36 protein-coding genes and 1 tRNA gene (2 of these 37 running past the window's edge) are annotated in these 57,671 nt (G+C 48.5%); 19 read left to right on the top strand and 18 right to left on the bottom strand.

Annotated features, from left to right (window positions below; genetic code table 11):
* Window positions 1-1,376 carry the start of a SusC/RagA family TonB-linked outer membrane protein gene (locus QUW60_RS03235; RefSeq protein WP_289558412.1) on the bottom strand. It extends 1,798 nt beyond the left edge of the window, so only the first 1,376 of its 3,174 coding nucleotides appear in the window; its start codon is at window positions 1,374-1,376; its stop codon lies beyond the left edge, outside the window.
* 617 nt (window positions 1,377-1,993) lie between these two features.
* On the opposite strand from QUW60_RS03235, the gene QUW60_RS03230 reads away from it, so the two are divergent.
* Together QUW60_RS03230 and QUW60_RS03225 are read left to right on the top strand one after the other, a co-directional pair.
* A complete protein-coding gene (locus QUW60_RS03230; protein WP_289558411.1) occupies window positions 1,994-5,185 on the top strand; it encodes a GH92 family glycosyl hydrolase in 3,192 nt (1,063 codons plus the stop codon).
* Window positions 5,186-5,193: 8 nt separating this feature from the next.
* A complete protein-coding gene (locus QUW60_RS03225; protein ID WP_289558410.1) occupies window positions 5,194-7,029 on the top strand; it encodes a DUF4962 domain-containing protein in 1,836 nt (611 codons plus the stop codon).
* A gap of 135 nt (window positions 7,030-7,164) precedes the next feature.
* On the opposite strand, the gene QUW60_RS03220 is transcribed toward QUW60_RS03225, so the two are convergent.
* Both QUW60_RS03220 and QUW60_RS03215 read right to left on the bottom strand, forming a co-directional pair.
* Window positions 7,165-11,142, bottom strand: coding sequence for a two-component regulator propeller domain-containing protein (locus tag QUW60_RS03220; RefSeq protein WP_289558409.1), 3,978 nt, complete (start codon window positions 11,140-11,142; stop codon window positions 7,165-7,167).
* A 230-nt stretch (window positions 11,143-11,372) separates the two neighbouring features.
* Window positions 11,373-11,915, bottom strand: a complete 543-nt coding sequence (locus tag QUW60_RS03215) for an agmatine deiminase family protein (protein WP_289558408.1) — start codon at window positions 11,913-11,915, stop codon at window positions 11,373-11,375.
* A 1,001-nt stretch (window positions 11,916-12,916) separates the two neighbouring features.
* On the opposite strand from QUW60_RS03215, the gene QUW60_RS03210 reads away from it, so the two are divergent.
* Window positions 12,917-13,495 (top strand): RNA polymerase sigma factor, encoded by a 579-nt coding sequence (locus tag QUW60_RS03210; RefSeq protein ID WP_258338070.1) that lies wholly within the window; start codon window positions 12,917-12,919, stop codon window positions 13,493-13,495.
* 60 nt (window positions 13,496-13,555) lie between these two features.
* Window positions 13,556-14,056, top strand: coding sequence for an NUDIX hydrolase (locus QUW60_RS03205; protein WP_289558407.1), 501 nt, complete (start codon window positions 13,556-13,558; stop codon window positions 14,054-14,056).
* A gap of 133 nt (window positions 14,057-14,189) precedes the next feature.
* On the opposite strand, the gene QUW60_RS03200 is transcribed toward QUW60_RS03205, so the two are convergent.
* A complete protein-coding gene (locus tag QUW60_RS03200; protein WP_258338072.1) occupies window positions 14,190-14,657 on the bottom strand; it encodes a nucleoside deaminase in 468 nt (155 codons plus the stop codon).
* A gap of 158 nt (window positions 14,658-14,815) precedes the next feature.
* On the opposite strand from QUW60_RS03200, the gene QUW60_RS03195 reads away from it, so the two are divergent.
* From QUW60_RS03195 to QUW60_RS03180, 4 genes are all read left to right on the top strand, one after another.
* Window positions 14,816-16,606 (top strand): tetratricopeptide repeat-containing sensor histidine kinase, encoded by a 1,791-nt coding sequence (locus QUW60_RS03195; RefSeq protein ID WP_289558406.1) that lies wholly within the window; start codon window positions 14,816-14,818, stop codon window positions 16,604-16,606.
* 74 nt (window positions 16,607-16,680) lie between these two features.
* Complete coding sequence (locus QUW60_RS03190) at window positions 16,681-17,328, top strand: response regulator (protein ID WP_289558405.1); 648 nt, start codon at window positions 16,681-16,683, stop codon at window positions 17,326-17,328.
* Window positions 17,329-17,383: 55 nt separating this feature from the next.
* Complete coding sequence (locus tag QUW60_RS03185) at window positions 17,384-17,758, top strand: hypothetical protein (RefSeq protein WP_258338075.1); 375 nt, start codon at window positions 17,384-17,386, stop codon at window positions 17,756-17,758.
* Between the two features lie 18 nt (window positions 17,759-17,776).
* Entirely contained in the window at window positions 17,777-19,144 is a 1,368-nt protein-coding gene (locus QUW60_RS03180; protein WP_289558404.1) for a fasciclin domain-containing protein, read from the top strand.
* A gap of 84 nt (window positions 19,145-19,228) precedes the next feature.
* Here QUW60_RS03180 and groL read toward each other — a convergent pair whose 3' ends face one another.
* Entirely contained in the window at window positions 19,229-20,860 is a 1,632-nt protein-coding gene (groL, locus tag QUW60_RS03175) for a chaperonin GroEL (protein ID WP_258338077.1), read from the bottom strand.
* A gap of 36 nt (window positions 20,861-20,896) precedes the next feature.
* Window positions 20,897-21,169, bottom strand: coding sequence for a co-chaperone GroES (locus QUW60_RS03170; RefSeq protein WP_258338078.1), 273 nt, complete (start codon window positions 21,167-21,169; stop codon window positions 20,897-20,899).
* A gap of 639 nt (window positions 21,170-21,808) precedes the next feature.
* Here QUW60_RS03170 and QUW60_RS03165 point away from each other — a divergent pair.
* On the top strand, window positions 21,809-23,911 hold the full coding sequence (locus QUW60_RS03165; protein ID WP_434736835.1) for a polysaccharide lyase 8 family protein: 2,103 nt from the start codon (window positions 21,809-21,811) through the stop codon (window positions 23,909-23,911).
* A 77-nt stretch (window positions 23,912-23,988) separates the two neighbouring features.
* On the opposite strand, the gene QUW60_RS03160 is transcribed toward QUW60_RS03165, so the two are convergent.
* Together QUW60_RS03160 and mtaB are read right to left on the bottom strand one after the other, a co-directional pair.
* A complete protein-coding gene (locus QUW60_RS03160; RefSeq protein WP_289558402.1) occupies window positions 23,989-25,011 on the bottom strand; it encodes a glycosyltransferase family 2 protein in 1,023 nt (340 codons plus the stop codon).
* Window positions 25,008-26,324, bottom strand: a complete 1,317-nt coding sequence (gene mtaB / locus QUW60_RS03155; protein ID WP_289558401.1) for a tRNA (N(6)-L-threonylcarbamoyladenosine(37)-C(2))-methylthiotransferase MtaB — start codon at window positions 26,322-26,324, stop codon at window positions 25,008-25,010. The genes QUW60_RS03160 and mtaB overlap by 4 nt, the downstream gene beginning before the upstream one ends.
* A 246-nt stretch (window positions 26,325-26,570) precedes the next feature.
* Here mtaB and QUW60_RS03150 point away from each other — a divergent pair, with 246 nt between their 5' ends.
* Window positions 26,571-26,765: a PG1828 family lipoprotein gene (locus QUW60_RS03150; RefSeq protein ID WP_289558400.1), complete on the top strand. Its 195-nt coding sequence runs from the start codon at window positions 26,571-26,573 to the stop codon at window positions 26,763-26,765.
* Window positions 26,766-26,938: 173 nt separating this feature from the next.
* On the opposite strand, the gene QUW60_RS03145 is transcribed toward QUW60_RS03150, so the two are convergent.
* From QUW60_RS03145 to QUW60_RS03135, 3 genes are read right to left on the bottom strand one after another with little or no spacing between them, the layout of a single operon-like run.
* Window positions 26,939-28,486: a Gfo/Idh/MocA family protein gene (locus QUW60_RS03145; protein WP_289558399.1), complete on the bottom strand. Its 1,548-nt coding sequence runs from the start codon at window positions 28,484-28,486 to the stop codon at window positions 26,939-26,941.
* Between the two features lie 39 nt (window positions 28,487-28,525).
* Complete coding sequence (locus QUW60_RS03140; protein WP_289558398.1) at window positions 28,526-30,640, bottom strand: glycoside hydrolase family 2 protein; 2,115 nt, start codon at window positions 30,638-30,640, stop codon at window positions 28,526-28,528.
* Between the two features lie 28 nt (window positions 30,641-30,668).
* Complete coding sequence (locus QUW60_RS03135; RefSeq protein WP_289558397.1) at window positions 30,669-31,778, bottom strand: glycoside hydrolase family 88/105 protein; 1,110 nt, start codon at window positions 31,776-31,778, stop codon at window positions 30,669-30,671.
* 513 nt (window positions 31,779-32,291) lie between these two features.
* Between QUW60_RS03135 and QUW60_RS03130 the strand changes: the two genes are divergently transcribed.
* From QUW60_RS03130 to QUW60_RS03105, 6 genes are all read left to right on the top strand, one after another.
* Complete coding sequence (locus tag QUW60_RS03130; RefSeq protein WP_289558396.1) at window positions 32,292-36,302, top strand: hybrid sensor histidine kinase/response regulator transcription factor; 4,011 nt, start codon at window positions 32,292-32,294, stop codon at window positions 36,300-36,302.
* Between the two features lie 651 nt (window positions 36,303-36,953).
* Complete coding sequence (locus QUW60_RS03125) at window positions 36,954-40,097, top strand: SusC/RagA family TonB-linked outer membrane protein (protein WP_258338087.1); 3,144 nt, start codon at window positions 36,954-36,956, stop codon at window positions 40,095-40,097.
* Window positions 40,098-40,109: 12 nt separating this feature from the next.
* On the top strand, window positions 40,110-41,948 hold the full coding sequence (locus QUW60_RS03120) for a RagB/SusD family nutrient uptake outer membrane protein (RefSeq protein ID WP_289558395.1): 1,839 nt from the start codon (window positions 40,110-40,112) through the stop codon (window positions 41,946-41,948).
* A 190-nt stretch (window positions 41,949-42,138) separates the two neighbouring features.
* Complete coding sequence (locus QUW60_RS03115) at window positions 42,139-43,032, top strand: alkaline phosphatase family protein (RefSeq protein ID WP_289558394.1); 894 nt, start codon at window positions 42,139-42,141, stop codon at window positions 43,030-43,032.
* Between the two features lie 45 nt (window positions 43,033-43,077).
* Window positions 43,078-45,225 carry a polysaccharide lyase 8 family protein gene (locus QUW60_RS03110; RefSeq protein WP_289558393.1) on the top strand — a complete coding sequence of 716 codons (2,148 nt, stop codon included), beginning with the start codon at window positions 43,078-43,080 and terminating at the stop codon, window positions 45,223-45,225.
* 11 nt (window positions 45,226-45,236) lie between these two features.
* Complete coding sequence (locus QUW60_RS03105) at window positions 45,237-46,781, top strand: arylsulfatase (protein WP_289558392.1); 1,545 nt, start codon at window positions 45,237-45,239, stop codon at window positions 46,779-46,781.
* 110 nt (window positions 46,782-46,891) lie between these two features.
* Here the strand turns inward: QUW60_RS03105 and QUW60_RS03100 are convergent, their stop codons facing one another.
* The 4 genes from QUW60_RS03100 to QUW60_RS03085 all read right to left on the bottom strand — a co-directional run bounded on the left by QUW60_RS03100 (window position 46,892) and on the right by QUW60_RS03085 (window position 49,743).
* The gene (locus tag QUW60_RS03100; protein ID WP_289558391.1) at window positions 46,892-47,671 is read right to left on the bottom strand and encodes a MotA/TolQ/ExbB proton channel family protein; all 780 of its coding nucleotides are present in this window, start codon (window positions 47,669-47,671) and stop codon (window positions 46,892-46,894) included.
* A gap of 52 nt (window positions 47,672-47,723) precedes the next feature.
* Window positions 47,724-47,811: transfer RNA gene (locus QUW60_RS03095), tRNA-Ser, on the bottom strand.
* A gap of 163 nt (window positions 47,812-47,974) precedes the next feature.
* A complete protein-coding gene (locus QUW60_RS03090; protein WP_258338093.1) occupies window positions 47,975-48,754 on the bottom strand; it encodes a TatD family hydrolase in 780 nt (259 codons plus the stop codon).
* A 5-nt stretch (window positions 48,755-48,759) separates the two neighbouring features.
* Window positions 48,760-49,743 (bottom strand): polyprenyl synthetase family protein, encoded by a 984-nt coding sequence (locus QUW60_RS03085; protein WP_289558390.1) that lies wholly within the window; start codon window positions 49,741-49,743, stop codon window positions 48,760-48,762.
* A gap of 163 nt (window positions 49,744-49,906) precedes the next feature.
* Between QUW60_RS03085 and cmk the strand changes: the two genes are divergently transcribed.
* The 3 genes from cmk to pfkA all read left to right on the top strand — a co-directional run bounded on the left by cmk (window position 49,907) and on the right by pfkA (window position 52,561).
* A complete protein-coding gene (gene cmk, locus QUW60_RS03080) occupies window positions 49,907-50,599 on the top strand; it encodes a (d)CMP kinase (RefSeq protein ID WP_289558389.1) in 693 nt (230 codons plus the stop codon).
* Entirely contained in the window at window positions 50,592-51,458 is an 867-nt protein-coding gene (locus QUW60_RS03075; protein WP_258338096.1) for a 4-hydroxy-3-methylbut-2-enyl diphosphate reductase, read from the top strand. The genes cmk and QUW60_RS03075 overlap by 8 nt, the downstream gene beginning before the upstream one ends.
* A 122-nt stretch (window positions 51,459-51,580) precedes the next feature.
* Entirely contained in the window at window positions 51,581-52,561 is a 981-nt protein-coding gene (gene pfkA, locus QUW60_RS03070; RefSeq protein WP_258338097.1) for a 6-phosphofructokinase, read from the top strand.
* 94 nt (window positions 52,562-52,655) lie between these two features.
* Here the strand turns inward: pfkA and QUW60_RS03065 are convergent, their stop codons facing one another.
* From QUW60_RS03065 to mgtE, 3 genes are all read right to left on the bottom strand, one after another.
* On the bottom strand, window positions 52,656-54,461 hold the full coding sequence (locus QUW60_RS03065) for a DUF349 domain-containing protein (protein ID WP_289558388.1): 1,806 nt from the start codon (window positions 54,459-54,461) through the stop codon (window positions 52,656-52,658).
* Window positions 54,462-54,772: 311 nt separating this feature from the next.
* Window positions 54,773-57,169: a PDZ domain-containing protein gene (locus tag QUW60_RS03060; protein WP_289558387.1), complete on the bottom strand. Its 2,397-nt coding sequence runs from the start codon at window positions 57,167-57,169 to the stop codon at window positions 54,773-54,775.
* 88 nt (window positions 57,170-57,257) lie between these two features.
* Window positions 57,258-57,671, bottom strand: the 3' portion of a protein-coding gene (gene mgtE / locus QUW60_RS03055) for a magnesium transporter (RefSeq protein WP_258338100.1). Its footprint extends 927 nt past the window's final position; only the last 414 of its 1,341 coding nucleotides appear in the window; its start codon lies beyond the right edge, outside the window; its stop codon occupies window positions 57,258-57,260.

The raw sequence follows: 57,671 nt of genomic DNA, 5'->3' as shown, positions 1-57,671 counted from the left end.
CCAGTGCGAGAATACAGCTGCTGCAAGGGATTGTTGGTCTGTATATCTTCGCCTACAGCCTGCGGACCTCCAAAACGTCCGTCAGGAGCACGCAAGACGATACCGGGCGTACTTGCATAACCATAGGTAAACAAATCATCCACCCAATCTGAACCGATATCGTTATTTGACAGGTAACCATTCAATTTCATACCCAATGTCAGCCACTTGGTCGGTTTTGCCTCCACATTCGAACGGAAACTATAGCGCTCATAACCGGAGTTCTCCATGATACCGGGATTGTTGCTATAACCAAACGACGTATAGAATGACAGTTTGTCCGTACCACCGCTCAAAGACAAATTATGATTAGTTGCCACGGCTGTTTTGAACACTTCATCCACCCAATCTGTGTTAGGATATATCAAGGGATTACGCCCTGCGTCATTTCTCCAGGCATCTATCACACTCTGTTCAAACTGCGGACTATCTCCTGAATTCTGACGAGCTTCATTGCGCAGTTCCATATAATCGGCATAGTTGCTCACAGCATCTACTGTTTTTCCTACCGATTCCAATGATGCATATCCTGTATAATCAATGTTGATTTTGCCTTCCTTACCTTTCTTGGTAGTAATCAAAATAACACCGTTAGCGGCACGCGAACCATAAATGGATGAAGAAGCTGCATCTTTCAAGACACTCATGCTCTCTACATCCTGAGGATTGACATTGGCAATATCACTTTCCACACCATCCACAATCACCAACGGTGCAGAGTTATTCAATGTTCCTTGTCCGCGAATCAAAATACTGGCACTTTCATTACCCGGAATATTACTGCTCGTTCTGAACGACACACCCGAAGCCATGCCAGCCAAGCCCGAAGACAAATTAGTGATAGGACGTTTTTCTGCTATTTCCGACATATTTATAGAAGACACCGAACCCGTCAGGTTCACTTTCTTTTGTGTAGCGTAACCTACGACCACCACTTCATCTATCACCTTCGAATCTTCCACCAGCTGCACAGACAAACTGGTACGGTCTCCCACACGCACTTCTGTTTCCTTATAACCGATGTAGCTGACCACCAGCACCGCATCCGGAGCAATGCCGTTCAGCGAAAAGTTACCGTCGAGGTCCGTTATCGTTCCTTTCGAAGTTCCCTTTACCTTTACATTGGCACCGATAATCGGTTCTCCTGCGGAATCTTTCACCACGCCCGTTACGGTACGTCCGTTCTGCAAAACACTCAATGACGAATCTACGGTTCTTCCGCTTGTATCATCCGGCGCTGCCGCATACACAGGAGCCGCCATCAACAAGGTTCCACCTACAAAGAGAGCGGAAAATAATGCACGTTGACTGTGCTTTTCTTTTTTGAATTGACACATAACTAAATTTAATCTTAAGGTTGTGTCGCAAACGTACTAATATTCAACATACACACGGGTATCAAATCATCTATATCTGGGGGATAAATAGTATATCCTTTCGTTTTTAACAAACAGCAAAAACGGGAGATTTTATCCAAAGAAAGTACAAACGGATGCAGCATTTCTGTGTTAATTCTCTATTAAACAGCGTCCGGTCAGACCAGACCGTATGAAAGGAGAAAGAACAAAGGGCTTGTTTTCAGCGCAGAAAAAAAGACGGCTCCGAAACAGGAAATGCCGTTTGCCGGTCTGCAAAAACCGGAAGCTTCGCACGGTTCCTTATCTCCAGCTTAAAGATATGTATCTCCAGGCTGGAGATTTGTATCTCTAGGCTGGAGATATAGATTTTGCTCTCAACCAACGAAGAAAATCCTTCCAGATATTCCATCTCCGTCCTGCGGAAAGGGGAGATTTTGTCCAAAGGCAGATACAAATGCGTCCAATTCACCGTTAAATTTCCAGCATAAGACAATATATCCCCATTAATAAACGTAATCGTCCGCCCGACTTTAAATAAATGGCTATCTTTATAGACAAATAGAAAATACAAGCGTGCCTTAAAAAACGACCAAGCCATGAAAGTAAAATTATTGTTCGCTCTGCTCATTACCGGCTGCGGAAATCTGTGGGCATCCCAGCCGGGAACTCATGCAGGCAGCATGAGGGCAGACAATGTATTGTTTGAGATCGGGGAAAAAGACGGCAGTCCGGCAGAGTTTGCCCTTTACCCCAGTCACTACAAAAACTTCCTGATCGACTTTACGGGAGTAAAGCACTTTGCCGTAGGCTATTCCACCCCGGAAAAGAACTGGCCTTACGTTTTGCCCGGTCCCAAAGACAGATGGGGAGGAGGAGGTTATTATGCCGGATATCATCCGCGCCATTTCCCGGTCATCAACTTTCAATTGCCGGAAACGAGAAAGGAAGGAAACTGCCTTCTGTCTTTGTTTTTTGCAGGAGCAAACGGCAAGGAACTTCCTGTTTTGCGGGTTGAAGTGAACGGGCACCGCTTCGAGAAGAAAATAGAGGGGAAATCGACAGACAAGCTGTTGACCGGCGAAGAAAAGCCGGACCCGCAGGAATGGACCATCAAATTTCCTGTCGGATGGCTGGAAAAGGGAATGAACCGGATACAGATGGGAATAGTGAAAGGACGCTGGTGCATGTTCGACTGCATCAGACTGAGCGGTCCCGAGGGCATGGACATCACTCCCATCTCTTCTTCGCTGATAACGTCTGTCAAAGCCGCGGACTTTGAATATGAAAAGTCCGGAAAAAAACATAGCCTGCCGATTCTCGTGGACATGGTTCAGTACGACCGTCCCCGGAATCTGACATTCGTTTGCGGAAAGACGAAAGTGACCCGGCGGATAGAAACGGGGAAAAGCATCCAGCAGATACTGGTTCCGGCTGTGAAGAATCCAAAGAATGAAGAGTTTGCAATCTATGCTGACGGCAAACCGATATACCAAGGAACCGTCAGTCTGGCTCCCAAGCCGCTGCACGAATATGCAGACGACGTGGACATACTGATGGGCACAGGAAACTCCCGGTGGATGTATAAGCCCAGCGTTTCGCTGCCGTTCGGAATGGTACAGATCGCTCCCGACAACGAGGATGAGAAATGGAAGGCGGGCTATGAATATACGATTGAAAATATCGCCGGATTCAATCATTTCTGCGACTGGACAATAGACGGGTTCCTGATGCAGCCCACCTGCGGAGAATTGCAGGTCAATCCGGGACCGGAGGACAATCCGGACGCAGGATACCGCTCGCGGATTGACAAATCGACCGAAAAGGCGGAAGTAGGCAAATACTCGGTGTTCATGACGGACACAAAAATCACGGCAGAGGTTTCGGCAACCGACCGCGCTTCCATCCAGCGCTATACTTTCCCCGCCGGATGCAAGAACCGGCGGGTGCTGGTAGATCTGTATGCTCCCAGCGAATATCCGCACAACCTGCAGGACGCGCATATCACCAAAGTGAGCGACACCGAGATAGAAGGCTACGCGACTTATTTCGGCGCATATACGGGATACACCGCAGAACAATACTATACCATTCACTTTGTAATGCAGTTCGACAAATCTTTTGCCTCAATGGGAGGATGGGTCAATGACCAGATTAAGGCGGAACAAAAATACCTGGGCGCCTGGCATTCCACCCATGAATTTGAAACGGAGCCCAAAATCATGCACAACATCACCGAGGTGTGCGGAAAAGGAGATGTGGGCTTCTTCCTCGATTTTCCGGCGGAAGAGGATGCAAGCACGGTGCAAGTGCGCACCGGCGTTTCCCTGGTCGATGTGGCGGGAGCACGCAACAACCTCCGGCAGGAACTGGCGCTTCCTTTCGGCTGGGATCTGGAAAAGGTGGCAGAAAACGCCCGCTCAATCTGGAATGACTACCTGTCGCGCATCGAAATTGAAACCGATGACTATCTGCAACAGAAAAAGTTTTACTCAAACCTGTACAGAGCCTATTCGGCAAAAGCCTCATGGAGCGATTTCGACGGACGTTACCGCGATGAACGGGAGCAGATCTGCCGGCTTGAATCACCCAATGACCGGGTGGTAAGCGGAGAATACTGGAATACCTTCTGGGACAACCAGCAGCTTTTTAATCTGACGGCTCCGGAACTTTCTTCCATGTGGGCCCGCTCGGCCATCAGCCTGTACAAGAACGGAGGGTGGTTCAACACGGATCCTGCCGGAATCGAACATACCGGCGTTATGGTAGCCATGCACATGGTTTCTCAGATATGGGGAGCATGGCAGAGCGGCATCCGCGACTTCGACCTGAAACTTGCTTATGAGGGACTGAAGAAAATGCTTCTGACTCCTCCCCAACGCCATGAAGGCGGCGGAACGGCAGGTGTGGAAGATCTGGTCCCGTATATGAAATACGGATATATCCCTCAAGGCATGGGGCAGGTATCCAATACAATGGAGTACGCCTACGATGACTGGTGTCTAGCTCAAATGGCAAAATATCTGGGATATGAATCTGATTATGAATATTTCTCCAAACGTTCTGAAAGCTGGACCAACCTGTTCGACACCAAGAGCGGATTCATCCGTCCGAAGGATAAAGACGGAAACTGGATTACTCCGTTCGATCCATATCACACGCCGGGGTTCACGGAAGGAAATGCATTCAACTACACATGGTTTGTGCCTCATAACCCGGAAAAATTAATCAAGCTTATGGGAAGGGAACGGTTCGTGTCCCGTCTGGACAGCGCGATGCAGAAATCTTCGTATGCCAATTTCAACGCTTCGGGAGATGACTTCGCCAACTATCCCATCAATCACGGAAACGAAACTTCGATGGAAGTGGCTTATCTGTTCAACCGGGCAGGCGCCCCCCATCTGTCGCAGAAGTGGGTGCGTGCCATCCAGGAGCAGTATTACGGAACCACTCCCTATGACGCTTATCCGGGTGACGAGGACCTGGGACAGATGAGCAGCTGGTTCGTCATGAGTGCCATAGGCCTGTTCCAGATGGACGGCGGATGTGCGGAAAAGCCTTTCTATGAAGTGACCACTCCACGCTACTCTAAAATCACCATTCACCTGGACGGAAAGTACGGACGTGGAATAGACTTTGTCATTGAAGCTCCCGGAGCATCCAAGGAAAATAAATACGTGCATTCAATCCGTCTGAACGGCAAACGCATTGACGGATTCAGAATAGACCAGCAGGAAGTGCTGAAAGGCGGAAAGATGACAATCGAAATGAAAAGCAAACCAACTCTATAATCAACCGTATGAAAACGAACTTTTGTCTTACACTGAAGAAATGCAGCCTTGCGCTGCTGCTGTGTGTGGGAGCGCTTTCGTGCACTCCCGAACGAAACGAACAAGGTATCCTGACAGAACATCCGCGCCTGCTGTTCACCCGTGCGGAAGAGCCTGCCGTAAAACGGCTCATAAAAGAAGACCCGCTGGCAGGCGAACTGGCAGATACGCTGAGAAGTCAGGCAGACTCCATCGCGCAACTGCCGCAAATTCCCTACAAATTCGACAAATACGGTAATATGCTATGGACTTCACGCGCTTATGTGGCACGGCTGGGAACACTCGCACTGGCTTACCGGCTTTACGGTGACGAGAAATACCTGAGGGCAGCCAACGAAGCCCTGCTATGGGTATGCAATTTCCCCGACTGGGATCCGAAACATTACCTGGACACGGCCGAAATGACTACTGCCGTGGCCATAGCTTACGACTGGCTGTTTGACGCGCTGCCCGAGGCGACAAAGGAACTGGTGAAAAACTGCATCTACAAGAACGCTGTCAGCAAAGTGCTGCGTGAATATGCCTACGGAGGACCCGGAAGCTGGGCTAAACGCGAAACGAACTGGAACGTGGTGTGCAACATAGGCATGACGCTCGGCGCACTGGCCGTAGCCGAAGATTATCCGCAGGAAACGGACAGCATTCTGAAAAACGCTGCCAAGTACATGCCTAACTGCCTGAAGCACTTCGCGCCCGACGGTGTCTGCTACGAAGGTCCCGGATACTGGGGATATACCAACAGTTACCTGGCTCTCTATCTGAAAGCTGTAACAGACAACGGAGGCGACAAGGGAAACATCGCCAAACTGCCGGGCGTATCAAAAACTGCGCTGTTCTACAAACGTACACTGACACCTGCCGGACGTATTTTCAATTTCGCCAACTCCGGAGAGGGGAAAGAGAACTCACCGGCCTTCTTCCTGTTCAGCAAACTCTACAACCAGCCGGAAATAGCCGAATGGTACCGGGAAGAGTTGAAACAAACGCTCTGCAAACGCATTCCGCAGAACCAGAACTTCTATCTTGCCTTGCCATGGTTTAACACTGCCACAGCAACTGCCAGCGACTCGCTGCCGCGCATGGAAGTGTATCACAATGACATCAACGACCTGGTCGTATTCAACGGCGACCGGAAGAAGAAAGGCTCCGTCTTCCTCATTGCCAAAGGAGGGGAGCCAAGCCAGGCACACCAGCAACTCGACTGCGGAACTTTCCTGCTGGAAGCTGACAGCGTATGCTGGACGGAAGAGCTGGGCGCCGACGACTATGCCCTGCCGGGATTCTGGGATTATGCGCCAAACGGAAAACGCTGGGAATACTTCCGCAACAACAACTTCTCGCACAATACGCTCCACATCGACCGTCATCTGCAACATGCTTCGGGCGAAGCTTTCGTATGCGAAGAACATCCAGATGCTTCCCAACCGTCTGCTACACTGAACATGACCAGCTTATATCAGGACAAAGCCGAATCTGTGTTCCGCACGTTTACGCTGATAGACGACTGTACGATGGAAGTTACAGACAAAGTGGAACTGCTGAATGCCAATTCAACCGCTTATTTCAACATTGTGACAAAGGCACAGGTGGAAACAAACGGCAACAAGGCGGTACTGACACGGAACGGAAAACAGTTCTACATGGAAATAACCGCACCGGCCGGAGCCGTGTTCAAAACATTCCCTGCTCCCAAGCTGTCAGAAAAAGAATATCCGCTCGAAGGCGTACAGATTATAGAAGCCGCATGCCGATTCGGAAAAACAAAAGGAGAAATAACCGTGCGGATGAGCAGCATGCCCAAATAAAGTTAGAGCTCTGTGCCATTCAAAACCTCTTCGAAGGACAAGATTGATCAAACCATGCAAGAAGGTACCGCACTTAAACACGCTGACAATTGCAGTCAGAAGATTTAAGTGCGGTGCAGTTTTTCAGTCCGACATTCAATGCTGCTCTTCCTCTTTCTTGCCGTCCCTATACTCCTGAGGCGTACAATTGAAATGCGTTTTGAAGCAATGGCGGAAATAGCGCAACGAGCTGAATCCGTTCTGAAAAGCAATCTCCGTAATTTGCATCTGGGAATTCGTTTTCAGCATTTCGACCGCCCGTTTCAGACGCGCATTCAGAATCAGTTCATTCGGCGTCATGCTGCTCAGCGCTTTCAGCTTGTTGTAGAGAGAGCTGCGGCTGACGGCCAATTCCTGCGCCAACACATTCACATCAAAATCGGGATCGCTCAAATGATTTTCTACAACCTCCTTCAACTTGGTCAGGAACTGGGTATCTATAGGTGAGAAAGCCAGTGCCTGTATATCCACATCATCTGCACTGTCGGTCGTCATTCCTTTGCCAAACTTCTGCTGCAGCAGCTTACGGTTGCGCAGAATATTTGCAATCCGCCCCAAAAGCAAGCGGTTGCTGAACGGTTTCTCGATATAGTCATCGGCTCCGCACTGCCATCCTTCCAACTTATTGTTATCAGCTCCCAAGGCAGTCAGCAATATGATTGGGATGTGGCAAAGATCGAAGTCATTCTTTAACAACGTACACATTTCCGTACCCGACATAATCGGCATCATCACATCACTCAGAATCAAGTCGGGATGTTCGTCTTTGGCACGCGCCAGCCCTTCTTTGCCGTTCATGGCTATCACCACCCGATAAAGCGGTGACAGCAGCGAAATAAGCATCTGAAGCAGTTCTTCATTGTCTTCAACAATCAGAACACACATCTTCTCTCCGGATGTTCCAGCTTCAACCGCTTGCCCGCCGGCGTCTGCATCCGGTTCAACCGAAGGATATGGCGACACGCCCTCGGCAGCGACAGCCTCAGCCTGCATCTCAGCCTCGTCCGGATGTCCTTTGGGCAATGTCACCGTAAAGATACTGCCGTATCCCAGCGCGCTTTGCACATCGATTGTGCCGTGGTGCAGATCAATAATGCCTTTAGCCAATGCCAGTCCAATGCCGCTTCCTGCCGGTGCGGACGACAACGAATCCACCTGATAAAAGCGGTCGAATATATAAGGAAGAGCTTCTTGAGGAATGCCTTCGCCATTATCTATCACTTTCACCTTTACAGCATCCGCCAGTTCTTCGAGAACCAGTTCAACCTTTCCTCCTTTCGGAGTATGCTTGAATGCGTTTGACAAGAGGTTAGTAAACACTTTCCGCAATTGGCGGTCATCACACTGACACAACAGGCTGCCTTCCGGAACGGCAAGCACAAACTCAATTTCCTGCAACCGCGCCTGACTCACAAATTCTTCGTGAATCTGTTTCAGGAAAGGCACCATGTCCGATGTATGCAAATGCAGCGTCTGCTTGCCACGCTCCATCTTGCGGAAGTCCAGCAATTCGGATATCAGTTCGCGGAACTGGTATGTGCTCTTATAAATCTTCTGCAGACGGGTCCGTATATAAGGTGACAAGGCAGGAGTTTGCAGCAGAGCCTCTATCTGAGAAATCATGAGAGTCAGCGGCGTGCGGAATTCATGCGATATATTGGCAAAAAACTGCAACTTCGATTCGATCAGCTCTTTGTTCTTCTCTTTCTCCATCTTTTCCTGAACCAGCGAAGCACGCAGCCGCAGTTTAGTCTGCCAGTTGCGGAGTATAAGCCACACGACGGCCGATACCAGAAGAACATAAATGCTCCATGCCCACCATGTGGTCCACCAGGCACGCTCTACAATAATATTCAGTGTGATAGGAAGCAAGGTTTTGCCGGGAGTGCCCTCGGCTCTTTCCCTCACCTGCAGTTCATGATTCCCCGGCGGCAGATTGGTGTATTTGATCCTGTTATCAACAGCTGCATTCCACTGCTCTTCGCCCAGCCGATATTCGTAAAGGTGCTTGCTGACATAGTTATCAGAAGCAAAGGTGATCAATATGTTGTTCTTATTGTATGCAAGCCTGATTTCTTTTACAAAAGGAAAGGCCACAGGCAGAATACCGTCGGACGTATGGACAGAAACCTGCTGCTCGTTGACAGCCAAAGATGAAAAATAAAGCCTGTAATCCGGCTGCGAACGCTGAAACTTGAGGAGCGAGAAAGAAGACATGCCATCTGCCCCGCCCACAAACATTTCACCGTCACGACACCGCAAAATGCCGCATCCCTCGTTGAGAGCAGACAAGTGAAGCTGCCGTTCCATATCAATAAAGCGTTTTTCGCCGGTCTGCGGATGATAAAGCAGCAGCCCTTGTTCATTCGACAAGACCAGGTATCCTTTAGGCGTGTTCAGCAAGTTGTAGCAATAGCGTATGGAACCGATGGGACACCGGTCAAAACATCCGCCAGCCTCGTTGAAGCGATATAATCCGGAGCCATACGTAGCCAGATAAACAGCCCCGTCATTTCCTTCCGCCATCTTAGTGACCTGGAACATTCCCAGCCCGTTCTCGCCATAATTATAAATTGCTTTCCGCTCCGGATGATCCAGATTAATGCGCAAGACTCTGGAGAACTGGGAAACCCAAAGGTCATTACGCGAATCAACCAGCATCGTGATGCCTCCCCAATGTGTATCGCGCTCCGACCGGAAAAGCCGCTGCAGCCCTTTTCCGTCTTTCAAACTGATATATAATCCCTTGTCAGGAGAAAGCAGAAAAAGCGTATCTCCTTTCAGCATTATTTCATTAATGGACTGATTGTGCAGTTCAGGATAGTGAGTCACTTTATTTGCCGGAATGTCAAAACGAAGATAACCTTGCTTATGGGTGCCGATATACAGGCAATCCTGATTCTTGTCGTACTCGATGCATTTCAAGTTGGAAAACACTTCACCGGCAGGGATGTGCCCGTCCAAATAATAAGAAAACAGTCCGCTCTTGCGGTCAAGACGGTTCAGACCGCCTCCCTCCGTACAAATCCACAGATCTCCCCGCTTGTCTTCTACCATATTGCCCACATAAGCGAAGCTAAGACAATCATTCCGACGCTTGTCGGAAGCATAGTGTCTGAATATATCCGTTTGCGGATTGAAATAATTCACTCCTCCATAATAAGTGCCTATCCAAATAGTGCCTTGCCGGTCTTTATACAGTGAAAAGATTGAAGAATGGGTCAGGCTGCCGGGTTTGGTATCCTTGGCATATCTGGCGACATTCCCCTGCAAATCAATCTTATTCAATCCGTCGAACGTTCCCGCCCATATGCAACCCTCTTCATCTTCTACGAAACAACGCACGTCATCGCTCGACAGTTTGATATCGCTCCGGACTGTAAAACTCTGGTTGTCAGCAGCATTTTCCACTACATACATTCCCTTGCGAAAAGCAGCCGCCCACATTCTGTTCCGATTATCCCCATAAAGCGAACAAATATTGGCATGAGGAATGACACACACTGGGGAGATCTTCTGAAGATTACTGGAACAAAACAGTCCTGTCTGTGTCCCTATCCAAAGCCGGTTGCTTGCATCTGTCTCAATGCAGGTGATGCTCTGCCCCTGAGGCATCCGATAAGAAAAAAGAAACTTCTTGCGACTGATGTCCCAACGGAACAAACTGTCACGGCTGGCCGCCCACACTTCATTTTTGCCGGAATGGATGCAGCTGGCATGAGAAAGTTCCTTGATAAAGCGTTCATTCTGCAAATCATAGCGAACCAGTCTGTTGCTGGAGATAAAGAATACGCTTCCCCGTTTGTCGCATACCAAATCAAAAACGCCGCCTCCTGTAAAAACGCCGTCAGGCTCTTCCGAAGGGTTATAAACGGTCATGGTAGTGCCGTCCCAGCAGTTAAGCCCCTCAAAGGTGCCGAACCACATCCTCCCCAGTTCATCCTGAGAAATAGACATGACAGATATCTGCGACAATCCATCTGACTTGCCCAAGTGCTTGAAATAAATGTTGGCTTGAGCTACCGTTCCGCATAACGAACATAATAAAAGGTAAAAGAAAAAGGTCTTTTTCATCATCATTACAAGTTGCCTGTCATAAAATAACTATGGACTACTGATAAATTATTACAGAAGCCAAAATTAGGAAATCTATCTGAAAAAATGTAAGAAGACAGGACGAATTTGAAAGAATATGAAAAAAGAAATGTGTTAAAGATGCTTACAATGAGAAAAGCAAGCCTATGAACAGTCCACAGAGAATCCACGCACTGTTCACCACTTACACTCGAATCACGCACGTTACATCAACGTGGCGACTGCGGTTGCTGCTGCGTGACACAATGCAGCATTCCACCATATTTATAGAGCTTCGTCACATCTATCTTCACAACCCTGCGTCCGGGATATAACCTGGCCAGCAGCTCTGCCGCCACGCTGTCGTTCACATCGTTGTAGACCGGCATGAGTATGACCTTATTCCCGACATAGAAGTTCAGATAAGAGCCTTTGTAACCCAGCCCCTTCATCTTCTTTTTGGTCAGGGGAAATTCGACGATCTTGTACGGTTCGCCTGCGGCATTGCGCGCACTCACGATTTTGTCATAGTCAGCCATAGAGATACTCTCATACAAGTCGCCAAAATCATCGCGTGCCACGGCAAGGATGGTGTGAGAGTCGAGGAAACGGGCCATCCCGTCGATGTGCGCATCGGTGATGTCTTCATTAAGCGCGCCCTCAAGCCAGACGAAATTGGTGATGCCGAGGTAGTAGCGCAAACGTTCTTCCATCTCGTCACGACTTATTTCCGGATTGCGGTTGGGACTGACGACGGAACTCTCGCAGGCCATGAGTGTACCCGCTCGCCTTCCGTGAGAGCATCCGTCATGGCCACCCAAACGGGTTCTATCTCGTCCCTGTATTTTTTCCCGTACGTATGGTGGTGAGGCCATGAAAGCTATGTGCCTTCATGTGGGCTGTCCTCGCCCGGCAGGGTGTAAAGCCCCATACCGTCCTCCCTGCCACGAGAGTCGGTCGTGCATCCAAAAAATGACAATAGCGGCAACATACTCAATATGCTTAACAGTAATATTTTCTTTCCCATAAACGATCTGTTATCCGTTGGTAGAAAATATATTACAACACGCTCGTTTGAAAAGTTGCACACATTGTTGAATTTTAGCATAAAAAACATGAAAATCATTCATCACATGTACAGTCAACATACAAAGCACAGAGATAGCGAAGCACCGCTATGCGCAAAGAACAATGATTCCCCAGTCAAAACCAGGGCTTATTTACTCTTTAAATGAAAGAGCCTGACTTATTTCTAAAATAATCACTCCATTGTTTTCACTCTTTTAAATTTTATTTTATATTTGCAATATGTTCTGTAAAAGAACAGAAGAAGCGTTTTAGACATTATCCAAGGTTCAGGAAATCCCCAATTTCAACGATAACGCTGGATAATACAAAATGCTCTGCGGGCCATATCATAGTATGCCATTGATGCGATTGCTTTCTTTTGCGTCAATGACCGATTAATATGGGCGTGGGGCTTTATGTATTGCATGGTTATCGAGTATGGGGATACTTCTGAACGGGCAATACTAAAGTTCCCCACGCTTAACTTATTTATCAACAGCCGAAGGGGAAAAGCTGGCATACGACACAACATAAAAACAACGCGATGACAAACGTTATGGACGGCTTGAAACTGTTTCAAGAAAAAGAAATGTTATGGAAACACACCAACGAACCACAGGAAAGAATGCGGGAAATCAAAACACCGATGCACAGAACAGGCCGGACAGGATTTTCCACAAACTGAAACTCATTCAAAAGAAACCGGATGCGGTCAGACCAGCCGGCAGGCATCTGCATTCCGGAAGCCTTCATCACCAGACTATATCGCAGGAAACGCAACATGGAAGAATTCGAATTTGAACAGGAATTGCTCGCATTACACGACAAGTTGTTCGGCTATGCATGCAAATTGTTCAGCGAAAAAGAAGAAGCTGAAGATTTGCTGCAAGAAACATTTTTAAAAGCTCTTGTAAACAAAAACAAATACAACGAAAACAGCAACTTCAAAGGCTGGATGTATACAATCATGCACAATACATACCTGAACATCTGCCAAGACAAGCAGCACACGCAAAGGAATTCGCTTTCAGACGACAAAATCTTCATGGAAGTAAACAAAGAGGAAGGGCTGCTCATCTGCAACGAATATGACCTGGAAGAAATACATAAAATCATCAGCAAACTGCCCGAAGGGTTCAGTTCAATTCTGACCATGCGGCTGGCAGGATTCAAATACCACGAAATAGCCCAGGAGTTCAACATACCGGTAAGCCTGGTGAAAAACCGCATTTTCTGCGCAAAGAAGAAACTGAAAGAGATGCTTAAAGACTTTTACGACAACTGAATGCGCTTGATGTTTCGGTTTATTTTCATAACTTTGCATGAAAATAGAATGAAAAACAGCATGAAAGACAATAGCGAAGAAATGTTTCCCATTGTTGACGAGAACGGGAACATCACAGGGGCGGCGACACGCGGAGAATGCCATAACGGAAGCAAACTGCTGCACCCCGTCGTACATTTGCATGTATTCAACTCCAAAGGAGAATTGTTCCTCCAGAAACGGCCGCTATGGAAAGACATACAGCCCGGGAAATGGGATACGTCTGTAGGAGGACATGTCGACCTGGGAGAAAGCGTGGAAATGGCACTGAAGCGCGAAGCACGGGAAGAACTTGGCATAGAGAACTTCACTCCCCAGCCGCTGAAGCATTATGTCTTTGAATCAGACAAGGAAAAAGAACTGGTATTCTCATACAAGACAATCTATGACGGGGCAATCGCTCCCAGCCAAGAACTGGACGGAGGACGCTTCTGGCCCATAGAAGACATCCGCAGCTCCATAGGGAAAAAAGTATTCACCCCAAATTTCGAAAGGGAATTTGCGGAAACACTGGCTTTTTAAAGCCTTGCCGATTGGCAAACCCATCAGACTTGTCAGCCCGACCCTGCCGTTCTTACAGGAAAGAACTGCGATATCGGACTGACAAAATCAGGAAATGCCCTGATGCAAGCGTCCCATAAGTTTCCAGACGCAATCAATACTCCACTTTGTCTGCTTTTCCTTCCCAGTCCCGGAAAGCCTTGAGCGCCTCTTCCGGAAGCAACACTTCCGACTTCAGCCTGCGGTCTTCCGGCTTCAGCTCCAGCTCCTCATAAATGAAGGCATCATCAAAACCGATGGCCGCAGCATCACGCTTGCTGTTGCCGTAATACATACGGTCGATATGCGCCCAATAAATAGCCCCCAAACACATCGGGCAAGGCTCACAAGATGTATATATTTCACAACCGCTCAAATCAAATGTATTCAGTTTCCGGGCTGCCGCACGGATCGCACTGACCTCAGCATGAGCTGTGGGATCATGGTCAGACGTCACGCGATTGGTACCCACCGCCACAATTTCTCCGTCACGGGCGATTACCGCTCCAAACGGTCCTCCTCCCTCCGCCACATTCTTTACAGAAAGTTCAATGGCCTTACGCATCAATTCTTCTTTTGTCATAATCAATTTCTTTGTAGTGTTACATGCATTTTAAAGATAAACAAAAAAACGGGACATCCAGCCGTCTTTTAAGAAAACTTATCTGAAAAACAGCATAGCCGTTGGAGAAAAGGAAAATATTTCTAATTTTGTATTTTTAATCATCACTATTCTGGCCTATGAAAAACAAAATCCGTGTTCTGCTGCTGGCAGCTCTGTCTGCATTTATAAGCGCACAAGCGAAAACAACCCAGGAACTTGAACAGCTTACTTTCGCTGCCGACTCACTCTACTCGCTTGGGCAGATTGATGCTGCACTGGCTATCAGCGAAAAGATAATCCGGCTGGCCGAACAGACAGGCGATGAAGCGGCAATCACAAGCAGCTACACATCACAAGGCGTCTACCTGAGATCGTCCGGCAGAATTGAAGAGGCAGTAAAGGCATACGACACCGCACTGAAACATGCACGGCAGTTGCCCCAAGACTCACAAGAGAATCTGGAGGCGCTGACCACTCTGTACAATAACCTTGCGACCCTGCATCTGGACATGAAAAACGCAGAAAGGGCCGGAAAATATGCCGAAGAAGCAGTGAAACTGGCAGAAAAATGCGAAGACAAGGACTTCCGCTCGCAGATATTCGCGGTATGCTCCTCCATATTCATCAAACAGGAAAAATTCAGTCTGGCAAAAACTTATCTTACCAAAGCGGCCGCCATCGCCCACGATTCGGGACAAACCGATGCGGAACTAAGTTCGCGTTCCTACTACCTGCTGGCACTATTCCGCAGCGGAGCCTCATCCGACGAAATAAACACATACATGGACGAAACGCAGAAGCTCACTCAAAAGGTGCAATCAACCATGACACTGGTCGTCTTTTACCAGATCCAGTTCATCATCCGACAGGCACAAAAGGATTATGCGGGAGCCATAGAAACAGCCGGAAACATACTGCATCTGCCGAACATCGGAGATTATCCTTTCCTGCTTTATGACATTTACAACAACCTCCACCTCACCTACAAGGAAACCGGCAACTACAAAATGGCATACGGCACGCTGCTCAAAGCCAAAGAGCTGAGCGATTCGCTTTTCGTTGACGAAAAAAGCCGGCAGCTGGAAGAACTGTCCGAAAAATACGAAAGCCAGAAAAAGGAACTGGAACTGCAACAGCTGAACGAGAAAAGAACGCAGGAAAGGCACGTCATGCAAGGCTGGATTATCGGGCTTGCATTCATTCTTACCATCGCTGTTTCAGCCGGCATTTATCTGCTGCAAAGACAGAAACTGAAACTGGAGCGGCAAAAGCGGAAAGCAAAGGAGCAGGAAAAACAGTTTGAACAATTGCAGCGGAGCACCGAACTGCAAATGACACACGATTACCTGGAGCAACTGGAAGAAGAACGTTCCCGGCTTGCCAAAGAACTGCACGACGGCATCTGCAACGACCTGCTTGCGCTGGAAATGAAAATACAGTCAGAATCCGAAAATACCAAAAACGAATGGACAGAAAACCTGAAGCACACCCGTGAAAATATCCGGAAAGTATCGCACGCCCTGCTGCCTCCCACTTTCCAGGCAGCAACCATCGATCAGATTCTGAGAAGTTATCTGAATGACTTGTCTGCCGGCCGATGCAGAATCAGCCTCATCACGCTGCCGGAAGACGCCGACTGGTCGGTGCTTCCCGACGAAATGGCACTGAACATCTACCGCATTATCCAGGAAGCGACGGGCAATGCACTGAAACACGCTTCGGCCTCGGTGATAGAAGTTTCACTCAAATGGGAACTGCCCGATCTGGTGCTGAACGTAACAGACAACGGAAAAGGCATCTCGGAAGGAAGGAAAGCCACCGGACTGCGCTCCATCAAGGAAAGGGCCAAAGACCTGAAAGCCAAACTGCACATACAAACTTCTGAAGCGGGAAGCAGCGTGGAAGTGACGATTCCTATATTCCGATAAAAACCACGGGAAGCCGTGGGAATTATTTCATCCACTATGGCTATTTTTGTAAAAAATTAGGATATTATAGGAGAATGACATATAGCATAGCCATCATAGACGACCATTCGCTGATTCTGGAAGGACTCAGAAGCCTTTTGAAGGATCTGCCTGACGTTACAGAAATTCTTGAAGCGCATAATGGAACTGAAATGCTGGCTTTGCTGAAAGACAAGGAGTTTCAGGCGTGCATCGTAGATCTGGACTTGCCGGACATCGACGGCTTTGCCCTGATAGACGCCATAAAGAAGGAAAAGCCTGATACAAGAATCATTGTATGCACCATGCACGAAGAGGTCTGGATTGTGAACAGACTGAAGCATCCGTCAATCAGCGGAGTCGTATTCAAGTCATCTGCATCCGAACATATCCAGGAAGCCGTGCAGCAAGTAATAAACGACGGAACCAGTTACTATTGCCCGCACTTCAAGAAACTGTATAAGGAAAAACAGGCAAACACGGCCAATATGATCAACCAGCCTCCCACGACACGCGAGCTGGACATACTGAAAAGCATAGCCAAAGGCATGAACACACACGAAATTTCAGAACATCTGTTCATATCCGAAAACACCGTAGAATGGCATCGCAAAAATCTGATGCTGAAATTCGGCGCACGGAATGCAACCGATCTGGTCATCAAGGCCCTGGCTAAAGGATTCCTCAGCATCCCGCTGGAATAAGACAAGAAAAGGCAAAGAGATAAACCATTTATTGTTTCATTAAAATTTTACCGCTATGAAAACGAGCAGTCTATGGAAAGCGGTCGCGCTTTCCGCATGTATCGTCTTGGGAACAGCCTGCGCAAGCAATGACAAAAAGGCTGAGTCTTCCGGCACACCAGAAACAGCCGAATCTGTTTCTCCCGCAGAAAACGGCATACTCGAAGAGGTGCTGGAACTGATTGAGAACGGCATTTCGGAAGTAAAAAAGGATGCCAATCCGCAAAAAGCCATGATGGTCATGAAAGAAACCAGCGAGTCGATTGACAAAGTATGCGAAAAACACGGAACAACGCTTTCCGAATGGAAAAAGACACTGTCGGAAAGCGACCTGCAGAAGTATGAAAAGACAACGGCCGATTTCTTGAACGAATGCAAGAAAATCAAATAAACCAATAACACTCAAACCATGAAGAAATTTTTCCAATATGCATTAGCCTGCACACTGGCGTTTACAGCTTATGCGTGCAGCGAAGACGAGAACACCCCCACTCCTCCTCCGTCGAAAGGAGAGCAAGCCGTGGAGCAAGTCATCAACGTGCTTGAAGAAAAGCCGGAACTGAGCCAGTTTGCCGAACTGCTCAAAACAGCCGACGTGTCAGACCTTCAGGAGGAAAAACTGACCGTTTTCGCCGTAAAGAACGAAACCGCAGCATGGAACAGAAGCCGTGCGCTCGCCATGGACTCAACGGCACTGAAACGGCACATAGCCAAAGGAAGCTACACGAAAGACCAGCTCACGGACGGAACCGTACTGAAGAGCATCAATGAAGAGAACCTGTACATCACGCGCGAAGGAAATGCCGTGTCGGTAAACGGAGTGGAAATCGAAGGGGAAGCGATTCCGGCAGGAAACAGCTACATCTATGTAGTGCCGGAAATAATAGAGTCGCAGGCCGAACCGACAGTCCCTCAGGATTCTGTCAACGTAAGCGACATCAGCTACTTGTGGCGGAACACCATGAACAACTATCTTTCCAAAAACTGGGAAGTAGAAGCGAAACTGACAACCGGATACGGAGGATTCACCTACAATGACATTGCGACACTCTCCGACGAATACTGGAATACGGCATATCAGACCCTGGCGGAAGGAGAAAAGTATCTGGCGCAATTGGCAGAATCAGAAGAAGGCAGAAATCTTTCCGACACCATCAAAGTGGAAAAGGCTCTCATACAGGCACAGCTTTACGGATATTACGGCAAGTACGTTGACGGAGAGAATGTCTGCACAGCCGACGATCTCATTTTGTCTTGTGAAACCTTAGTTGACCTCTTGCCTGGAGCCATGCGCGATGCAGCAAGCCTTCTGAGCGCAAAGGTCCTGTTCTATAATGAACAATATGCAGGAGCCGTCACCTATTCCGAAATGATTCTGGCAAACGGCAACTACGCCCTCGGCGAAAACGAAGTCATCTGGAAAGGATATACCGACGCTTTCGGAAGCAGTGTAGACCCGCTGCTGCTTCAGGAAGTCTATATCATAGCCGCTATCGCCCACTATAAGAATGGAAATGTTCCCAAAGCGCTTGAACTGCTGAATGTCATTGCAGAGCCGCCTATCTCCAGCATAGAAGACATTGACACAAGCATCTATCTTAACCTTCTCAAAGGGACAGGAGAAACCTATCCCTACTATCGTCTGCTGACATCCATGGACATCAGCGTAAGCTATCCGCTAGACTTCGGATTCGACATAAGCAAACACTTGCTGCTGCCTGTCCCGCAAGACGCACTGAACGAAAACACGGGACTCATACAGAATCCCAATTATTAATTCTCTCTTCTATAAATATTTAACAAAGAAAATCCCGACTGGACTAGTTCCAGCCGGGATTCCTTATATATCGGGGAAAGAAGATTACATCATTCCGCCCATACCGCCCATGCCGGCAGCCGGCATTTCAGGCTTTTCTTCCTTCTTTTCAACGATTACACATTCGGTGGTCAGGAACATGCCTGCGATTGATGCGGCATTCTCAAGAGCCACACGTGTAACCTTGGCAGGGTCAACCACACCGGCAGCATGCAGGTGTTCGTAAACGTCTGTACGTGCATTGTAACCGAAGTCGCCTTCGCCTTCACGAACCTTCTGAACAACTACTGCACCTTCCTTGCCTGCGTTGGCAACGATCTGACGCAGCGGCTCTTCGATGGCACGCTTGATGATTTCGATACCCGTAGTTTCGTCTGCATTGTCACCCTTCAGGCCTTCCAGCGCATCGATTGCACGGATGTAGGCTACACCGCCGCCCGGAACGATACCTTCTTCGATTGCGGCGCGGGTTGCGCACAACGCATCGTCTACACGGTCTTTCTTTTCTTTCATTTCCACTTCAGAAGCAGCGCCTACATACAGAACAGCCACACCGCCTGAAAGTTTTGCCAGACGTTCCTGAAGTTTTTCCTTGTCGTAGCTTGAAGTCGTATTCTTGATTTCAGCCTTGATCTGGTTGATACGTTCGTGGATGTTTTCCTTGCTTCCTGCACCGTTCACGATCGTCGTGTTTTCTTTCGTAATCGTAACCTTGTCGCAAGAACCCAGCATCTCAAGCGTAGCCTGCTCCAGTTTCAAGCCCTTTTCTTCGCTGATAACCACGCCGCCCGTCAAGATTGCAATATCTTCCAGCATAGCCTTGCGGCGGTCGCCGAATCCCGGAGCTTTCACGGCACAGATCTTCAACTGGCTGCGCAGACGGTTTACAACCAAGGTAGTCAAGGCTTCGCTGTCAACATCTTCTGCAATTACCAGCAACGGACGCCCGCTCTGTACAGCCGGTTCCAGAATAGGCAAGAAATCTTTCAGGTTGCTGATCTTCTTGTCGTAAATCAGGATATACGGATGTTCCATCACGCATTCCATCTTTTCAGCGTCTGTCACGAAATATGCCGACAAGTAACCGCGGTCGAACTGCATACCTTCAACGACACCGATTGTAGTGTCAGTACCCTTGGCTTCTTCGATGGTGATTACACCGTCTTTGGAAACCTTGCGCATTGCATCTGCGATCAGCTTTCCGATCTGCGGATCGTTATTTGCAGAAACGGTTGCAACCTGCTCGATCTTGTCATAGTTGTCGCCCACGGTTTCAGCCTGAGCCTTGATTGATTCAACGACCTTTGCCACGGCCTTGTCGATACCGCGCTTCAAGTCCATCGGATTCGCTCCTGCCGTAACGTTCTTCAAGCCTACACCTACGATCGACTGAGCCAGTACGGTTGCAGTGGTAGTACCGTCACCTGCATCGTCACCCGTCTTCGAAGCGACCGACTTGACAAGCTGCGCTCCTGTATTTTGGAAAGCATCAGCCAGTTCAATTTCCTTTGCCACCGTCACACCGTCCTTCGTGATGTGCGGAGCGCCGAATTTCTTTTCGATGATCACGTTACGTCCTTTCGGACCCAGTGTTACTTTCACAGCGTTAGCCAGTTCGTCAACACCTTTTTTCAACTGGTCACGCGCATCGATATTGAAAAGTATTTCTTTTGCCATAATTCTTCTGATTTTTAAGTTCTTTATCCATTAAAATTAACCAAGCACTGCAAGCACGTCGCTCTGGCGCATCATCAAGTATTTGACGCCTTCATATTCGATTTCAGTGCCCGAATATTTGCCGTACAATACCTTGTCACCTACCTTCAAGACCATTTCCTCGTCTTTTGTTCCGTGACCTACCGCTACAACTTCGCCCTGCAACGGTTTTTCTTTCGCTGTATCAGGAATAATGATACCGCCAACTGTCTTTTCTTCGGCCGGAGCCGGAAGAATCAGCACTCTGTCTGCCAATGGTTTAATGTTCATAGTCTTTATATTTAAATTGTTTGTATTTTTGTTTTCCACGTCCCCGGAAGGACGCTAAGCACACTGCCAAAAGTGTGCCACACAGACAAATCTGACAATATGGCACCATATACTGACAAGTCCCCCCCCCACAACTGACAGTCTTGCTTCCCTTTTTGCAGAGCCGGTTCCGTATCCTTGCCCGCCCCGCACCGCACAAGGAATGGACTTGCGCGGAAAGGCAGGCGCCGGATACACGCCGGAAACTCCGTTCCACATTGCGATTTCTTCATTCCACAACGTGGTTTGTATGTTCCACAATGTAGTTTATACATTCCACATCGTGAAATACAGAACCATACAGCCCATGCCTGCCTTGCCGGCCCGCACGAAAGGATTTTCCGCCCCTGCCCCATCCGCATCTGAGAGCGGTTTGCAAGAACATCTCTCCGCTTCCAGGCGGAAGGCAGCAGCCCGCCCGACGGAAAAAGGCGGAGAAAACATCCCGAAAACAATTCTCAAACTGAGGCAGAGCAAAATTCAAACGGGCTCTTAAACACGCTCTTAAGTTTTCATGCAAATCTTTTTAAAATCGTCCGGACACTTGCGATTAAATCAGAAAATAATTATCTTTACACCCGTAACTTAACCAAAAGATTTATGAACGCCCGTTTGAGAACACTTGTACTGACAGCAATCGCTTCATGCGGCCTGACCATGGGCGCGCCTTATGCGCACGCATCCAATGCGGCCCAAAACGATTTTGAAGTATTTATGCAGAAAATACGCAACAGCGTAAAAAAGAACCCGTCGATCGACAGCGACCTCGCGAAGTTTAAAGATGACGGCTCGTTTGCAGATGTGGACTACACCAATACGGCCATGACCAACTGGGATCCCATCAAACACATCGAACGCCTGCAAAATTTCGCATACGCCTACACGAATCCCGACAACAAGCATTATCAGGACGAAGCCGTATACGACAAGATTGTCAAAGGGCTCGAATACTGGTATGCGCAAGATCCGGAAAGCGACAACTGGTGGCACAACCAGATTTCGGAACCGCAGAAAATAGGTGTACTGCTGATCCAGATGCGCAGCGGAAAGAAACAGGTGCCGGAAGACATTGAAGCAAAAACGCTCGAACGCATCCTCAAAGACGGAGGCGAACCGGAGAAATGGACGGGAGCCAACCGCACGGACATCGCCCTGCACTGGATCTACCGCGCCTGCCTGACAGAAAACGCCGACGACCTGAAGCGTGCAATCGACAATGTGTTCAGCCCCGTGGAATACACCACAGGCGAAGGCTTCCAGTACGACAACAGCTACTTCCAGCACGGAACGCAGCTCTATATCGGAGGATACGGCGATGAAATCCTGAAGGGAGTGACTCAGGTTGCATCGTATGCCCTGGGAACAAGCTACGAACTGAGCAAGGACAAAGTGGAACTGCTCAGCAAATTCATGCGCGAAACCTACTACCGCTCCGTGCGCGGACAGAACATGATGTGGGATATCATCGGACGAAGCATGAGCCGCCCGAACGCAACCAAGAAACAGAACACGGCCATATATGCCAAACGGATGATTGACATCGACCCGGAACACGCCGAAGAGTTCAAGAACATCGTGGCCCGGCTGAACCGCAAGAAACCGGCCGACTACAAGACAAGAAACGGACATATACATTATTATATAGGCGACTATTCGCTCTATACAAGCCCTTCTTACGCAATGGATGTCCGGCTGGCATCGACCCGCACAAAGAAGTGCGAATACGGCAACAAGGAAAACCTGAAGACTTATTTCCTTTCATACGGATGCACCTGCATCACACAGACGGGAGATGAATACTACAACATCTTCCCCGTATGGGACTGGCGGCACATCCCGGGCACCACTGCACCTCAGGTAGAAAAGATTCCGATGGACGACAAGGCATGGGGCATGAACGGAACATCCACTTTTGCCGGAGGCGTTTCCGACAGCATCATGGGAGCGACTGCATTTTCATACACCGACACGAAAGAAGAAGTCAACCTCAGCGCAAAGAAAAGCTGGTACTTCTTCGGCGATGAAGTGGTTTGCCTTGGAGCCGGAATCAGTTCAACGACAAACGTACCGGTACACACAACCATAAACCAGTGCTTCCTCGGAGCATTCAACATGAACGCAAAGACGCTTGAACACCCCAACTGGATCATAAACGACAATATCGGCTACCTCTTCCCGCAAGAAGAGAAGGTGTTCTTCACTTCTCAAGAACAGAAAGGAAAATGGAGCGACATCAATACCAGCAAGAGCAAGAAGGAAGAATCGCACCATGTGTTCACGGTGGGAATCGATCACGGTGTAGCCCCCAAGAACGCAAGCTATGCCTACATCGTGGTTCCGAACAAGAAGTCGGAAAAGGAAATGGAGGCATACTACAAGAACAATCCGATTGAAATCCTGTCGAACACAGACAAGATCCAGGCTGTCCGCAACACTGAAGACGGCGTATGGATGGTAACGTTCTTCGAAGCCGGAACAATGAAGCACAAAGACTTGAGCGTAACCGCCGACAAGCCGTGCGTCCTGATGGTGAAGGATCTCACTTCAAAAGCGGCAACCTTGCATATCGCTGACCCGGGACAAACCCAGACCGCCATCAAGGTTACAATAAAGAACGGAAAGAAAGAGCAGTCGGTAACTGCCGACTTTGCAAATACCGGCATTCATGCCGGAGCAACCAAAGCCTACCGGATGGCTTTCTGAGAAACGACTTTCACTGATACAGAAAGGGAGGGTGCCCGCAAGGTCATCCTCCCTTTCTGTATCTTCCGCACGGAATATCAGCCGGTGAGCCGTCCGAACGTCTTTTTGCCCTTTATCTTGCTCTGCCACAAAATACTGAAGCGGAAACGTTCCGGTATATCTTCCGTAACGCTCCGGGCTATATTCTCTTTCCGGTCGGCAACGAACGAAGGAAGCATCCGCCTGAAATCGCGCCGGGCCTTCAATACAGCCTTGAAGCCGGAGGTTTCTCCTTTCAGCAAAAAGGCCAAAGCCGCCACATAGTCAAGTATTTTACGGACAGCCATCACATGGCGCAGCTCCGGCTCAGGAAGATTCTTATACAGCATCAGCAGATTGTTCCTGAAATTGAGGTAGGTCTTGCGGGGACTCTCCTTCTTCAAAGTGGCGCCTCCCACATGATACACCACCGAAGCAGGCACACAAAAAAGCAGATATCCCCTGCTCCGCAAGCGCCAGCACAAATCAATTTCCTCCATATGAGCAAAAAAACGGCCGTCAAGTCCGCCCGCTTCCCGATAAGCGTCCAGCCTGATCATCAATGCCGCTCCCGAAGCCCAGAACACCGGAAGCGGAGTGTCATACTGTCCGGCGTCGGCCTCCACATGTTCAAATATACGTCCCCGGCAAAAAGGATAGCCGTAGCGATCCATAAATCCGCCGGCGGCACCGGCATATTCAAACCTCGTCCTGTCATTATACCCCAGCAGTTTGGGCTGGCAGGCCGCCACATCGGGATGCCTGTCCATAAAATCAGCCAGCGTGTCAAGCCACCCCGGAGTAACTTCCACATCGCTGTTCAGCAAGACGACATATCGGGCCTCAACACATTCCAGCGCCTTATTATAGCCGTCGGCAAAACCGTAATTACGGTCCAAGGCAATCAGGCGGACAGAAGGAAATTCTTTTTCAACCACTTCCCGCGAAGAGTCAGCCGAAGCATTGTCCGCCACACAGACCTCCACATCCGCTCCCGAAGAAAATTCCACCACCGAAGGCAGAAAACGGCGGAGCATCTCAGCGCCATTCCAGTTCAATATGACAACTGAAACCTTTTTCATAACATCATCCCTTTCAACGCCGTACCGTCTTCATTGAAATCGCCCAGACGCACTTTCAGCAAATGGTTGTCAAGAGCGTCGTTATGCTCCATCTCCACACGGATATAGTTCCGGGTGAATCCGTGCATAGGCATTCCGGCCCGGGCTTTTTCCATCAGCACTTCCGCCTCCCGTCCGATATGCCGCGCATAAAACGCATGCAGTTTCTGCTCCGACAAGGCAAGCAAACGCTGGCTGCGCTCATGCTTTTCTTCCGGAGAAACCACATAGTCTATTTTCAGAGCCTGAGTACCCGGACGCTCCGAATAGCTGAACACATGCAACTGCGTTACATCCAGGCCTTCTATAAATTCATAAGCACGGTCAAAGTATTCGGGCGTTTCCCCGCGAGTCCCCACAATCACATCCACACCGATAAAAGCGTCAGGCATCAGCTTTTTCACCGTATGGATCTTGGATGCGAACAGTGCCGTGTCATAACGCCTGCGCATCAGTTTCAGCACTTCGTCACACCCCGACTGCAAGGGTATATGAAAGTGAGGCATGAAACGCTTGGAACGGGAAACAAAGTCAATAATCTCATCCGTCAGCAAATTAGGCTCGATAGAGGATATGCGATAGCGTTCCATCCCGTCCACTTCATCGAGAGCCTTTACCAGATCGAAGAACGTTTCGCCTGTCGACTTTCCAAAATCGCCGATATTCACTCCGGTGAGCACGATTTCTTTACCGCCTTCCGCCACAACCTGACGCGCCTGAGCCACCAGGTCTTCTATCTTTCCGTTACGGCTTCTGCCCCGGGCAAAGGGAATAGTGCAATACGAACAGAAGTAATCGCAACCATCCTGCACCTTCAGAAAATACCGCGTGCGGTCGCCGCGTGAACAGGAAGGCGAAAAACTCCGGATATCTTTTACGGCTGTCGTAACGGACTCTCCGTGAGCCTTCTTCTCCAGATTCCCAAGGTAACTCACCAAATCGCCCTTCTGCTCTGCGCCCAGCACCAGATCCACGCCCTCAATATCCGCGATCTGTTCCGGCTTCAACTGGGCATAACAGCCGGTCACTACGACAAAAGCTCCCGGATGCTGGCGCACCAGTTTATGGATAGCCTGCCTGCACTTCTTGTCCGCAACATCCGTAACAGAACATGTGTTGACTATGCATATGTCTGCCCTCTCTCCTCTCCTGGCCGTACGGACGCCGGCTTCCTTCAATATTTTACCTATAGAAGACGTTTCCGCAAAGTTCAGTTTGCAGCCCAACGTATAGTAAACAGCTTTCTTATCTTGAAAAACAGTCGTATCAATCATATTTTCTCCTTTTATATAAGGTGCAAAGGTATATATAATTTTGTGATTCCTGCCATAAAGAAAAAATATTCAATTTCCATTCAAAAAAGGTGTTATAAAACACATTGATTCACAAGTAAATATATTTTACAACATATTTTTTTGAAAAAAAGTTGGCTACAGATGAACAACGTATCCAAAAAGTCCATATATTTGCAGCGTTTTAAGAAAACAACATAAGTATTACAGATTTAAAAGCAAAAGAAAATGAAAAAATTGGTATTTTTGTTCGTAGCTTTCGCTGCTGTTTCTTTCGCATCTTGCGGAAACAAGGCAGCTAACACTGAAACTGCAGCTGACTCTGCAGCAGTTGAAACAGTAGAAGAAGCAGCTCCGGTTGTTGATTCAACAGCAGTTGCAGCTGACTCTACAGCAGCTGATTCAGCAGTTGTTGCTGAATAATCTCGAACAAGAGAGGATTGAAAGTCTGTAAGCTCAGCCTACAGACTTTTTTTGTGCCCGTATGCAAAGGACGTGCACAAAAAAATAACAAGGATGTGTCAGCAAACAATCTGAACACATCCTTGTCTTTTATACAGTCTGCTGTCTGCAAACCCGATACAATCAGCTAAAGCTTATTTTTCAGTTCCCCATTCTTTAGCTCCCTGTTCTTTCAGCTTTGCAGTAAATGCTGCCGCCTTTTCTGCGGCTGCCTTTTCATCTTCAGGACTTGCAAAAGCATGCTTGTATCCTTTTACCACATTCCATTCGCCGCGTGTGAAGTCGGGGAAAGCAACCGGAGCACAACCGTTGTCCATCGAAAGCTCGCCCAATTCAGCCAAGCAGCACCATTCTGCCAGGTCATAAACATCCATATCCAAAGGAAGTCCGTTCTGCAGGCAGTAAACAAGACGGCTGTCCATAATGAAGTCCATACCGCCATGGCCGCCCACTTCTTTCGCCATTTCGCCATATCTTTTCAGAATAGGATGCTGATACTTCTCAACCAAAGCCTTCATTTCAGCTTCCGGCAAGAAACTGTGCGCACTCAAGTCGTCAACTTTCGGCTGCACGCCCGATGCGCTCAACTGGTCAGCCTCTACCGCATATCCCTCAACCGGATATTTGTTTGCAAAGCCTTTCGTTCCGGTCAGCTGATACAGGCGGTTATACGGCTGAGGTGTCATAACATTGTGCTGAATTTCGATAACCTTTCCATTCTCCGTGCGGATAAGGGTTGTTGTATGATCGCCGTTGCGGAAATTGTTGCAAGTAGAATCCGTGCGAGCCTCAACCAGTGCCTTGCCCACAACCGACTTGGTATCCATAGCCACCAATGTCTTCATGCGGTCGCCACGATGGATGTTCAATGCCTGCGCTACCGGGCCAAGGCCGTGAGTGGCATACACATCGCCACGATGACGCATGTTATAATCCAGACGCCAGCCCAGCTTGTCATTCTCTCCATTCTTCCAGTAATAGTCCCAGAACTGGTCGAGATTATGAATGTATGCGCCCTGCGCACGGATCACTTCACCGAACACTCCATGCTGTGCCATGTTCAGCGTATTCATTTCGAACCAATCATAGCAGCAGTTTTCGAGGATAAAGCAGTGCTTGCGAGTCTTTTCGCTCAAATTGATCAGTGTCCAGCACTCTTCCAGATTCATAGCAGAAGGAACTTCGATAGCTACATTCTTTCCATTTTCCAACGCACATTTGGCAATCGGGAAGTGATGCATCCAGTCGGCTGCAATATACACAAGGTCGATGTCCTCGCGTTTGCAAAGCTCTTCGTATCCTTTTTCTCCCGAATAGATGGCAGCTTTCGGCAACGAAGCCTTTTCCAAATATTTCTGGCATTTTTCTGCACGTTCCTTTTCATAGTCGCAAAGAGCTACAATCTGAGTTCCGGGAATATAAGTAAATCTTTCCACAGCACCGGGACCGCGCATACCCAAACCGACAAATCCCACACGAACGACTTCCATCTTCGGAACAGTCAGTCCGATTACACTCTTCTGACCTTCCGGACGCTCGGGAGTTTCCACAACAATTGTTCCTTTATCCCAACTCCAGCGAGTTCCGCGCTCGTTCATCTGCACAGCAGTCGATTGCTGTGAAGTGCAGGCGCACAAGGCTACTGCACAAATTCCCAACATTAAAGCTTTAAATTTTCTCATGTTTTTTATATTTAGGTTAATAAAAATGATTCAAGTCTTTTACCAGCCGGAATGTTCATGTTCGTTCACGGAAGAATCAGCCTTGCGTGTCCGTTCCCCATTATAGAACCACTCAATCTCATCAGCATATTCCTTGCCGCCGGCACGGACTACAGCCTTCAGCGTATTCTTTCCTTCGGCCAGAGTCACATTGTCGAACACATAATGCACATCCGTATAGCCCCGGCGCACACCATCCAGTTTCTGTCCGTTCAAATAGACCTCCGGAACGCCTACGTTAGAGTAGACTGTAACAGAAGTGTTTTTCCGCTCACGGTTCACATTGCGCCGCTGGGTCAGATAGACCACCGGATCCTTGCTCCAGTTCGCCTTGTACCAAAAATATGAATCTTTTTTTGTTTTCCGGTCAAAGGTAATCAATCCTTTTGAATTACGAGCATTAATCCCCCCTCTTTTCCACATCGGAACGGCAAAATCGAACATATTCCACAGATAAGAAGCAATAATGTACGGATGCTCCGCAATAACTCCCCACTGATATTCGTGCGTCTTGGTCTGAAAAGTTTCCGGATAGAACGATGCGCCCCAGTTCAGGGCATCGCCCAACACTTCAGTCTGATGCGCAATATTGGCATCCGCTCCATATTCCGTCAGCATCAAACGCTGCCAGGGATATTTCTTTTCAAGTCCCTCAACCCACGGAAGGATGTCCTGCACCCTCTTTTCATACCATCCGAAATAACGGTTCATCCCCTGTATGTCGGCATTCTGGTTCACCGGATGCTCGGCGTGACCGTATCCGTTGACAGCCGCTGTAAAACGGTCCGGATCTTCCGTCTTGCACAAGTCGTGAATCGAACGGGTGAGAGCGGCAGTATATTCATGCGGATGATACACCTCATTATGGATGCCCCACACATAGATGGACGGATGGTTGAAGCTCTGACGGATCAGCTCACGCATCTGCTGGTGCGCATTGTCCCATTCCTCACCCGTCACACGGTTCACGAAAGGTATCTCTGCCCAGATAATCAGCCCCAGCGAGTCGCAGCGCGAATAGATATAGTCCGACTGCTGATAATGCGCAAAGCGTACCGTTGTGGCGCCGATATCCATGATGGCAGCCAAATCGAAGTCATGCTCCCTGTTAGTCAACGCACTTCCAAGCCCCCACCAGTCCTGATGGCGCGTCACTCCATACATCGGATACTTCTCTCCGTTGAGGAAGAAGCCTTTTCCTGCCACGATTTCATACTTGCGAAGTCCCAAAGGCTGAACCACTTCGTCAAGCACACGTCCGTTGCTGGAAAGCCTCGACACCACCTTATAAAGATAAGGGTCCTTTCGTCCGTTCCACAGGTGCGGCCTGTTCATCTTGAAAGTAGAAGCATAACACTGCATGCCCTGAGGCGTAAGCTCGAACGACTGCACGTGACGTTTCACCAGTTTTCCTTCGGCATCATAAACGGCATTCTCAAGTTCCACCGGAACCGGAGCCAGCGAAGCATTGTCCACCTTCACCTTCACGGTTACCTCCGCCGACTTTTTCGACACGTTCTTCTGCGTAATGTACACGCCGGACGAAGCGCAGTCGTTTACGGCAATGGCGCACGGTTCGGTCGTCACCAGCCACACCGGACGGTAAATGCCGCCATACACGCCAAACAAATTATGATTCACCGGAATCACATCCGGACGCGCCGTATTGTCCGCCTTCACCACGATTTCGTTTTCCTTTCCCCACTTGATCTGAGGTCCAAGCTCACACACGAAAGCAGAATAGCCTCCCTTATGCGTTCCGGCCAGATAACCATTGATATATACCTCGGCACACGAGCCTACCCCCTCAAAGCGAAGATAAACCCGCTTCTCTTTCATCGACTCCGGGAAGGTGAAACGCTTGCGGTAATACCCCTCTCCCTGATAAAAAGAAGCCACCTGGCGCTGCATGTCCTGCGCGTTCCACGTATGGGGAAGCGTGACCTGCTCCCACTTCCCGTCCCATTTCATGACGGTTTGCAGCGCATTCCCCGAAAAAGGTCCTTTCTTGAACTCCCACCCGTCGTTAAAAGGAACCACTTCGCGGGCAGAAACATGCTGAAACGCACACAAAAGCAAAGCTATCAAGCTCAGAAACAAAACATTCTTTCTCATAGACTGAATCAAACAAAGGTTATATCAATTATTCAAACAATTTTTTATACTCACAACCTGCCATCAGAAATGCACCCACGCCATAAAACTCTGTCATGTCACGGGTCACTTTTTTCGGATCAGCTCCGATAGGCTGGACATAGCCCAGCTTGCCGTCGCTTTCAACGGCACCGACCAGCGCTTTCCATCCCTTTTCTACAGCCGGAAGATACGTATCCCGCTCCAGCAGACCGGCATTGATGCCATAAGCAAGCGCATACACGATAAATCCGGTGGCGCTTGTTTCCGGCGATGGATACGACTTCGGGTCGAGCAGACTTGCGTGCCAATATCCGTCGGGGCTTTGCAGTTCGGCCAAACGTTCTGCAAGTTCCACAAAAAGTTCTTCATAGAATTTCCGTGACGTTTCGTTCGGCGAAAAGGCTTTCAGAATTTCGGCCAGCCCGGCAATGACCCAGGCATTTCCTCTTCCCCAGAACACTTTTTCACCGTTAGCCTCACGCTGGGTAAAATAACGGGCGTCACGATAGAACAAATGCGCGTCCTTATCATAAAGGTACTCATAGCTGGCTTTGTATTCACGGTTGAGGAAATCCAGATACTTTCTGTCGCCCGTCAGCGAATAAAGTTTGGCATAAACCGGAGGAGCCATAAACAGAGCGTCGCACCACGACCATCTGTCAAGCGTCTCCATACGGCTATAATCCAGCTTCAACGAGGTCTGGGCAGGATTCTCCACAACCCAATTCGCCCTTGCCATGACAGGAGCCACCATCTTCCGGTCACCGTATTTAATATACAGGTCGATGAAGCTTTGTCCGACCGCTATAAAATCCGCATGATACATCCACTTTCCCATCTGAAAGTGATTGCGCCGGCCTATCCGGAGCAGCCAGTCATAATAAGTTTTGTCGCGGTCTTCTTTTTCCGCGATTTCAGCCCAGTCCACCATACCCATATACAGCGGGGCACGCGTCCAGTCCAGTTCGTCTTTAACCGCCCCGCTGTTCGGATGATCGATCTGCCAGTCGGCGACACGTTTCATAATTTCTTTTGTTTCTTTTCCCAGGTTGTCATTCCGTCCCCAGGCCGAAAAGGCCGAAAACAGCAAGCATACATAAATCAATATTCGTTTCATAGGTTTTTCCTTTTAAGTCAAAAAATTGTTCTTTACAAAAATAAGAATGAAAAGACTCCGACGCAGGTTACAGCATATGATTCTGTGCAGCATTTTATCCTTTCGGATGAATTATGCACACTCTTCGGACGAAAGTGACATATACCTGCATCCTCCGGAGAAGAAGAATGACATTCCACCGGACTGTTTTCCTCGTTCCGCTCCCCATTCCCGGTCCGTACATTCCGGCACGCGCAAGCACATTCTGACGGTTTTCCGGCAATGCTTCCGCCTCCGCACCGCGTCAAATCCTGCATCTCCAGTCTAGAGATATACATCTCCAGACTAAAGATACATATATTCAGCCTAAAGACATATATCTTCAGGCTAGAGATACAAAAGACTTCGCCGTCCGTTACGGCCGGATGCGCAGAAAGCCCGGGCACACGCCCCGGGCGCATTTTTTCAGAAGCGAATATGCCGTCACAATTTTTTTTCGTAATTTTGCAAACATGTTAAAGTAAGCCTAAAGACATGAAAAAGACAACGCTAATCCTACTTGCCATCCTGTGTACCATCACCATGAAAGCTCAAAACCTCTACTTCAAGCATCTGGGGACAGAGGACGGACTGTCGCAAGTGCGTACACAGGCAATCTATCAGGATGAAACAGGAGCCGTATGGATCGGAACAGCCGAAGGACTGAGCCGCTACAACGGAACCAGCGTCAAGACATACTCTCTTCCGGACAGCCTTCTGAGCCTCTCCTCAGGCGGAATCGACCAGCTGTGCGGTAACAAACAAGGAAAAATCTACCTGCTTTCACAAGGAACGGCAACGGAATTCGACATCAGCAAGGAAAAATTCCGTCTGTTTGCCCAAGACATAAGAAGCATTTTCTGCGAGAAAGACACGCTATGGACAGCATCCAAAGACGGCATCTATTTCTATAAGCAGGAAAGCGAAAAGCCGGAACTGTTCGCCCGATTTGCCGAGACGTCGTATCAGGCCACCCATCTTTACGTACAGAAGGACACGGTCTGGGCACTGAGTCCGATAAAGCTATACGCCATCCCGCGCAAATCTCCTTCCGCGCAGAAAACGCTCGCCACTTTCAAAGGCGACACGCAATGCCTGTATGTCGACAAAAGCGGAAACATATGGGTAGGAACCTGGAACGGGGTGCACCGGCTGTCCCCTTCCCGCAGCATCATCCGCTACGACAGCTCGTCCGGACAAGTATCCCACAACCAGATACGCTGCTTCACGGAAGACAACAAGGGAAACATCTGGATAGGAACCTACCGGGGACTGGACTGCTACCACCCCGGAAGCGACTCGTGGAGCCACTACTCCGACTTTGGAGATTCGCCGAACACACTGAGCCACAATTCCATACTCACGCTTTACAAGGATAAGGACGGAAACATATGGGTAGGAACTTATTTCGGGGGAGTGAATGTTTTCAATCCGGGAAAAGACAACAACTATTTCTACTACGCCAATCCGCTCAGAAAAGACTGGCTCAACTTTTCCGTGATAGGCAAAATGACAGAAGACAACGACGGGAACCTTTGGATATGTACCGAAGGAGGAGGACTCAACTGCCTGGATATCCGGTCGGGAAAGTTCACGCACTACATGCACAAAGACGAAGACCCGCAAAGCATTGGAAGCAACAACCTGAAATCCATCTATTTCCATCCGGAAACAGAAACGCTTTATACCGGCACCCATCTGGGAGGCCTGTACGTGCTGAACGTCCGCACGAAACAGGGACATACCTTGCAGCATACAAAAGGCGACCCGCATTCTCTGCCAAACAACATCGTAAATCAGATACAGCCCTATCATAAGGGACTGCTTGTCCTGACTCAAGGAGGGCTGGTGTACATGAACCGGGAAAACGAACAATTTTCCGATGTCAGCCAAAACCCCGAAGTCAGAAAAGTGCTCAGACGCCCGTATGCATACGAAACGTTCTTGCTCGACAAGCACAACCGCTTGTGGCTGGGACTGTCGAAAGGCGGAGTCGTCTGCGTCGACCTTACCACGTCGCACATATCCCAATACCAGTCGGCTCCTCTCTCGCTGGGAGAAATCACCCATATATTTGAAGACCGCTACGGAGATATCTTCGTAGGAAGCGCAGGGGCAGGCCTGTTCCGCTACCAGCGAAAAGAAGACAAGTTCAAGCAGTACAGCCTTCCAAGCGGTTTCTGCTACTATATAGGGGAGGCCAAACAGAACAATTGCCTGTATCTGATTCACGGCAAAGGCGCTTCCCTCTTCAATACGCAGACAGAAGTTGTGGAGAACACCTTCCGTCTTTTCAACCAAAGCTACAACAACAGCTCCTGCCTGTTCAGGGACAGGAAAGGAACCCTTTATATCGGAGGAAACAACGGCCTGGCTGTCCTGAAAAAAGAGAATACCGAACTGAAGCCTCTGAAGCCTCATTTCGACCGTCTCTTCATCTTCAGTCGTGAAGTGCAGCCGGAAAACGGTGACGGCATACTTTCCGCCATATTAGGAAAAACAGACAAGCTCAATCTGAAACACAGCCAAAACAACATCGCAATCGAAATAGCGACGTTCGATTATCTGGAGAACATACACTCCGGATTTGAATATACCTTAAAAGGATTCGATGAAAGCTGGAACCGGATGCAGGGAAACAAAATCACATACACCCATCTGGCTCCCGGAAACTATACGCTGAGGGTGCGCCCGCTGACGGCAGGGGATTCTTCTCCTCTGGAGGCCAGCCTGAAAATCCACATCGCGCCTCCATTCTATGCCAGCACATGGGCCTACATTATATATATATGTATAGCAGGAGGCATTCTTTCTGTCATCCTGTCGTTCATAATCCGGCAGACAAGGCTGCGCACATCGCTCGACATAGCAAAAAATGAAAAGAGGCACATAGAAGAAATAAACCAACTGAAAATAAACTTCTTCACAAACGTGTCGCATGAGTTCAGAACCCCGCTGACGCTGATCCTGGGACAACTGGAAACTTTAATCCAGACAGACGAAATCGGCAACAGTGTGCGCAACAAACTGTCGCGCATCTACAGGAACGCGCTCGAAATGCGCAGGCTGATCTCTGAGCTGATGGATTTCCGCAAACAGGAACAGGGAGGGCTTGCCTTAAAGGTACGGGCGCTTGACCTCACAGACTTTATACGGAAAGCTTGCCAGCCATTCTCTGAATATGCCCGGGAAAAAGAAATAAACATGAAAGTCAAGGCGCAATCCGAGCCTCTTACAGCATGGATAGATCCTGTTCAGATGAAAAAAGTCATCTCAAACCTGCTCATGTGCGTTTTAAGATACACATCCTCCAAAGGGTGGATTGACGTAGAAGTACAGAAAATAAAGGACGAGGGAATCATTACGGTAACATATGCCGGCACAGAAGTTTCAGAAAAGGCCATCAGACATGTATTCGAGCAGTTTTATCAGGCGGAAGACACACCGGGGAACCTCAATGTAGTCACGGAAATCGGTCTGTCTGTCGCCAAAAACATCATCGAACTCCACCATGGAACAATTGATGTTTCCAGCGAAGAAGGAAACAGCACCCGATTCACCATCACACTGCCGCTAAGAGAAACCTGCTTCAGCCAAGAGGAACTGGCGTATGCAGACGAAGAGCCTGCCGTAATAGCTGATGATAAGAAATCACTCGCGCTCACAAGCATGCTGGAAGAAAATGACTATGAAAATGAAGCTGATGAGGAAAGCGATGATGCAGATGATGCAAACGACAGCAAGCCTGTCTTACTGCTGATTGAAAACGACCGTGAACTATGCTCCATACTCAAGGACGCTTTTGATGCAACCTATCACCTATATATAGCCAATGACGGACAAAAAGGATGGGAAAAGGCGCACCAGCTCCAGCCGGATCTGATTATCTGCGACGTCACACTGCCGGACATTTCGGGAAAGGAACTGTGCTACAGGATAAAGAACAACGTGGAACTGGCCCACGTTTCCGTCATCCTGCTTACAGGACAAAGTTCGAGCGAACAGAAAATAGAAGCCTTCCGCTTCGGGGCCGACGACTACATAGTCAAGCCGTTTGATGTCAGCGTGCTGCAAGCCCGCTGCCGCAATCTGCTGAAGAACAAGAGCAGACTGATGGCTTATTGCAGTAACAAAGCGGTTCTGGAAACCACAGCAGAAGAAGCCATCAGCGAATCCGACAGAAAGCTGCTTCAGAGGTGTATCGACATCATACGCGAAAACTTTACCAACCAGGAATTCGATGTAACGGCTCTGGCCAATTCACTCTGCATGGGACGAAGCAAGCTGTATACCAAATTCAAGAAACTTGTCGGACTCCCTCCCAACGAGTTCATGGTAAAAATCAAGATGGAAGAAGCCATGGCCCTGCTGAAAGAGCATCCGGAACTCAACGTGTCGGAAATAGCCTCCAGACTGGGATTCTCTTCTCCCCGTTATTTCAGCAAACAGTTCAAGACGTTTTTCGGAATCACACCGCAGAACGTGCGCAGCAGAAAAGAAGAATAAAACTCATGGGGCTGTGTCAAAACAAAAGAACTTCACAGAAATCTCTTTTAACCTGCGGCTTCCTTAACTCCTGCACGGTTTCGGGAGCCGCGATTTTTATGATCTCCCTCCCGAAAGAAATCCGGACAATCCGCAAACTTTACAGTCCAGCATACTGGAAGGCTGGAACGTAAAACATAAAGGCAGACAAACAGAAAATCAAAGCCTTTTCCGTCCGAAAACAAACTGCAATCCTGCCGAACCTTCAAAAAACTCATCCGCCCCTCAAAACTGCAGGCATCAAAAAATAAAGCCGAATCTGAAGGTATTAAAAATGATTTGGCTACCCAATGTGACCAAAACGTCCGAAGAAGATGCTAATATCATCCGTAAAGACATTTGTGTACCATAATTCCCATACCGAAATATTTGCAGTATTCAAAATTCATTACTTTTGCAGCACAACAAAAGCTAAAAGTTGAGCACTTTTAAAAAATTCCGCATTTTTTTGCGAATAGAAAGAGTTCGGCCGGCAATAGAAAGACGAGCCTTCCCGCCTACATTTTTTGTTTAACTTAATATCTATTCATCCTTATGAAGAAACGAAGAAATCTTCTAAATCCTCAAAGAAGGATTTTACTCTGCACCTTATGCACACTGTATGGTGCAGGTATGGCAGCAAGTCCTGCAAGCAACGGAGCCATATCCGGATTGAACGATGTGCAAATCATCACACAGAAAGGCAGAACCATCAAAGGTACGGTAACAGACAATTTCGGTCCGGTGATAGGTGCCAATGTCCTTATAAAAGGCACAAAGAACGGAATGATTACCGATATGGACGGAAACTTCACACTAAACAATGTACCCGACGGCGCTATTCTGCAAATCTCCTACATCGGCTATGTAACTCAGGAAATTACAGTGGACAGCCGCAACCTTTATCAAATAAAAATGCAGGAAGACAACGAAACGCTGGATGAAGTTGTTGTTGTAGGATATGGGTCGCAGAAAAAAGTGAACCTTACGGGTTCTATCGGACAAATCGACTCGAAAGTGTTAGAAAGTCGTCCCATCACCAGCACGACGAGTGCTCTCCAAGGTACTATTCCTAATCTTCAGATTACAAACAGCAGCGGTGAGCCGGGACAGGCTGCCTCAATCAACGTACGCGGTACGACATCCATCAATGGAGGCAGCCCGCTAGTGCTTGTAGACGGTGTGGAAATGAGCCTTGACCTGGTTAACCCAAATGACATCGCCAATGTAACAGTATTAAAGGATGCCGCCGCTTCCGCCATCTACGGTGTACGTGCAGCATTTGGTGTAATTCTGGTAACCACAAAGAGCCCGCAAAAGGTTGAAAAGACAAGCGTAAGCTATTCGGGCAACTTTTCTTTCGCCCAGCCTTCTGTCATGCCTGAGTTCATTGAAAGCCAGTCGCAATTCGCCGAATGGATGAATGAAGCCTGTCTGAACGGCAATGTAGCAACCAAATACCGCGCAGACGTAATAGAAAAAATGAAAGCATATGAGGCTGACCCTGCAAATAATCCGGCATACGAAGTGATTGACGGACAGCTTTACTACTACGGATACTCCAACTTCCGCGACAAGATGATCAAAAAGACATCTTTCACCCAACGCCATAACATCAACATCACCGGAGGAAGCGAAAAAACCCGCTTCTATACTTCCGTCGGCTATCTGGACCAGGGAGGACTCTACAAAGTAGGCGATGACAGCTTCAAACAACTGAACACACGCATCAACGTAGAGAACCAGACCACCAAATGGATGAAACTGGGCTTCAAGGCATTGTATAATTACAGCACCAATGACAAACCGCACACTTACCAAAGCAAAGATATCTGGGAACGCGTGGTGTTCAGCCAGCCAACCGACTTCATCGACGCATGGCAGAAAGACCCGCGCTATCCGGAGCTTGACCAGTTTGAAGGCATGTACATGATGAACAACCCGTATAAGATCTTACAGGATGCCGGAAGAAATAAGACTGACGAGCATGACGTTTGGCTGACCGCTTCGGCAGACTTCGACATACTGAAAGGATGGAAAGCGCATGTCGACTTCAACTATAACCTCAACTATCAGAAAGAATCAGACCACTCGAAACCGCTGACTTTCTTCGACGGTTCATTTGAAACGACCAACGGAGAAACTACGGAAAACTGGTTCGAGATGACCAACTACAACACCAGCTACTATTCGTTCAATGCCTACACGGATTATGAGCACACCTTTGGAGGAAAACATTACCTGAAAGCCATGATCGGTTTCAACCAGGAGCTGACCAAATATTCCACTTTCAGCGGAAGACGCTACAACATACTGAATGAACAACTGCCTACCTTAAGTTTAGGTTCCGGCAACCATGAAACGTCACAGAACGGCTACGAATGGGCTTTGCGCGGCGGATTCTTCCGTCTGAACTACATTTACAACGACCGTTACCTGTTTGAGTTCAACGGACGTTATGACGGTACCTCACGCTTCCCGTCAGACAACCGTTTCGTATTTCTTCCCTCATTCTCGGCAGCATGGCGCATCAGCGAAGAGAAATTCATGAAGAACACCCGTTCGTGGCTGGACAACCTGAAAGTCCGCGCTTCTTACGGTGTGCTGGGCAACCAGATGATTTCTTCCAGTGACTGGAGCGGAAACACACGCTATTATCCGTACATTCCGTTCATGAGCAGCGGAACATCGACAAACTGGATGCTGGGAAGTACATACGCCACCGTAATCAATCCGGGAAATCTGGTCAGCTCAGACCTTACCTGGGAAAAGGTTTCGACCGTAAATGCCGGTCTTGACCTGACTATCCTGCAACAGCGTCTTGATATGAGTTTCGACTATTATGTGCGTACCACATCAGACATGCTGATCAGAACTTCCTATCCGGATGTATTGGGAGCTACAGCTCCTCCCGCCAACTCTGCCGAGCTGAAGACTCGAGGATGGGAACTCTCGATGAAGTGGAGAGACAAAATAGGCCGGGACTTCAGCTATGAACTGGGACTTATATTGTCTGACTCTCAAGCCGAAATTACAAAGTATAACAACCCGACAGGTGACATCTCTACCCACTATGTAGGAAGCAAAATAGGTGAACTCTGGGGATATGAAACAGAAGGCTTGTTCCAAAGTGATGAAGAAGCTGCCAACTGGCACGACCAGTCAAAAATAAAGAATGTGGACTGGGGAGCAGGTGACATCAAGTTTAAGGATCAGAACGGTGACAAAGCTATCACTCCGGGTTCAGGAACATTGTCAGACCACGGCGATCAAGTTATCATCGGCAACACAACACCACGCTACCAGTACGGTATCACCGCCAACCTCACCTACAAAGATTTCTACATGAATATCTTCTTCCAGGGAATCGGCAAACGTGACGCATGGTTCAGCGGAAACGCTTTCTGGCCGGCAGCCACCCAATACTATAACGTACAGAAATGGCATGTGGAAGACTCCTGGTCGCCCGAAAATCCAGATGCATACCTGCCAATTCCCCGCGCTACGGACAACCGTAACCGCGTGGCAAGAACTGACCGTTATTTGCAGGACGCTTCTTATTGCCGCCTGAAAAACCTGACCATCGGATGGAACCTGCCGAAACGCTGGATCAGCAAAGCGTTCCTGACGAATGCTACAGTCTATGTGAGCGGAGAAAACTTGTTCTATATCAGCAAAATCAAAGGTCCGTATGACCCGGAAGCCGTAACAGGAAACGGTGCCATGGTTTATCCGTTTATGAGAACTTATTCTATCGGAGTTAACTTAACCTTCTAAAAACAAACAGAGATGAAACGATTCTATAAATATATGATAATGGGAGCAGCGGCATTGGGAATGGCATCATGCAATGATTCTTTTCTAGACCGTACTCCGACTAATGACTTGAATGACGAAGCCTTCTGGAACACCACAGAAGACCTGGAAGCTTATTGCAACGGAATCTACAACGAAACCGGGAACAACTCAAGCTACATGTTCATGATAGGATATAACAGCGACCCGTGGAGTGTAAAGCTTGCCGGCCCCTATACAATGGAAGCTATGTCAGACAACTTTGCAACGATGGACAGCAACCAGTCATGGGCCGCCACTTTGGCAGCCGGACGCGAAACTGTCGGCAACGGAGGAACAAACTATTGTGCATGGAACTGGACACTGCTGCGCCGTATCAATGTATTCCTCGCCAATTACGAAAAAGTACAGGCAGACGAAACAGCCAAACAGCCTTATCTGGGAGAAGCACTTTTCTTCCGTGCATGGTTCTACTTCTATATGGTGCAGAACTACGGAGATGTTCCGTTGATTACAACCCCGCTGAATACAGACTCTCCCGAACTGTACGGCGAACGTACTTCACGTGCTGACGTAATGAAGCAGGTGCTGACGGACATCAACGATGCCTCCACTTATCTTCCGGCAGACAACTGGGGAGAAAACCGTGTAACAAAAGGTGCGGCATTGGCACTGAAAAGCCGCATCTGCCTGTATGAAGGCACTTACCGCAAGTATCATCCCGAACTGAACCTGACGGACGGCGACTCATTTCTTCAGGAATGCGTAAACGCATACAACGAAATCAAGGATTTGGGCTACAGCATCCACGACACCGGAAATGTCAACGAAGACTATACGGCATTATTTACAACCGATGATTTGTCTACATTATCAGACGAGGTTATCTTCTACCGCAGATACGAAAACGGCATGTTGATGCACCGCATGTGTGGCTATACAGTAAATTTGCGCAACGGGGGTACCAAAGACTTCGTGGATGACTTCTTATACGTTGACAAAGCATCCAACCAGGCACTGCCGATTGCTGTAGCCCCCGGCTATAACAACGACACACCTGAACAGGAATTTGCCAACCGTGACCCTCGCCTGACACAAACCTTCCTTGCTCCCGGGAATGACGCAGCCAAAGAATTGTTTGAGGATGCCAACTTGGGAAAATTCACCTATCCGCGACTTGGCAACATGACCAACTGGCCTTCGCTGACCGGTTATCACACAATCAAATACTACATCCGTGAACAGGACAAGAAAGGATTCGGCAACGAAACTCAGGATTATCCTATATTCCGCTATGCAGAAGTCCTGCTGAACTATGCCGAAGCTATGGCCGAACTGGGCAAATGTGACCAAACAGTTTTGGACGAAACAGTCAACAAGTTGCGTGATCGTGTAGATATGCCTCATCTGACAACTACACCGGTAGCAGACCCCAAGTATGCAAAATATGGCCTTGACAATCTTATCATTGAAATCCGTCGCGAACGCCGTGTGGAACTGAGCTTCGAATTCCTGCGCTATCAGGATCTGATGCGCTGGGCATGGGGCGACAAACTGAAAGACCGTGTATTGGGAATGCGTCTGGAAGATGCGGACTTCAACGATCCGCGTTATGACGGAAATATCACTAAAGCAGGCTCTTCTAATGAAGGTGAGAATCCGGTATATGTATTCGTTGCAGAAGACGGCAAACAATATGTCGACGCATACGGAGGCACAAACTATGCAGCCGACAAGCGTTCATTCGACCCGAATAAAGACTATCTCCGTCCGATACCATTGGATGCCATCAGTGCCAACACGAATCTGAAGCAGAACCCGAACTGGCAATAACAACCCGGCAAATAACAGCTGAAAAGCGGAGCACAATCCGCCCATAACTTCAAGAGCCCGTCCGAATCCGTTCAACCAAAGTTAAATATTGTTTAGCTCAAGGGATTTGGACAGGCTCTTTGATTGTAAAGAAAGTTTATTCTTTTTAAATTCGCCTACACATAGGAAAACAATTAATTATATCATTGCCATGAAAAAAACTTTTTTATTTTTAATCGCGGCTCTTTCCTTCCTTTTATCCGGACAGGCCGCAGAAAAAGCAAAACACGTAGTACTGATAGGTTTGGACGGTTGGGGAGCCTACAGCGTATCGAAAGCAGAAATTCCAAACATCAGAAAAATGATGAATGAGGGATGCTATACACTGAAAAAACGCTCTGCCCTTCCGTCTTCAAGTGCCATCAACTGGGCTTCCATGTTCATGGGGGCAGGACCTGAACTGCACGGATATACACAATGGGGATCAAAAGTGCCGGAACTTCCTTCGCGAGAGGTGACTGAAAACGGCATATTTCCTACCATATTCTATCTGCTGCACAAAGCTCGTCCGGAAGCGGAGATAGGCTGCCTTTATGAATGGGAAGGCATCAAATATCTCGCAGATACGCTGGCTCTGGACTACCATGCACAAGCGCCCGACTATAACAAACATCCGGAAGCACTGTGCGGCATGGCAGAGAAATACATCAAAGAAAAAACTCCCGTCCTGCTTGCCGTATGTTTTGACAACCCGGATCACGTGGGCCATGCAGCCGGACACGATACCCCCGAATATTATGCCAAACTGAATGAACTGGACATATACGTAGCACGTATCGTACAGGCTGTCAAAGATGCAGGAATGTTTGACAATACAATTTTCATCATCACAGCCGACCACGGAGGCATAAACAAAGGCCATGGAGGAAAAACAATGCAGGAAATGGAAACTCCATTCATCATCTGCGGAAAGAATGTAAAGAAAGGCGGAGAGTTCAGCGAAAGCATGATGCAGTATGACGTCGCTTCTACCATTGCCTATATATTCGGCCTCAAACAGCCTCAAGTATGGATCGGACGGCCGATGAAACAAGTCTTCAAATAACTCCCCTCCCGAAAAGAGGCTTACAAAACATCCTTAAAAACACTTATGAAAACCTACTGCTTACCTCTGATTATCCTACTGATAGCCATCTGTTCAGGAAAACAGGCCTACGCCGAAAGCACAGCAAACAACGATGAGTTTGAAACATTAATGCAGAAAATCCGCAAAGACTTTGCCGCCAATCCGTCAATCGACGAAATACTGAAGGAATACAACGATAAAGACGGTTCGTTTGCAGATGTAGACTATGCCAGTATCCAACGCACCAACTGGCCGCCCCTGGTACATATCGACCGTATCTATGACTTTGTATTTGCCTACACAAACCCTCAAAACAAATACTACAAAGACAATGCGCTGTATGAAAAAATAGTAAAGGGACTCGAATTCTGGCACCAAAGAAACCCCTGGTGCCACAACTGGTGGTATAACCAAATAGCCGAACCGCAAAAGCTGGGAGTGCTCCTCATACAAATGAGAACAGGAGCCAGACAGATCCCGGCCGACCTGGAAAAACGGATTCTCGACCGTATCAGGACAGATGGAGGCGACCCGGCCAAATGGACAGGAGCCAACCGGACGGACATTGCCTTGCACTGGATTTACCGTTCATGCCTGTCACGCAATGAGGCGGATCTGAAGAAGGCGCTGGAAAACGTTTATAATCCGATCGTCTATACCACCGAAGAAGGATTCCAATACGACAACAGCTATTTCCAGCACGGGCGCCAGCTATACATCGGAGGATACGGCGATGAGATTCTGAAAGGAATCACACAGGTTGCCATGTACACGAAAGGTACACAATACGCGCTCCCCAAAGACAAGCTGGATATTGTCAGCAAATTCATGCGCGAAACTTATTACCGGACTATCCGCGGACAATACATGCTGTTCGATGCAATGGGACGGAGTGTCAGCCGGCCCGGAGTACCCAACAAATCGGCAACGGCCCTTTTCGCAAGCCGGATGATTGAGCTAGATCCGCAGCATAAAGATGAATACAAAGCTATTGTTGAACGGCTGCAAGGCAAAAAGCCTGCCGAATATCAGGTGACTCCAAGCCATACACATTATTTCAAGGGCGACTACACATTGCATGTGCGGCCGACATATACCTTTGATGTCCGCATGACTTCCACCCGCACTTCTCGCCTGGAGTATGGAAATGGAGAAAACCTGAAAACTTACTTCGTTTCCGACGGCTGCACGAACATCGTCAGAAGAGGAAACGAATATGACGGCATTTTTCCCGTATGGAACTGGACACGGATTCCGGGAGTGACTGCCCCTCAGCTTGACTCCATACCTTTTGCTATAAGCGACTGGCAAACGCCGGGAACCTCCACTTTTGCCGGAGGAGTGTCGGACAGCCTTTACGGAGCTACAGCATACGTTTACACGGACAATTACAAAGGAATCAACACTGGAGCCCATAAAGCATGGTTCTTTTTCGATGATGAAGTGGTATGCCTGGGATCGGGCATAAGTTCAACCTCCGAATCTGAGGTCCAAACGACAGTCAACCAATGCCTGGCATCAACAGACGAACCGCTGTATGCATATGACAAACAGGTTTCGTCTTTGTCCTTAGGGCAAGAAAGAAGCGCCGGCATTGACTGGGCTGTCCACGACAACATCGGATACTTGTTTCCAGAAGGCGGGACAATCTTCATCAGCCACAAAAATCAGTCGGGAAACTGGTATGCCATAAACAACAGCATCAACCGAAAAGAAAATATACAGAAAAAAGTATTCACGATCGGATTCGAGCATGGAAAGCATCCCCAGAACGCCACTTATGCCTATATTGTAGTACCGGGCAAAGGAACAGCATCTGAAATGCAGGCTTATCAGAAAGCGGACAATGTTAGGATTCTGTCAAATACAAAACAAATACAGGCTGTCTGCAACAGATCGTTGAACCTGTATCAGGCCATCTTCTATCAGCCAGGAGAACTGGCTGACGGAAACTTCAAAGTAAAGACGGACAAGCCGTGCGCACTGATGGTAAAGAAAATATCCGGCGGAAAACCGGTGCTGCATGTCGCCGATCCAGGACAGACGGGACAAAGCATACGGATTGACATCACTGTTTCCGGGAAAAAGTACTCCATAGAGCACCATCCCTCAACTGATCCGATCTATGCCGGAGCAACAACGGCCTACAATTTTCAGTTCACCGAGAATTAAAACAACATGCCATGCCTGCAAATATAGCCTTCAAGTCAATTCTGGCACTGACAGCCGGTGCTTGCGCAGGAATACAGATTCCTCTTGCCGCACAAAAGCCTCACATCATACTGATTGTGTCCGACCAGCATCGGGGAGATGCCATGAACTGCATGGGAAACCCGTCTGTCATAACTCCCAATATGGATGCACTGGCACAAGACGGAACGCTATTCACCAATGCATACACCTCAGCCCCCAGCAGCACGCCTGCAAGAGCGGGGCTGCTGACAGGAATGTCGCCCTGGCATCATGGGATGCTCGGATACGGACGAGTGGGAAGCCGCTACCGCTATGAAATGCCCCGTATGCTGCGGGAGCTTGACTATTACACTTTCGGAATCGGGAAAATGCACTGGTTTCCCCAAAAGGCATTGCACGGATTCCACGGAACGCTGATAGACGAAAGCGGAAGGGTGGAAACAGAAGATTTCATCAGCGACTACCATTTGTGGTTTCAGATGCATGCGCCCGGATTAAATCCTGATTCCACAGGATTGGGATGGAACGACCATGGAGCGGCCGTATATAAACTGCCGGAAAAACTGCACCCGACAGCATGGACTGCTGAAACGGCTCTGGAAATGATCCGGAACTATAAACACGGAAACGGGCAACCGCTGTTTCTGAAAATATCCTTTGCCCGGCCGCACAGTCCTTATGATCCGCCCCAACGGCTTATGGATCTGTATAACGGGCGGGATGTTCCTGCTCCATACATAGGAGAATGGTGCGAAGAAGAAGCGTACGCTCTTCCGTCCGATCCGGATACGGCAGCACATGATGCTGCATTCGGCAATTTCGGCGAAGAGTATGCCAAAAATTCCCGACGCCACTATTATGCCAATGTCACTTTCGTTGATGAGGAAATTGGCAGAATCATTCAGGCGCTGAAAGAAGAAGGAATGTATGAGAACGCGCTCATCTGCTATGTATCAGACCACGGCGATATGCTCGGCGACCACCATCACTGGAGAAAAACCTACCCGTATGAAGGATCGTCGCATATTCCCTACATCGTCAAATGGCCGGCCCGCTATCATTTTCCCAAAGGCACGAAAGTGGAGAACCCTGTAGAACTGCGCGATCTGCTGCCCACATTCTTAGAAGCAGGAGGAGGATGCGCACCGTCAGACATGGACGGACAATCACTCTTCCAACTCATGAAAGGAGATGCATCATTGTGGCGGCGGTACATCGACATGGAACATGCCACGTGTTACAGTCCCGACAATTACTGGTGTGCGCTGACTGACGGAAAGATCAAATACATCTGGCGTTTCCATAGCGGAAAAGAAGAATTGTTCGATCTGGAAAAAGACCCGCATGAACTGAAGGACGTAGCGGAAGAAAAGGCTTATCGAGCCAAACTGCTCGAACTTCGCCAAGCCATGGTACAGCATCTGTCCGAACGGGGGGAAGAATATGTGAAGGACGGCAAACTGCAGATCCTGAAACGAACCATCCTGTACAGCCCGCTATTCCCCGACGAGAACCCTGTAGATACAGGCATTTGACAGACAGGCAAACAAGAACACAGAAACACGAAGGATAGAGCCTTATTCCTTTGACCGGAAGAAACTCTGCACCTTCGTGTTTCTGTATCTTTCCAATTCAATGAAGCACGTCACTTTTTATACTTCAGATTGTATTTCATTATCATGTCAAACAGCGTTATGAAAGCGTCCTTCACCTGATTTGAAAGGTTTTCAATCTTAGCCTGAATAAAACTGTAAAGAATCTTCAGCAGCAAATAAACGACCAGACCGGAAGCCAAAGTGATCAAAGCCATCTTTATTCCGCCAGCCATAATCATCAGCGTAGCCTCACCCGCCTCCTGCACTGCATCAAGAGCCACCACCAAACCGCCTACCATACCGATAAAGCCCAACATCAGAGCGATCTTGAACAGCAACGCAATCCACGAACACCCTTTCTTCAAACGATTTATCTGTATCTTGGCATAAATATTAGCGGTATGTTCAACCACATCAGGACTTTCGTCAATACGGGAAAGTCCCTGATAGCAAACCGCAGCAACAGGGCCGCGCGTGTTACTGCAAATATTCCGGGCACCTTCTATATCGCCCTTTTCCAGCGCATCTTCCAACCGGGACAACAGTTTCTTGGCATTGACATTTGACAAATTCAGGAAAATCACACGTTCAATGCTCAGAATCAGTCCGGCCAACAAGATCAGACATATAAGGGACATAAAAAACACATTCCCTTCAACAAACCTCTCCTCCATTGTCTGCAACAGGCCTGCAGCCCCACTCTCCGGCGAATCGGCCACAATTCCTTCCACTTGTGAAGGGACCAAACTCACCGTATCCTGTGCAACTGCAACTATCGCACAAAACGAAAAGACACTTGCCATCGCAAGATTCGCAAACAACCTTTTCATCATTTAAAGACTAAAAAACAGATTAAATATAGCAGTCATATTTTTCCGGTTGCGGAGAGAACGGGATTCGAACCCGTGATACGCTTTTGACGTATACACGCTTTCCAGGCGTGCCTCTTCAACCACTCGAGCACCTCTCCTTGATTTATTGGCATCCGGATCATTCCGCTGAAAGACCAATGGCGAATGTTATGAACACCGCGAATGAATCGCAGTGCAAAAGTATTCTTTTTTTTCTTCATACAGCACATTGCACCTTCAAAAAATGAACTTTCGGTCTAAAATTAATAAACTTTAAGCACTTTACGCTTCAATATCGAATACTTTCAACGCATTTTCAGCCGTTATACGGGCCACAGCCTCTACAGAAAGAGAATATATCTCCGCCACTTTCTCCGCCACCTTCACTATATGGGCGCTCTCATTCCGCTTTCCCCGATAGGGCACAGGCGCAAGATACGGAGAATCGGTTTCCAGAACAATCCTTCCAACCGGCACATGAAGCAATGTTTCGGGCAACGAACTTTTCTTGAAGGTCACCACTCCGTTGATGCCAAGCATGAAGCCCCCATATTCCATCAGACGGGCTGCATCCTCTGCCGTCCCGGTAAAACTGTGAAAAATGCCGCGCAAGGCCGTTTTACGATAAGGCTCCAACACGCCAAACAGTTCCGGATAAGCATCCCTGCAGTGGACGACCAAAGGCATATTCCGCTCCAAAGCCCATTGGATCTGCGCGTCAAAAACCCGCAACTGTTCGCCGGCAAAAGTCCGGTCCCAATACAGATCCAGCCCTACTTCACCTATGCCATAAAACTTTTCGGGAGAATCAAGCCAAAGCTTTACACTTTCCAGACGACTTTTCCAATCAGCATCAACCGAAGTGGGATGAAGTCCGATCATCGGATAACACCTTTCATGCCGATGACAAAGAGCAAGCATAGCCTCAACCGACGTATCGTCTATGTTCGGCATAAACAAATGCGTCACTCCGGCTTCTGCAGCACGGGCCAGCACCAGCTCCCTGTCATCATCAAACTCTTCCGTATATAAATGGGTATGCGTATCAAAAAGACCTGTCATAAACTTTACAATTTACGTTTCATCATGCCGCAGACAAAATCGCGCAGATTGACCTTCAAAGCGGAATCCACCTCCACTTCATCCAAAAGCCTCAGTCCTTCTTCATAATAGGCGCTGATCCGCTGATTGCACATTTCCGCGATTCCTACCTTATTATAAATGTCTGTTACCGCCCGAATCTTCTGATCCGGTTCAAAATCGGCTGCATCAATCCATTTCTCCAGTTCTATCCTGTCGCCCGCACCAGCATGTGCAAGCGCAGTAATCAGCATGAACGTTTTCTTGTTGCACAAGATATCCCCTCCTATCTTCTTTCCAAACACGGCAGGATCGCCATAAACATCCAGATAATCATCCTGCAACTGGAAAGCCAGCCCCATTTTTATTCCGAAATCATACAACAGCTGCGCATCTTTTTCCGAAGCTCCTCCAAGAACAGCCCCAATCTTCAATGAGCCGGCAAGCAGAACCGATGTCTTCAACCTGATCATCTCAATGTATTCATCAACACTCACATCTGTACGGGACTCAAACTCCATATCCCACTGCTGACCTTCGCACACCTCAAGAGCCGTACGGCCGAATATGCCCATCACCTCTTTCATGCAACCGGCCGGACAATCCTGCATCATGAACTGATAAGCCAGTATCAGCATGGCGTCGCCCGAAAGAATTGCCGTGTTCTCGTCCCATTTTCTGTGTACCGTAGGCTTGTTTCTCCGCATATCTGCCTTATCCATCAGATCATCGTGCAAAAGCGTAAAATTATGATAAGTTTCTATGCCTGCGGCCTGAGGAAAAATCCGGTCCACATCTTCCCTATAAAGATTATAGGCCAGAAGCATCAAAACAGGGCGGATACGTTTTCCGCCGAGTCCCAGCACATATTCAACAGGTTCATACAGGCCTTCCGGTTCATGCATATACGGCAATTTTTCGATATACGAATGAATCCGCCTCAAAAGTTTTTCACTTGACTCTTGTTTCATATTCGTTTTATTTGATATCACTGTCAGGCAAATATAACATAAAACATCGAACAGGCAAATACTGCCGTCAAAAATCATGCAAATAACAAACATTTGCGCTTGACACGAGCAGAGTATTTGAACAATTGCTTATCTTTGAAAATCTTTTCAAACCAAGTTTAAAATGAAAAAAATAATCATCGCAATCGACGGCTTTTCTTCTTGTGGAAAGAGCACAATGGCTAAAGACCTGGCCAAAGAAATAGGATACATATACATTGACAGCGGAGCCATGTACCGGGCCGTAACATTATACTGCCTGCAGCACGGAATGTTCAATGCAGACGGCAGCATTCAGGAAGAAACGCTGAAACAGCAGATGAAAGACATACACATCAGTTTCCAGCTCGACCCTGCAAGCCAGCGTCCCGCAACGTACCTGAACGGCAAGAATGTAGAAGAAGAGATCCGCACCATTGAGGTTTCATCACACGTCAGCCCCATAGCAACGCTGGGATTTGTACGCGAGGAAATGGTAAGGCAGCAGCAGGCAATGGGCAAGGAAAAAGGGATAGTCATGGACGGACGCGACATCGGAACTGCGGTCTTCCCGCACGCCGAACTGAAAATATTCGTTACGGCTTCGGCACAGATCCGGGCGGAACGGAGATACAAGGAACTGAAAGAAAAAGGGCAGGACGTTTCTTTTGAGGAAATACTGAAAAACATAGAAGACCGCGACCGTATCGACCAAAGCCGGGAGATCAGCCCGCTGCGCAAAGCAGACGATGCGCTTCTGCTCGACAACAGCCACATGAGCATAGCTGAACAGAAAGAATGGCTGAAAGAACAATTCAACAAAGCGACTCATGAATAACAATGTAGAAATCGACGAGGGATCGGGCTTCTGCTTCGGAGTAACCACAGCCATAAAAAAGGCGGAAGAAGAGCTGGCGAAAGGAGAAACGCTTTATTGCCTGGGCGATATCGTACACAACGGACAAGAATGCGAAAGACTCCGGAAAATGGGACTCGTCACGATTACTCACAAAGAATTTGCCGGACTGAGAAACGTGAAAGTGCTGCTGCGGGCACACGGCGAACCGCCGCAAACATACGAAATGGCACGCCGCAACCACATTGAAATTATCGACGCCACCTGCCCTGTCGTGCTGCGCCTGCAAAAACGCATCAAGCAGGAATACGACAACACGTTGTCGGGAAAAGAAAAGCAAATCGTCATTTTCGGAAAAAACGGACATGCCGAGGTACTGGGACTGGTAGGGCAAACCGAAGGAAAAGCCATCGTGATCGAAAGCATCGGAGAAGTGTCCAAACTGGATTTCTCGAAAGACATCCGGCTTTACTCGCAAACGACAAAGTCGCTCGATGAATTCCGCGAAATCGTAGCCTACATAAAAGAACACATTTCGCCTGAAGCCACGTTTGAATATTTTGATACCATCTGCCGGCAGGTAGCAAACAGGATGCCAAACATACGCCAGTTTGCTGCCGGACACGACCTGATATTCTTTGTCTGCGGACACAAAAGTTCGAACGGAAAGATCCTGTATCACGAATGCCGGAAAGTCAATCCGAACTCATATCAGATTGACGGACCCGGAGAAATAGACAAGAAGCTGACCGAAAATGCAAGATCCATCGGCATCTGCGGCGCCACATCTACGCCCAAATGGCTGATGGAAGCCTGCAAAAAGGAAATTACGGGAGAATAACTTCTTAGAGCCTGTCGCATATTTGTACGACAGACTCTTAAATTCTTAAATTTTAATCATTTTGACATCGCCCGAAGACAGTTATTTTGTAATTTTGCAAACAAAACATAACACTTATCATTATGGGAACTATAAAATGTATCGGTATTCTTACTTCAGGAGGTGACGCCCCCGGTATGAACGCCGCAATCCGTGCGATAACCCGCTCGGCAATCTACAACGGACTGAAAGTAAAAGGTATCTACAGAGGATACAAGGGCTTGATTACCGGTGAAATCAAGGAGTTCAAGACCGAGAATGTCAGCAACATCATCCAGTTGGGAGGTACCATCCTGAAAACAGCACGCTGCCAGGAATTCAAGACACCCGAAGGCCGGCAGATCGCTTACGATACAATGAAAAAGGAAGGCATCGACGCATTGATCGTCATCGGAGGCGACGGCTCGCTGACCGGCGCGCGTCTGCTGGCGCAAGAGTTCGACGTCCCCTGCATCGGACTGCCGGGAACTATCGACAACGACCTTTACGGAACTGACACTACCATCGGATATGATACTGCACTGAATACAATTCTGGATGCTGTGGACAAGATCCGCGACACCGCAACTTCGCACGAACGTCTGTTCTTCGTCGAAGTCATGGGACGTGACGCCGGATTCCTTGCCCTGAACGGCGCCATTGCCGCAGGAGCGGAAGCTGCCATCATCCCGGAATTCAATACAGAAGTAGACCAGCTGGAAGAATTCATCAACAACGGTTTCCGCAAATCCAAGAGCAGCTCAATCGTGCTGGTAGCCGAAAGCGAAATCACCGGAGGCGCAATGCACTATGCCGAACGTGTAAAGAATGAATATCCGCAATACGACGTGCGCGTCACTATCCTCGGACACCTGCAGCGCGGCGGACGTCCGACAGCGCACGACCGCATCATCGCCAGCCGCATGGGTGTGGCAAGCATCCAGGCTTTGATGGAAGGACAACGCAACATCATGATCGGCATCGAGAACGACCAGATTGTTTACGTTCCTTTTGCCAAGGCAATCAAGAACGACAAGCCTATCGACCGCGAACTGGTGAACGTTCTTCACGAGCTGTCAATCTGACATTTGAACGATACACATAACAACAGCACAAGGGGCACAGACGTTTGGTTATCCATTCATCCGTGCCCCTTGCATTGCATTTGCCGGTATCTTCTTACTGCTGCTGTTCTCTCAGCGTTTCGTCGATGGCAGCTATTTTCTTCAGCACAAGTTCCATATCCGCTTTCAAGCGTTCTATTTTCCGATTGATGTCGGCCACCAGGCTATTTCCCTTCTGAGAAGCCGCATTCAAGAATCCCAGATTGTTTTCGTAAGTCTGAATATCGCTCTTCAGCCCTTCATACGTACGGACAAGACGTTCACGGTCGCGATACAAATTGCCGTCTTTGCTAAGGCCCGCCTTGAAGCTGCTCAGTTTCTTTTCAGCCGCAGAAAGATGCAGGCGGTCGAAAAGTTTGTCCACCAGATTATGGTATTCTTTGTACAGGCGGTCTTTCTCTTTAAACGGAACAAAACCGATTGAGTTCCACTCCTTCATCAGTTCGCGTGTACGTTCAACCGCAGCCTCATCCGTATTGCCCGAACCGTCAAGGGCAGCAAGTTCCTTGATAATCTCTTCCTTTTTCGCAAGATTCTCCAGTTCTTCAGAACGCTGGGAAGAAGTTGCCTTATTCTTCTGTTCAAAGAAATAGTCGCAGGCTCCGATAAACCGCTTCCAAACGGCATCAGAATGTTTCTTGGCTACAGGACCTATGGTTTTCCACTCTTTCTGGAGCTTTGTCAGGATTTCTGCCGTAGCCTTCCAGTCGGTGCTTTCTTTCAGCGACTCAGCCTGCTCGCACAGTGCTTTCTTCTTTTCCAGATTGGAAGCCATGTTTTCTTTGACCATCTTGAAGAACGCAGCCTTCCGGCGGAAAAATTCATCGCATGCCGCACGGAAACGCTCGAAAATCTTCACATTCATTTTCTGCGGGGCATATCCGATGGTTTTCCATTTCGCCTGCAAGGCAAGAATCTCCTGAGTCTTTTCCTCCCAGTCGGCAAACGTAGTGAACTTGTCGTACTCCATGCTTTCAACAATCTCGCAAATCACGGTTTTCTGGTCAAGATTGTTCTGCTCCTTCTCTTTCAGTTCCTCAAAATGCTGCTGATGACGGCGGTTCACCACTGTTGAAGCAGCCTTGAAGCGTGCCCAGATGCTTTCGCGCAGTTCCTTTGCAACCGGACCGACTGAACGGAATTCCTGATGCAGCTTCTGCAACTGGTGGAATGCCGAAATCACATCCGGTTCATCAGCCAGTTTTTCCGCAGCCTCGCACAAATGCGTTTTCTGCTCCAGATTCTTCTTGAAGTCATATTCTCTGAACTCATTGTTCAGCTTTACCATATCATAAAACTTCTCAGTATAAAGCTGATAATTCTTCCAAAGTTCGTTTACTTTCGGGGCGGGCACCTGACCTATCTCGTTCCATTCCTGCTGAAGCAGTTTGAAATCGTTGTAAATCTTTCCGGTATCTTCAGAAGACTCAACCATCGCCTTCATTTTTTCCAGGATATTTTCCTTTTTCAGCAGATTGTCTTCCTTTTCCTTTTCCTGAGCGACAGCGATGGCGTTCCGCTTTTCCTTGATCGACTTCATCACTTCCTTGAACTCCTTTTCATCAGGATCTGAAGCCGGAGAAAAGTCTTCCGGCTTTCCGCCGCTTTCGATGAAAGCTTTGCGAGCTGCCTCCTGCTCGGCTTTATGCAGTTTATAAAAAGTTTGTTTCAGCTGGTCAACTTCCTGTTTGTCTGTTTCACTCATGTTTTCGTTGATTTCCTTCAAGCGCTGTATCACTTCCGATTTGGTCTGTTTCGGCTCATAAGCAACCTGAGGTTCTTCAACAGTAGAAACCGAAACTTCAGAAACTTCAGTTTCCGGTGTTTCAGTTAACGGGCGGTTAGTTTCATTTACTTCCATCGTATAAGAATTTTAAGAATTTTCTTCTTTAAAATATGTGTAGTTACAAATTAAAGCAATTAAATCTGATTTTCATAACATTTTGGCCAAATATTTTTTAGCAGGATGAAAATATTTTTCAAATTCAGCCTGCTTTTATAGCTCAAGGAAAGAAGAAAAACCGGAAACGGGCAGGCGGATTCTGTATCTCCAGGCTAGAGATACAGATCTCCAGCCTAAAGATGCATAGCTCCAGTTTAAAGATACACATCTCCAGACTGGAGATAAAGAATATGCTTTGTTCCTCAGCAAAAATGACAGGGAGCTGCCGCTTAAGGTTTTCGGAGGGTTCCGGCAGGTATGGCCTTCGACTGCTCACGCTGTTCTCTGAAGACCGTAACCTCCTGCGGTTTTGTCCAGTCGGCGGCCTGCACAATTTCCTGCAGGTCTTCGAGCCTGTTTACCGGCTTGCCGCTCAGCCTCAGGATTACGTCATTCGGACGTATAAAGTCGCGCAGCGGACTTCCCATGGCATGCACGGACACAACGTAAACGCCCCGTTCACTGTCCATGCCAGTAGCCGAACGTTCGCCAAGCGTATCGAGTGTCTTCAACCGCAATCCGGACCATTCCCAGACACGGGTTCCGTTTCCTTCAGTGCACACTGCCGGCAATGGCATCGGAGGCCGTGCCGCCAACGCCTTAAGCCTTGGCGAAGTTACGCCGAAATCATCCATTCCGAAATTTTTGAAACCGCAGAGCGAAGCCAGCTCCTCAACGTTTGCCAGCCGGAAGTCACCTTCTTCCGGATTTACAAACTCCGGAACATAAACCACCGAATGTTCGTCCGTTCCGCCGCCCCTTGCCGCACGGTAAGCCGTGCTGTCAGCAAATACATTGTAGTCGACTTCCGCTCCCCAGTGAGATATACCGATCGGGCGGTATAGACTCATCACAAGATTGCGCACAAATACATCTCCGCTGCGGGGAAACCACACATGCGGGTGAAACGTGTTGTTTACCATGATATTGTTCTCTACTACCCGGTAGAATCCTTCACGCAGCTTGATTCCTCCGTTCAAGCAAAGATTGTTGTAGATATGATAATTGCTGGAGCCGTCGTCAAGGTCAATATCCCAGCCGCGGTCACAGCGGAAACGGTTGCAGGCAAGCGTCGTACACGATCCGGCATCCGCCAGAACCAGATCGGGACGAGCCTGCAAGAGCTGGCGGATACGCTTGTTCGAACTGCTCCAGAAGCGGTCGCGCCCCCATGAGTTGAATGCGCCATGATCGCCTGTTTCCAATACGGTATTGAACACATCGTTATAGACAATCCGATGTCCTCCCCATGTGCCTTCGCTGACATTGATGCCCGCACGAGGCACATCGTAGATGGTGTTATGGCTTACAAGGATATGGCTGCACATGGACAGCTCCACGCCTGCCACCTGCTTCTCAAACAGACCGATGTGATGTATCAGATTGTCAGAAACCACACACCGGGAAGGATACTCTTCCGTCTTCGGTCCGGGCGTGAAATCCATTTCATCCGGCTCTGCATTGCTTCCGTAGCTGAAGCTGGGCGAACGGACCGCCTCAGGCTTTCCTACCATGCAGACCGCACTGGCTCCAATCTGTTCAAACAAGCATCCGCTGACAGAAGAGTTGCGGTGATAACCGGAAAAGAAAACAGCGTTTCCCCCCAAGAGGCGAAAATCACAGTCTGCTATGCGGCATCCCTCCGTACCTTCCAGCAGAACGGCACCGCCACGGTAGATGCGCCAGTCCGAACGCAGAAGGGGTTCGTATTCTTCCATAAAAGTGCGTACGGTTTGCGTAAACTTTAGTCCTTGCAAGGTTATGTTGCGCACGGGCCGTTCTTCACAGCCCCTGAATTCCACCAAATGCTTCAGTTGGGGCGTTTCAAACCGGAGCTGTTCCACTTTCTCGCCAGGCAACGGATAATAATAAAGACAGCCCTTTCCGGAATCATAATACCACTCACCGGGAGCATCCAGTTCTTCAAGGATGTTTTCCACCATCCGATTCTGCGGATGCGGTCTGGACGGACGGTTGTTCTGCCACCCGCCTTCCAGTATCAGTTCTCCTTTGCTGTCTTTCCCCGTAATACGGTAATGAAAATCACCCCAGTCGTGTCCGTGCATGGCATGCAAGTAACCGCCTTCAAAATGTTTCCAGCGTTTCACCCGCTTGGGATCAGCAGCATCAGCCGCAACACCGTTCAAGCGAACCGCCGCAGAGTCATAGTTCGGATAACGCGCCATGGGCCTAAGCTCGCCGTTCACCAGAAGCATGTCCATCATTACGCGCTGATGCACGCGAGCCTTCACGACTCCCCCTTTGTGCGTTTCCCACCGCAACGACAGAGGAACGCCGCTTGTCAGCACAGCCTGCTCGCCCGGATATGAACGTATGCAAAGCATCTTGCGCTCTCCCCCGGTATCTTCTGCCGTAAATACCAGCGGATGTTCCAACTGGTAGCTGCCTCCCCGCAGCCAGATGGTCACTTCCGCTGCCGGGACATTTCGGGCCGCGGCCTGCGCATCTTCTATACAACGATATGGAGCATCCATACTCCCGTTTCCGTCCGCACTTCCAGCGGGCGATACATAAAGGCTGACTTGCGCCTCCATCGGAAGGAAAGCAAGAAAAGCTGCCACCTGTCCTACGGCCATGGCAGATAATCGCCTGAAATACATCTTCATAATATCAGGATCATTATTTTATACGTTTCAGGAATCAAGAAGCTCCCTGGGAAAATCCCCCCTTGTTCCAAATGCATGTAGCCGAAGCTCACGAAAGAAGCACCGTAATGCCCATATACATCAGCATGCCGATAATGTCGTTGGTAATAGAAATAAAGGGACCGGTAGCTATCGCCGGATCAATCTTCAGCTTTTCAAGCGTCATCGGAACCAGTGTCCCGAATATAGACGCAAACATCACGACAGCAAACAGACTGATTGATACAGAATAGCTGACTGTTGCGCTTGCGCCAAAACGGACAAAATTGTAAATGTAGACAAGCATCGATATGATGGTGGCATTGATCAGTGCAACCACCGATTCTTTCAGTATCTGCTTGAATGTGTTTTCTGCATTCAACGAACTGTTGGCAAGACCTTGTACAACCAATGCTGACGACTGGGTGCCGACGTTACCGCCCGTACCGCCAATCAGCGGAATATAGAGGGCCATCTCAGGGTG

The organism is Bacteroides gallinaceum (assembly GCF_030373775.1).
Taxonomy (GTDB): domain Bacteria; phylum Bacteroidota; class Bacteroidia; order Bacteroidales; family Bacteroidaceae; genus Phocaeicola; species Phocaeicola excrementipullorum.
Note: the sequence above shows the minus strand (reverse complement) of the source record. Positions and strands in the feature narration are given on the sequence as shown.

Coding starts and splice junctions, on each gene's coding strand:
- QUW60_RS03230 (WP_289558411.1), top strand. CDS start 1,994: ATGAAAGTAAAATTATTGTTCGCTCTGCTCATTACCGGCTGCGGAAAT.
- QUW60_RS03225 (WP_289558410.1), top strand. CDS start 5,194: ATGAAAACGAACTTTTGTCTTACACTGAAGAAATGCAGCCTTGCGCTG.
- QUW60_RS03220 (WP_289558409.1), bottom strand. CDS start 11,142: ATGAAAAAGACCTTTTTCTTTTACCTTTTATTATGTTCGTTATGCGGA.
- QUW60_RS03215 (WP_289558408.1), bottom strand. CDS start 11,915: ATGGCCTGCGAGAGTTCCGTCGTCAGTCCCAACCGCAATCCGGAAATA.
- QUW60_RS03210 (WP_258338070.1), top strand. CDS start 12,917: ATGCGGTCAGACCAGCCGGCAGGCATCTGCATTCCGGAAGCCTTCATC.
- QUW60_RS03205 (WP_289558407.1), top strand. CDS start 13,556: ATGAAAGACAATAGCGAAGAAATGTTTCCCATTGTTGACGAGAACGGG.
- QUW60_RS03200 (WP_258338072.1), bottom strand. CDS start 14,657: ATGACAAAAGAAGAATTGATGCGTAAGGCCATTGAACTTTCTGTAAAG.
- QUW60_RS03195 (WP_289558406.1), top strand. CDS start 14,816: ATGAAAAACAAAATCCGTGTTCTGCTGCTGGCAGCTCTGTCTGCATTT.
- QUW60_RS03190 (WP_289558405.1), top strand. CDS start 16,681: ATGACATATAGCATAGCCATCATAGACGACCATTCGCTGATTCTGGAA.
- QUW60_RS03185 (WP_258338075.1), top strand. CDS start 17,384: ATGAAAACGAGCAGTCTATGGAAAGCGGTCGCGCTTTCCGCATGTATC.
- QUW60_RS03180 (WP_289558404.1), top strand. CDS start 17,777: ATGAAGAAATTTTTCCAATATGCATTAGCCTGCACACTGGCGTTTACA.
- groL (WP_258338077.1), bottom strand. CDS start 20,860: ATGGCAAAAGAAATACTTTTCAATATCGATGCGCGTGACCAGTTGAAA.
- QUW60_RS03170 (WP_258338078.1), bottom strand. CDS start 21,169: ATGAACATTAAACCATTGGCAGACAGAGTGCTGATTCTTCCGGCTCCG.
- QUW60_RS03165 (WP_434736835.1), top strand. CDS start 21,809: ATGAACGCCCGTTTGAGAACACTTGTACTGACAGCAATCGCTTCATGC.
- QUW60_RS03160 (WP_289558402.1), bottom strand. CDS start 25,011: ATGAAAAAGGTTTCAGTTGTCATATTGAACTGGAATGGCGCTGAGATG.
- mtaB (WP_289558401.1), bottom strand. CDS start 26,324: ATGATTGATACGACTGTTTTTCAAGATAAGAAAGCTGTTTACTATACG.
- QUW60_RS03150 (WP_289558400.1), top strand. CDS start 26,571: ATGAAAAAATTGGTATTTTTGTTCGTAGCTTTCGCTGCTGTTTCTTTC.
- QUW60_RS03145 (WP_289558399.1), bottom strand. CDS start 28,486: ATGAGAAAATTTAAAGCTTTAATGTTGGGAATTTGTGCAGTAGCCTTG.
- QUW60_RS03140 (WP_289558398.1), bottom strand. CDS start 30,640: ATGAGAAAGAATGTTTTGTTTCTGAGCTTGATAGCTTTGCTTTTGTGT.
- QUW60_RS03135 (WP_289558397.1), bottom strand. CDS start 31,778: ATGAAACGAATATTGATTTATGTATGCTTGCTGTTTTCGGCCTTTTCG.
- QUW60_RS03130 (WP_289558396.1), top strand. CDS start 32,292: ATGAAAAAGACAACGCTAATCCTACTTGCCATCCTGTGTACCATCACC.
- QUW60_RS03125 (WP_258338087.1), top strand. CDS start 36,954: ATGGCAGCAAGTCCTGCAAGCAACGGAGCCATATCCGGATTGAACGAT.
- QUW60_RS03120 (WP_289558395.1), top strand. CDS start 40,110: ATGAAACGATTCTATAAATATATGATAATGGGAGCAGCGGCATTGGGA.
- QUW60_RS03115 (WP_289558394.1), top strand. CDS start 42,139: ATGAAAAAAACTTTTTTATTTTTAATCGCGGCTCTTTCCTTCCTTTTA.
- QUW60_RS03110 (WP_289558393.1), top strand. CDS start 43,078: ATGAAAACCTACTGCTTACCTCTGATTATCCTACTGATAGCCATCTGT.
- QUW60_RS03105 (WP_289558392.1), top strand. CDS start 45,237: ATGCCTGCAAATATAGCCTTCAAGTCAATTCTGGCACTGACAGCCGGT.
- QUW60_RS03100 (WP_289558391.1), bottom strand. CDS start 47,671: ATGAAAAGGTTGTTTGCGAATCTTGCGATGGCAAGTGTCTTTTCGTTT.
- QUW60_RS03090 (WP_258338093.1), bottom strand. CDS start 48,754: ATGACAGGTCTTTTTGATACGCATACCCATTTATATACGGAAGAGTTT.
- QUW60_RS03085 (WP_289558390.1), bottom strand. CDS start 49,743: ATGAAACAAGAGTCAAGTGAAAAACTTTTGAGGCGGATTCATTCGTAT.
- cmk (WP_289558389.1), top strand. CDS start 49,907: ATGAAAAAAATAATCATCGCAATCGACGGCTTTTCTTCTTGTGGAAAG.
- QUW60_RS03075 (WP_258338096.1), top strand. CDS start 50,592: ATGAATAACAATGTAGAAATCGACGAGGGATCGGGCTTCTGCTTCGGA.
- pfkA (WP_258338097.1), top strand. CDS start 51,581: ATGGGAACTATAAAATGTATCGGTATTCTTACTTCAGGAGGTGACGCC.
- QUW60_RS03065 (WP_289558388.1), bottom strand. CDS start 54,461: ATGGAAGTAAATGAAACTAACCGCCCGTTAACTGAAACACCGGAAACT.
- QUW60_RS03060 (WP_289558387.1), bottom strand. CDS start 57,169: ATGAAGATGTATTTCAGGCGATTATCTGCCATGGCCGTAGGACAGGTG.